The sequence below is a fragment of the Mesorhizobium sp. LSJC280B00 genome (genome assembly GCF_000502835.1).
In the GTDB taxonomy this organism is placed as follows: domain Bacteria; phylum Pseudomonadota; class Alphaproteobacteria; order Rhizobiales; family Rhizobiaceae; genus Mesorhizobium.
The window spans coordinates 283,885-339,820 of sequence record NZ_AYVL01000008.1; the positions used below are offsets into that span (position 1 = coordinate 283,885).

Genomic DNA, 55,936 nt, shown 5'->3' on the forward strand with positions numbered 1-55,936 from the left:
CGGGCAATCCGCAAGGTTTCCGCCACCGCTGCCTGCTTTGTATATCTCGAGCTTCGATCTCAGATTGACGATCTTGCCGTCCATGGCTGGTTCCCTGGATGTGCCTACCTCCCGCAAAACTGCCTTCTTTACGAGGATGGGTCAATTCCTATTTTAGTGCTGGTCTCTTTTTGAGACTAACATATGCACCCGCCGCTCCGGCGCAACGTCAGGACATCTCATGACCGACACCCTTCTCGTCACCGGCGCCTCCGGCCAGCTTGGCCGCGGCGTCATCAATCATCTGCTTGACACGCTCAAGGTCTCCCCTCAGCGCATCATCGCCGCCACCCGCAATCCGGAAAATCTGGCCGATCTGGCAGCCCGAGGCGTCACCATCCGGGCAGTCGACTTCGACGACACCGCGTCGTTGGCCAGTGCATTCACCGGCGCCGACAGGGTTCTGATCATTTCGACAAACGAGCTCGCCGTTCCGGGCAAGCGCCTGAAGCAACATGAGGCCGCGGTCGCCGCCGCAAAAAGCGCCGGCGTTTCGCATCTGCTCTACACGTCGATGCCCAATCCGGAGCCAGGATCGCCGGTACTGTTTGCGCCCGATCACCACGGCACCGAGCAGGCGATCAAGGCGAGCGGTATCCCCTACACCATCTTCCGCAACGGCTGGTATCAGGAGAACCTGTTCATGGCGCTGCCGCACGCCATCGCCTCGGGGCACTGGTACACATCCGCTGGAGACGGCCACATTGCCCATGGCGCGCGCGACGATATGGCAGCCGCGATCGCCGCCGGCCTTGCTTCGAGCGCAACCGAAAGCACGACATACACGCTGACCGGCCCCAAGGCCCACACGATGGCCGAGATTGCAGCCCTCGTCACCGAGGTCACCGGCAAGCCGATCGAAGTTATCCAGCTTTCGGATGAAGCGCTGACCGAGGGATTGAAGGCAGCCGGCGTTCCCGAAGCGTTTGCGCCCGTCATCGTTTCCTTCGACACCAACACCCGCTCCGGCCGGATCGGCATGGTGACCGACGCGGTCGAGACGCTGTCCGGCAGGAAGCCGCAGCCGCTGAAGCAATTTCTTGAAGCAAACAAGGCGGCTCTGGTGAGCTGAGCCTGACAATGGCCGTGCCCTCAAAGGGCACGGCCATTTGTTCAGATAGCCACCTGCGTCCCGATCTCGACCACCCGTCCGGTCGGGATCTGGAAATATTCCGTCGCATCGGCCGCCGTGCGCGCCAGCCCGATGAACAGCTTGTCCTGCCAGACCGGCATGCCGGAATTGGGCGAGGCCTTGAGAGAGCGCCGCGACAGGAAGAAGGANATATTCCGTCGCATCGGCCGCCGTGCGCGCCAGCCCGATGAACAGCTTGTCCTGCCAGACCGGCATGCCGGAATTGGGCGAGGCCTTGAGAGAGCGCCGCGACAGGAAGAAGGAAGTCGTCATGATGTCGAACTTCCAGCCCTGTTTGCGGCAGATCGCCAGCGCACGCGGGATGTTGGGCTGCTCCATGTAGCCGAAGGTCAGCGTCACCCGCATGAACAGCTCGTTGACCATTTCCATCTTGACGCGCTCGCTGTCGGGCACAACCGGCTGCGGTGCCGTCACCACCGAAAGGATGACGTTCTGCTCGTGCAGCACCTTGTAGTGCTTGAGGCTGTGCATCAGCGCGGTCGGCGCGCTCAGCGGGTCGCTGGTCAGGAACACCGCGGTGCCCGACACCAGATGCGGTTTCTTCTTCAGCAGATTGCCGGCAAGGAAATCGAGCGGGATCTCGTTCCGGCGCGTCTTGTCGAACAAATAGCGGCTGCCGCGGATCCAGGTCCACATAGTCATCACGATAACTGCGGCGATGGCAAGCGATGCCCAGCCACCTTCAAACACCTTGACTATGTTGGCGGCAAAGAAGCCGGTATCGACGAAGGCGAACACGGCCATCAAGGCGATCGCGACGCCGAGCGGCCATTTCCAGATGCGCGTCATCACAACAAAAAGCAGTACATTCGTCACCAGCATGTTGCCGGTCACCGAAATACCGTAGGCCGAGGCCAGGCGGCTGGATTCGCCGAAGCCGACCACCAGCAACATCACCACCAGCGCCAGCATCAGGTTGATGCGCGGCAGATAGATCTGGCCCGACTGTTTTTCCGACGTATGCTGGATAACGAAACGCGGCAGCATATTGAGCTGCACCGCCTGTCTGGTCAGCGAAAAAGCGCCGGAGATCACCGCCTGGCTGGCGATGACGGTCGCCGCCGTCGCCAGCACGACCATCGGAATAAGCGTCCAGCCCTGGTTCATCTCGAAGAATGGATGACCGACAACGCCGCCATTTGCCAGCACGAAGGCGCCTTGCCCGACATAGTTGAGCAACAGACAAGGGAACACGATTGCCAGCCAGGCGAGTACGATCGGCTTGCGGCCGAAATGGCCGAGGTCGGCATAGAGCGCCTCGGCGCCGGTGACGGCGAGGAAGACCGCACCAACCGTGACGAAGGCGACATCGGGCGAGTTGACCAGGAACGACACGATGTAATGCGGGCTGATCGCCAGCAGGATTTCCGGATCGGCGATGATGTGGTTAATGCCGGAAAGGCCGATGGCCAGGAACCACAGAGCCGTGACTGGCCCGAACACCAAACCTACGCCGCCGGTGCCGAATCGCTGTACCGCAAACAGGATCGCCAGGATGGCCAGTGTCAGCGGCACCACATAGGGCTGGAATGTCGGCGTGACGACATTCATACCTTCGACCGCCGATAGCACCGAGATCGCCGGCGTAATGACTGCGTCGCCGAAAAAAAGCGCCGCGCCGACGATGCCGATGCCGAGGATCACCGCCGAGCGCGTCGGGAAACTGTTGCGCGCCAGCGCCATCAGCGACAGCACCCCGCCCTCGCCTCGATTGTCGGCGCGGAGCACGAACATGATGTATTTGATGGTGACGGTGATCGTCAGCGACCAGATGATCAGCGACAACACGCCGAGGATGTCGCCACGGTTGGCGACGTTGCCACCGGCCGATGCATGCAACGCCTCGCGAAATGCATAGATCGGGCTGGTACCGATATCGCCGTAAACAACGCCGAGCGCGCCCAGCATCAGCACCTTGGTGCTGTGCTGCTCGACCTCAGAATGGCTCGATTGTTCGACAGGTTCTGCCTCGTTACCAGCATTGGTAAGGGCCATGGACGACACTCCGGTAAGCGGGCGGTGCTCTACGCTTGCTGCGCTGCAATATCAAGTGCCGTCACGTAATGGCTCCGTCCCGATATTGCGAGTCCTCCACGACTTGGCAGACTCAGTCCGATCGGCAGACCACCTGGAATGTCGCAACGGACACGTTTTTAAATAGCCACCTGCGTCCCGATCTCGACCACCCGTCCGGTCGGGATCTGGAAATATTCCGTCGCATCGGCCGCCGTNGTCGGGCACAACCGGCTGCGGTGCCGTCACCACCGAAAGGATGACGTTCTGCTCGTGCAGCACCTTGTAGTGCTTCAGGCTGTGCATCAGCGCGGTCGGCGCGCTCAGCGGATCGCTGGTCAGGAACACCGCGGTGCCCGACACCAGATGCGGTTTCTTCTTCAGCAGATTGCCGGCAAGGAAATCGAGCGGAACCTCGTTCCTGCGGGTCTTGTCGAACAGATAACGGCTCCCCCGCACCCATGTCCACATTGCCATCACGATCACGGCAGCGACAGCGAGAGACGACCAACCACCTTCGAAAACCTTGACGATGTTGGATGCGAAGAAACCAATATCGACCAGGCTGAACAGCGCCATCAGCGGAACCGCGACGGCTAGTCGCCATTTCCAGATGCGCCTCATGACCACGAACAGCAAAATGTCCGTCACCAGCATGTTGCCGGTCACCGAGATGCCATAGGCTGACGCCAGAGCGCTCGACTCCTCGAAGCCGACCACAAGCAGCATGACAACCAAGGCCATCAGTAGATTGACGCGCGGCAGGTAGATCTGACCCGACTGCTTTTCCGACGTATGCTGGATTTCGAAACGCGGCAAAATGTTGAGTTGCACCGCTTGGCGGGTCAGTGAAAAGGCCCCGGAAATAACCGCTTGGCTGGCGATCACCGTTGCGGCCGTAGCCAGCACCACCATTGGAACAAGCGCCCAGCCCGAGTTCATCTCGAAAAAGGGGTGACCGACAACGCCGCCATTGGCCAGGATAAAAGCACCTTGCCCCGTATAGTTGACCAGCAAACACGGAAATACGATCGCCAACCAGGCAAGCACGATGGGTTTTCGGCCAAAGTGACCGAGATCGGCGTAGAGTGCTTCGGTCCCGGTAACGGCCAGAAAGACAGCACCGATGGTAACGAAGGCTACGTCGGATGAGTTTATCAGGAAGGACACGCCATAAAGCGGATTGACCGCCAGCAGGATTTCCGGGTCGTCGATGATGTGGATAAGCCCGGACACACCGATGGCCAGAAACCAGACGGCGGTAACGGGACCGAACACCAAGCCGACGCCGCCGGTGCCGAAACGCTGCACCGCGAACAGGATCGCCAGAATCAGCAAAGTCAGCGGCACGATGTAGGGCTGAAACGCCGGTGTAACGACGTTCAAGCCTTCGACGGCCGACAGCACCGAGATTGCCGGCGTGATGACAGCGTCACCGAAAAACAGCGATGCACCGATTATGCCTACACCGAGGATCAGCCCCCACCGCTGGGGAGCGCTGCCGCGTGCCAGCGCCATCAGCGAGAGTATGCCGCCCTCGCCGCGATTGTCCGCGCGCAACACGAACATGATGTATTTTATGGTGACAATGATCGTCAGCGACCAGATGATCAGCGACAGCACGCCGAGGATATCGCCGCGCTCAGCGATATTGGTGCCGGACGAAGCATGCAGTGCCTCGCGCAACGCGTAGATCGGGCTGGTGCCGATGTCGCCGTAGACCACGCCGAGCGCGCCCAGCATCAGCACCTTGGTGCTGTGCTGCTCGACGGTGGAGTGGCTGGATTGCTCGATGGGTTCCGCCTCGCTACCAGCGTTGGCAAGGGCCATGGACGACACTCCCATAGACGTGCGGCGCTCTATGCTGCGGGATGGAAAGGACGCGCTGCCGTGCCGGGAACGCATGGCCTATCGGCTCGCCTTTCTCTACCAGCCACAAGCCTTCAGAAACCGCCTGACCGTTGCGGCCATGCCATACTCCAACGCATCGGCTGTCAACCCATGTCCGATCGACACTTCGGCCAATGCCGGGATACACTTGGCCAGTGCCGGCAAATTGCTCACCACAAGGTCGTGCCCGGCGTTGACCTGGAGCCCTGCAGCCAGTGCGGCATCCGCCGTTTTTCCCAATTTCTCCAATTCCTTCGCCGCTTTTGCCGAATCGGAATGATAGCTGCCGTATGGACCCGTATAGAGTTCGATCCGGTCGGCGCCGGTGTCGCGAGCGGCTTTCACGCCAGCGGGATCCGGATCGGAAAACAGCGATACGCGAAAGCCTCCCTTCTTCAGGCGCTTGACAACCGGTGTCAGGAACGCGGCCTCGGCGGCGAAGTTCCAGCCATGGTCGGAAGTCGCCTGCGCCGGGTCGTCGGGCACCAGCGTCACCTGCTCCGGCTGGTGCTTTTCCACAAGCGCCAGGAAATCCTCGGTCGGATAGCCCTCGATGTTGAATTCCGCATTCGGGAACTCGTCGTCGATCAGCGCCCTGATCTGCGGCAGATCGGAATGCCTGGTGTGCCGCTCGTCGGGTCGCGGGTGCACCGTCAGCCCATGCGCGCCGGCAGCAAGCGCGATGCGTCCAAGCCCGGTCACGCTTGGCCACGGCAGGTCGCGTCGGTTGCGCAGCATGGCGATGGCATTAAGGTTGACGGAAAGCTTTGCAGGCATTTGCACGGCTCCAGGCTGATCTTGGCGCGCATCTATACCGCCTTTAACGGGAACAGACAGAGGGTTTCAGGTGTTCCAAGGTGTGTGAAGAAAATCGAGCGCAAGGAGTTCCCTGTTGAATTTTCTCGAGGCCGTGCCGGCGGTTCGCCGCATCGACACCGATCGCGAAGATCTTTTCGCCATCGATGTCGTCGGCCATGTCGCAGCGGCTGACGCCGAAAACCTGTTCGGATTGCTGGAGGCGGCCTATGCGCTGCATCCGAAGATCGACGTGCTGGTGCGCCTGATCGACCATGAGGGTGTCGACTGGGCCGACGTATCGGACGAGACGATCGAACAGGGCATAGCTCATGCCGTGGAGCATATCGGCAGCTGCGCGGCGATCGGTGAGCCGAACTGGATACCGGAGGCAAGAGCCTTTTTGCCTGCCTCTTTGCCTATCGAACTCCGGCATTTCGAGGCCAAGGACGAAGCCGCCGCCTGGGAATGGCTTGACGCCAGACCGATCGCCCAGCGCTGATACGACGGACCTGACAGCCCTATCGGACGATCGTCAGCCGTTCGGCCGCGCGCGTGATCGCGGTGTAGAGCCAACGCTGGCGAGTTTCCTTGAATGCCCAGCTTTCGTCGAAAAGCACGATCTCATTCCATTGCGACCCTTGCGCCTTGTGCACGGTCAGCGCGTAACCGTAATCGAAATCGTCGAAGCGCTTCTTCTGCTGCCAGGGAATGTCGGCGTCGGGATCCTCGAATGCGGCTTTGAGCAGCTTGATCTTGGCGACGCCGCGATCCGGGTCATCTTCCTCCGGCGAAACCAGCAGATTGATGCCGGGCTTGACCGTCTCGCGCGACGAGGTCATCACCTTCCACAGCGAGCCGTTGAGCAGTCCCTTGGCCGGATCGTTGCGCAGACAGACCAGCTTGTCGCCGGCTTGCGGATAATCGGCGTTGAACCCCTTCAGCTCGCGCAGCCGCTGGTTATAACGGCGGCGCGTGCGGTTGGTGCCGACCAGCACCTGGTCCGCTTTCAGCACCAATTCCTGGGTGACGTCTTCCTTGCCGATCACCTGCGCCGCGCCATAGTCGCCGCGCATGAATTCGCGGCCCTCGCGCACGTCGAGCGCCAGCCTGATGATCGGGTTGTCGCGCGCCTGGCGGTGGATTTCTGTGAGCAGAATGTCCGGCTCGTGGTCGGTGAAGAAGCCGCCGCCGGAGATCGGCGGCAACTGGCCGGGATCGCCGAGCACCAGGATAGGGGTGCCGAAGGTCATCAGATCGCGGCCAAGCTGCTCGTCGACCATTGAGCATTCGTCGATGACGACCAGCTTGGCCCGAGAGATCGGGCTTTGCCGATTAAGCGAAAAGGTCGGCGACATCGAGGTCTTGCCGGTCACCTCGTCCGCTACCGATTCCTCGCCTTTCGGCCGGTAGATCAGCGAATGGATGGTGCGGGCATTGACCGCGCCCTTGGAACGCAGCACCTGCGCCGCCTTGCCCGTAAACGCGGCGAACTGCACCTGGCCGTCGACATGCTCGGCGAAATAGCGCGCCAGCGTCGTCTTGCCGGTGCCGGCATAGCCGAACAGCCGGAACAGCTGCGGCTTGCCGGCTTTCAGCCAGCCGGCCACCGCCTTCAGCGCCTCGTCCTGTTGAGGAGAGAATTCCATCAGCGCGACAGACCGGATTCGCGAGGGAAAGACAAGGTGACTGCCGTCACCATCAATTTTCATCGCCGGCAATCACGCCGCTGCGACAGGGTCAGGCTATCAGTGACGAACAGGAACGTAAAGAGAACAAGGCCAGGCGACCGCAGCTTACCCGGCCCGCTGTGGATCGTTCTCCAGCTGGATCGGCTTGCCATGCGGCGTTGCGTGCGCGGCGCGTTCCCAGGCAGCGGCGAGCGCATCGACGTCGCGCTTTCCGGCAACGCCCTTGGCCAAAAGCAGCTTTTCCAGCGCTGCCAGCCAGTGCTCGTAGTAATCGTGACCGTCGCGCGCGGCGCCCGGCCGCTTCACCTCTGCCGACAAAGCATCCGCCCATTCGCTCCACGAAAACAGCCCGTTGTCGTGCAGTGCTACCGTCATGGCAAAGGCCTCTGCTTGCCACGGCTCGGCAAACACAGGCGCCTCGACACCGGCGGGCAGCATGGCGGCGACTGAGCCCGTCTCACGCCGGCTCAAGGTAGCTCTCCCAGGCATCGATCGACACGACAAGTGTCGGATCGGCGCCCTCGCCCCAGATTTCGCCGCCGGTGAAGGACACCGTATAGACCCATTGCGGGTTTTCGCCCTGGCCGTGCGCATTGGTGTCGGGAAAGACAAAGCCGTCGCGCACAGCCTCGACGACGCCTCGCTTGCCGCGTGCATAGCGCGGCAGTCTGGTGTGGCCGGTCGGATGAAAGTTCCTGGTTCGCACGGGGTCGCCCGCCTTGAACCGCGCAGGCACGGCGACAGGCCGGTCGCAGTGCCCGCCCTTGGCCAGCACCGCCGGAACGTCCTTAGCCTTCAGCACCCGTTTGGGTGTCGCTGCCGGGTCGACTGCGTCGCCCGTAGCCAGGTCGCGGTCGCTGACGAAACCATGGCGTTTGAGCAGCACCTCCAGCGCCTTGATCCATATCTGGTAGTAGCTGGAGGCATAATAATCCGCTGGATGCAGCGATTCCCGCGCGTGCCGACTCTCGTCGATGGTCCAGGCGCCCATGGCGCCGGCGCACAACGTCACGCCCAGCGCCCGCCTTTCCCAATCGGCATGGAAATAGGGTTCGTCCGGTTCGGGCGCGACCGGCCCGAAACCCATCTGACCGCCGAGATCCTGCGGCCCGTTCATGCCGGTTCCCGCACCAACGCCGTGCCGATCATGGCATCGCGCGTCACCAGATCGGCGAGCCGTGCCTCATCCCAGCCCTCGGTGCCCCTTGGCTGCATAGGCACCACCAGATAGCGCAGCTCGGCGGTCGAATCCCACACCCGGATTGTTGTCGTCGCCGGCAAGATTAGCCCGAATTCCTCGAGCACGCCGCGCGGATCGATCACTGCGCGCGAACGGTAGGGCGGCGCCTTGTACCAGACCGGCGGCAGGCCGAGCACCGACCACGGATAGCAGGAACATAGCGTGCAGACGACGAGGTTGTGCGTGTCGGCCGTGTTGAAGACCGCCTGCATGTGCTCGCCTTGCCGGCCGGTGTAGCCGAGCGATTCGATTGCCGCCGTCGCATCACGCTTCAGCCATGCGGCAAACGCGGGATCAACCCAGGCTTTCGCCACCACCTTTGCGCCGTTGCGCGGCCCGATCTTGGTCTCGTAGGTGTCCACTATGGCATCAATCGCCGCCGGATCGATCAGGCCTTTGCGGGTGAGAATCGTCTCCAGTGCGCGCACGCGCGCCGCAAAAGGATCAAGCTCGTTGTCATGGTGGTGATTATGCGGCATGGCGTCAAATTACGATCGCGGACCCCCGGCCGCAAGCACCACGGCTTGGGCCAGCGCTATTCGGCTGCCGCCTTTTGCGGCACTGGTTCTTCCTCCTCGTCGAACAGTGACGGCTGGTCGACCGCTTCGACCGGCCTCGGCTCGCCCCGGCGCCGCGCCCACAGCCTGACCAGCCAGCCGGAAAAATGCTCCATGTAGACGTAGATGACGGGCGTGACGAACAGCGTCAGTGCCTGCGAGGCGACAAGACCGCCGACCACCGCCACGCCGAGAGGCTGGCGCAGTTCCGCACTGGCACCGGTGCCGAGCGCGATCGGGATGGTACCCATCAGCGCCGCAAGGGTGGTCATCATGATCGGCCGGAAGCGCATCAGGCAGGCCTTGTGGATGGATTCGACAGGCGACATCCCCTCGCGCCTAAGCTCGAGCGCCACGTCGATCATCATGATGCCGTTCTTCTTGACGATGCCGATCAGCATCAGGATGCCGATCACCGCGATCACCGACAGATCCATCCCCGCCAGCCGCAGTGCCACCAGTGCGCCCAGCACCGCCGATGGAAGCCCGGTCAGGATGGTGAGCGGATGGATGAAGCTCTCATAAAGCATGCCGAGCACGATATAGATGGTCAGGATCGCGCCGCCGATCAGCAGCCCCTGGTTGGAAAGCGAATCCTGGAACGTCTTGGCCGTGCCCGAGAAGGCGGTCGAGATCGTCGGCGGCATGCCGATCTTGTCCTTCAGCGCGTTGATGTGGCTCACGCTGTCGCCGAGGGCCACGCCTTGCGGCAGATTGTAGGAGATCGTCACTGCCGGAAGCTGGCCGAGCTGGTTGACGGTCAAAGCGCCGGCGGTCCGATCGACGCGGGCGAACGCGCCGAGCGGCACCAGGCTGCCGCTCGCCGTTCTCACCTTGATGGCCAGCATCCGCTCGGGCGACCACTCGATCTTCGGATCGAGCTCCATGATCACGTCGTAGCTGTCGGCCGAACCGAAGATGGTCGACACCTGCTGGGTGCCGAAACCGCCATAGAGGCTGGAGCGCAACGTGTCGGTATCGACACCGAGGTTCGCCGCCTTGTCGCGGTCGATCACCAGCGTCGCCTGTAGCGCGTTGTTCTGCAGGTCACTGGTGACGTCGGTGAAGGCGGCATGATCGGCGGCCATCGCATCCGTCAGCCTTTGCGCCCAGACGTTCGTCAGGCCGGTATCGAGGCCCTGCACGGCAAGCTGGTAGGCACTCGCCGAAGAACGCGCGCCGAGCCGCAGGTTCTGCACCGGTTGCATGTAGGTTTCGATGCCGGGCACATTGGCCAGCTGGCGCCGCAGGTCCGTAAGCACTTTGTCGATGTTCGGTCGGTGGTCCTTGTCTTTCAGCTGCACAAACAGTTGGCCCTGGTTGAGCGCATTGTTTCCACTGCCCGCCGACCAGCCGACATGCGCGACGTAGGGCGAATGGGTGAAGACATCCGCCACTTGCCCCTGCAGCTTCACCATCGCGTCAAACGAAATGTCCTGGCGCGCGATGGTCGTCACCGAGACCTGGCCGATATCCTCCTGCGGGAAGAAGCCTTTCGGCGAAATCTGGATCAGCCACACCGACAGCCCGGCGGTCACGAGGAAGACAAGGAAGACAAGGAAATTGTGGCGCAGACAGAATGTCAGCAGCCTGTCATAGCCCCGCATGAAGACGTTTTGTCTATGGTCCCCGCCGTGCGCTGCTTTCTGCTCGGCTTTCGATAATGACAACAGCCGCGAGCACAGCATCGGCGTCAGCGTCAGCGAGACGAACATCGACGCCAGGATGGCGACCGTCACCACCACCGCGAATTCGTTGAAGATGCGCCCGATCACGCCGCCCATCAAAAGCACCGGAATGAACACGGCGACCAGCGAGATCGAGATGATGGTGAAGCCGATCTCGCGCGCGCCCTTGAGCGACGCCTCGAGGGCCGAGAGCCCGTCCTCCTCCATATGGCGGAAAATATTTTCCAGCATGACGATGGCATCGTCGACGACAAGGCCGACCGCCAATGTCAGCCCCATCAATGAGACGTTGTCGATGGAAAAGCCGAACAGGTACATCACGCCCAGCGTGGCGATGAGCGAAATCGGTACCGCCACCGCCGGGATGATCGTCGCCGTCACCCGGCGCAGGAACAGGAAGATCACCATCACCACCAGCGCGATGGTGAGCAGGAGCGTGAACTGCACGTCATCGACCGCCTCGCGGATCGATGTCGAGCGGTCGTTTAGCAACTGGATGCTCGCCGCTGCCGGCATCTGATCGTCGAAGGAAGGTAGCATCGCCTTGACGCGGTCGACGACGTCGACGGTATTGGCATCCGGCTGGCGCTGCACGGCCATGATGATGGCGCGGGTGCCGTCATACCAGCTTGCCGTCGTCGTGGTCTCGACCGAATCGATGACGCGGGTCACCTCGCCGAGCCGCACCGGATGGCCGTTCTTGGTGGCGATGATGATGTTGGAGAATCCCGCCGCATCGGTCAGCTGCGTGTTCGCGGTGATTGTCAGCTGCTGTTTGTTGTTCTTGAGCACGCCGAGCGGCGTGTTGCTGTTGGCCGAGGCGATGGCCGTCTGCAGCTGATCGATCGAGATGCCGCGAGCGGCGAGCGCCGTCGGATCGATCTGGACGCGGACAGCGTATTTTTGCTGGCCGTAAATCGAAACCTGCGCAACGCCGTCGATCGTCGACAGCGACGGCGAAATCACATTCTCGGCAAACGCGTCGAGATCAGTCAGCGGAATTGTGTCGCTGACCAGCGACATCAGCAGGATCGGCGCGTCGGCTGGATTGACCTTGCGGTAGCTCGGCGGGCTGGTCATCTCCGGCGGCAATTGTCGTTGCGTACGTGCGATCGCTGCCTGCACGTCGGCGGCGGCTGCATCGATGTCGCGGTTGAGTACGAACTGAATGGCGATCGAGGTCGAGCCGAGCGAGTTGGTCGTCGAGATCGAATCGATGCCGGCGATGGTGGCAAACTGCTTGATCAGAGGCGTTGCCACCGACGTCGCCATGGTTTCCGGCGAAGCCCCGGGCAGCGAGGCCGAGACGTTGACAACCGGAAATTCGGCGCTTGGCAGCGCCGCGACCGGCAGGAATTTGTAAGCAAATAGCCCGCCCAGAACCAGGGCGAACGACATGAGCAGCGTGGCGACGGGCCTGCGGATGCAGAATTCGGAAATCATGGCTGTGTTCCGCCCGTCCGGTCAGCCTCGGCAACCTTCGGAGCCGCCTGATCGCCGGTGCCGGTCGAAGCCTTGCCTTCGCGCACCGCCGCGCCGTTCTTCAGTTTGGTCTGACCCTCGACGACGACACGCTCGCCGCTTTTCAATCCTTGGCTAATTGCGGTGTTGGTGCCTTCTGTCAGCGCGACCTGCACGGGCCGCATTTCAACGGTGTTGTCCGGCTTGATCACATAGACGAACGGGCCCTTCTGGCTGGGCTGGACGGCGACCGTCGGAACGGACGTCATTTGTGGCATGATGCCGGCATCGAGCACGACGTTGACGTATTGGCCCGGCCATAGCGAAAGATCGGCGTTGGGCACACTGGCCCGCGTTGCGATCGTGCCGGACGCCGTGTCTACGCTGGAATCGACGAAATCCAGCGTTCCCTTGCCGATCGGCTTCGGGTCGCCGTCCTTGGTCAGCGTCACCGCACCTTGCTGCGGCGCTGCCAGCGCCTTGTGCAGCAAGGCAAGATCGCTTTCGGGGAGATTGAAGTTCACCTGCAGCGGGTCGACCTGCGTGATCGTCACCAGTGGAGTCGACGTGCTGCTGCCGTTGCTGGTGGTGACGAGATCGCCGACGGCGACGCTGACTGCGCCAAGCCTGCCGGAGATCGGCGCCCTGATCGTGGCGAAGCCAAGCTGGATTTGGTCCGCATCGATCGTTGCCTTGTCGGCGTCGACGGTGGCCGCGGCGGATTTCTGTGCCGCGACGGCCTGATCGTAGGTCTGCTGTGTTCCGGCCTGCCTGGCGACGAGATTTTTGGCGCGCTGAAGATCGGCCGTGGCGCTGGCAAGCAGCGCCTGGTCTTTTGCGAGCGTCGCCTGATCGCGTGCCAGTTGCGCCTTCAACGAGCGATCGTCCAGCGAGAAAAGAAGGTCGCCGGCCTTCACCATCTGTCCGTCCTTGACCGCGATTGCGACGATCTGGCTCGAGACCCGCGCGTTGATGCTGACCACGGCAGGAGAGGACACAAAGCCGATGGCATAGCGCCGGACCGGGAAATCGGCCGTCGAAGCGGTGGCGGCAACCACCGAAGTCGAACGAGCGGCATTTGCTGCTGCAGCGGGTTTGTCCGCCGCCGCCGTGGTCTGCTTCGCCGACAGCATCTGCTGAAGACCGGTCATTGCGGTGGGCGAAAAATAGAGCCACGCCGCCGCAAGGCAGGCTGCAGCGATCACCGCAAATACGATCTTTCCGCGCATCGACAAAAGGCCTTCTCAACGCGACACGCCGATTTCCGCTGGTCGCACTCTAGCTCAACTCGCAGCCTCTTGCCGCGATTTTGCCAGATAATAGAGGATGCCGAAGGCGAAAAAGGGCCAAAACCCGTCATTACGAAGATTTAATGTGCAGTGCACAATAAAACGGCAGCTAGCGCAGCATCGGCCACAATGTCGCCGCCAGCATCACACCCATGGCGATGTTGAACCATTTGAGCCGCGCCGTATCCGCCAGAAAACCGCGCAGCGCCATGCCGAAACCGGCCCAGGTCGAAATGCTCGGCAGCATGACGACGGCGAACGCGGCCGCGATCAGCACCACGGACACAAGCGGGCGTTCCGGGTTCGTATAGACGGCCATGGCTGTAATCGCCATCACCCAGGCTTTGGGATTGACCCACTGGAAAGCCGCAGCCTCGATGAAGCGCATCGGCTGGCCCTTCGCCTCGCCTTCGCCGCCGAGCGAGCGCGACATGGCGATCTTCCAGGCGAGATAAAGCAAGTAGAGGCCGCCGGCGATCTTCAACCCGGTATGCAGCACCGGAAAGGCCGTCAACACGGCGCCAAGCCCGAAGCCTACGGCAAGCAACAGCACGAGGAAGCCGAAGCCGATGCCGAGCATGTGTGGCACGGTCTTGACCAAGCCGAAATTCACGCCCGAGGCCAGAAGCATGAAATTGTTCGGACCCGGCGTGATCGAGGTCACGAAGGCATAGACCAGCAGGGCGAATAATGCGTCGAGTGTCATGCCGTTCCCCTAATCAATGCGATCGGTGGCAAAGCGACGAGATAGAGCCAAGCTGGATGACTACATCCCTTGCGGGCCGCGGTTCATCGCCGCCACTCCGGTACGGCAGATTTCAACTAGCCCGAGCGGTTTCATGATGGCGATGAACTGATCGAGCTTGGAGCCCTTGCCGGTGATCTCGAAGATGAAATGCTCGGTGTTGGCATCGATGACGCTGGCGCGGAATGCATCGGCGAGCCGGAGCGCCTCGACGCGGGCTTCGCCGGTGCCGGCGACCTTGACCAGCGCGAGTTCCCGCTCCAATGGCCGCTCCTGTCCGAATTCTTGCGACCGCACGGTGAGATCGACGACGCGGTGCACCGGCACGATGCGCTCGAGCTGGTGCTTGATCTGCTCCAGCACGTGCGGCGTGCCGCGCGTCACGATTGTGATGCGCGACAGGTGCTTTTCGTGCTCGGTTTCCGAGACCGTCAGGCTCTCGATGTTGTAGCCACGTCCGGAAAACAGGCCGATAACCCGCGCAAGCACGCCCGGCTCGTTGTCGACCAGGACCGAAAGCGTGTGGTTCTCTGGTTTTTCCGTCTCCTTGGCGATGAAATAGGCGGAGCCGGTCGGTTGCAACTGTGCGTTCATGACATCAATCTCGATTTCAAACTTTTGCGCTAATCTGCTGTTTTCGCACAGCTTCCTTGAACCAGGCTACACCAGTTCCCTGCCCTTGGCGTCGATAGCGTTGGCCACAGCTTCGTCCGTCGCCTCGTCCGGCAACAGCATCTCGTTATGCGCCTTGCCGGACGGGATCATCGGGAAGCAGTTGGCGAGCGTCGCCACGCGGCAGTCGAACAGGACGGGCTTCTTGACCGCTATCATCTCCTTGATGGCGTCGTCGAGCTCGTCCGGCTTGTCGCAGCGAATGCCGTGGCCGCCATAGGCTTCGGCGAGCTTGACGAAATCCGGCATCGCCTCGGTGTAGGAGTGCGACAGCCGGTTGCCGTGCAGCAGCTGCTGCCACTGCCGCACCATGCCCATATATTGGTTGTTGAGGATGAAGATCTTGATCGGCGCCTCGTGCTGGACCGCGGCGCTCATCTCCTGCATCGTCATCTGCACCGAGGCGTCGCCGGCGATATCGATGACCAGGGCATCCGGGTGCGCGATCTGCACGCCGAGCGCGGCCGGCAGGCCGTAGCCCATCGTGCCCAGTCCGCCGGAGGTCATCCAGCGGTTCGGCTTCTCGAAATGATAGTGCTGTGCCGCCCACATTTGATGCTGGCCGACCTCGGTGGTGATGTAGGTGTCGAGGTCCTTGGTCAGCGCATAGAGCCGCTGGACGGCATATTGCGGCATGATCACCTCGTGGTTCATCTTGTAGGCGAGCGAATCGCGCGCGCGCCATTTGGCAATCTGCTCCCACCACGGGTGAAGCGCTTTCTTGTCGGCCTTGGCGGTTGCCCGCCACAGCCGCACCAGATCCTCCAGCACACGCCCGACATCGCCGATGATCGGCACGTCGGTGTGGACGTTCTTGTTGATCGACGACGGATCGATGTCGATGTGGATCTTCTTCGAATTCGGCGAAAACGCCGTCAGCCGCCCGGTGATGCGGTCGTCGAAGCGCGCGCCGATGCAGAGCATGACGTCGCAATCGTGCATCGCCATGTTCGCTTCATACGTGCCGTGCATGCCGAGCATGCCCATCCAGTGCTTGCCCGACGCCGGATAGGCGCCGAGGCCCATCAGCGTCGAGGTGATGGGAAAGCCGGTGAGGTCGACCAGCTCGCGCAGCAGATGGCTCGCCTCCGAGCCGGAATTGATGACGCCGCCGCCCGAATAGATGATCGGCTTCCTGGCGCCGGCCATCAGCTCGACCGCCGCCTTGATCTTTTCCAGATCGCCCTGGACCTTCGGTTGGTAGCTGGTGCGCGGCGCCGTCTGCGGCGGGACATAGATACCCTTGGCGAACTGCACGTCCTTCGGAATGTCGACGACGACCGGACCGGGGCGCCCTGTGGTTGCCACATGGAAGGCCTCGTGGATCGTTGCCGCGAGCTCGTTGACGTCCTTCACCAGCCAGTTGTGCTTGGTGCAGGGCCGCGTGATGCCGACCGTGTCGCACTCCTGGAACGCATCCGAGCCGATCAGCGAAGTCGGCACCTGGCCGGTCAGGCAGACCAGCGGGATCGAGTCCATCAGCGCGTCCTGCAATGGCGTCACCGCATTGGTGGCGCCCGGCCCCGAGGTCACCAGCATGACGCCGGCCTTGCCGGTCGAGCGCGCATAGCCTTCCGCCGCGTGGCCCGCGCCCTGCTCGTGGCGGACGAGGATGTGCTCGACCTCGTCCTGCTGGAAGATTTCATCGTAGATTGGCAGAACCGCGCCGCCCGGATAGCCGAAAACATGCTTGACGCCATTGTCCTTCAGCGCCTGCACCACCATTTCGGCGCCCGTCATTTCGCTCCTTGGCATTTCAGTTCTTGGCATTTCGCGCCGCTCATTCTGTCCACTGCTCATCGGTCTGGTCCCGTACTGTTCGCCATCTGGCGATTGCTGGTCGCTTAGTCGTATTTCGGGCAATAAAAAAGGCCCCCGAGGGAGCCTGTGTCTTGCGCATGGGAGGTCATCGCCCGGCGGTTACACCGCCTTGCCCACGCGCTTTCCTACGAGAATGCGTGCCTTTTTCATGGTGGCGGACAATAGAATTGGTTTGACGCCGCTGTCAACGGCGAATGTGCACTTGGCCTGACGTCGGCACATCCGCCCATTGTGCACCCGCGCCGCCTTTCCGCCGCGCGGGTGTTCCGTTTCAGGCGCAGAGCACCACACCCCTCGCCTTGGCCCAGCGCTCGATGATCTTGCGCTCCTCGAGCGAGGCGAGACGATTGCCGAAACCGCGCACCTGCACCGCACGGTTTTGCGGGTCGAGTTCAATCGTCAGCAACCGCTCGATCTTGCCGAGCGCCGAGCGCCGCAGCACCCAGATCGAGGCATTGCCGGCGATGCATTTGGACGCGTATATCGAGACGCAATGATGCATCGCCCGGCTCTCGGTGACCAGATCCTCGGCTGTCTTCAACTGACGGATGAAGAAACGCTCGCCATGCGCCTTTGCCTCTTTGGTCGACGGCTGCCAGTCCCAGTCGTCCAGGCACGAGCCGTCCCAGGCGTGACCCTGCGACTGCGTCCCGGCAGTACGCGTGGCCCGCCCGGCAGCGCGGCGGCGCATTGCCTCGATGCGTTCGATCGCGGCAATGTCTCGATGCCATTCCAGCATCTGCCGACGCAGCGAGGCGAGCGTGCGACCCTTCAGGCTGTACGCCGCATCGCGCTGGTGCACGGCGCCGATATAGTCGCATAGATCGTCGATCTCCTCCTTCGACGCGGGTTGCCCGCAGAAGAACCGTGTCACCTCGCGCCAGAAGGCCAGATCGTTACGTGGCGTGCGCGCGATTTTCGACTTGGCAAGTCGGGCCGCCAACCCGGAATCATCCGTGTAGGACCGGGCGATCGCCACCCAAAACGCCTCGTCGAACGTGAAATCGCCGGGCAAGTTCAAGAAGCAATGCACCTCCTTGCGAGACAGCCACGCACAGGCGCCCGCCTTGTAGAGCGAGTCACCACGCGCCACTGCGATATACCAAGCCTTGCGAAGCGCAATCTCGCCGGCATTCAACCCCGAGCTGTCCAGCCAGATCCCCTCGAGCGCGGCTGTAACCGGGTAGCGCGCATAGAGATGACGCGCCGCGGCCAGCCGCAGCCGCGCGGGGTCGCGCGTCTTCAGCTTTGGACGCCACAGCGCGCCGTCGCGGATCGCCATGCCGGCAAAGCCCCGACGTGCCTCGTCGAGCGCCCGCTCGAAATCCGGAGCGGGACGCGGGACGGGAAAAACCCGCCGCAGCGTTACGGCATATGCTTCAATGCGTTCGCGCTCGGCATCCTGCCTGCGCTGGATCATGGACTTTGCCATGGCCGTTCTTCCTGATTGGAACCCTGTCAGCCGCACGCAATTCCAGCGTCGGCACGGAATGTGTCGATCTGGATCGCCGGGTCATTGACAGGTCTCCTTTCAGGACGACGGATCAGAATGGGCGGCTTCTCTAAGCTCGCCGCCAATTTGACGCAAGAGCCATTCTTTCCATGCCCGCGATGGTCTGACGGGTGTTGCAAAGGTGCATTGTTGTCGCCATCACCGTGTCCGGCCGACGCGTTTCCAGTAGATGAGGGTGCCTGTCAGCCCGCCATGCGGCTTCAGCGCATAATCCGGTATTTCGCCGGCCAGCGTGAAGCCGAGCTTTTCATAGAGGCCGGAAGCCCCCTCCTCTTTTGCCGTGTCGAGGACCAACAGCGTGCGGCCTTTCTCCACGGCAACGGCTTCCGCCGCCTCCATCAGGCGGGTTGCGATGCCCTTGCCGCGATAATCGAGGCGGGTCATCAGTTTGGCGATCTCGGCCCGGTGCGGCTGGTTGGGAGGGCAGTCGAGCAGCAAGGTGACGGTGCCGACCAGAGCCTCGCCGTTCCACGCCCCAAGCACCGCCCTTTCGCCTCTGGCGGCCGCATGAAGCGACCTGTTCCAGAAGGCCGCGGCCATCTCCGGCGCCAGCGGATGCATGAAGCTGACCAAGCCGCCGGCAGCGACTGTCCCGATCAGCAGATCCGCCAGCATTTTTTGCGTTCCGTCAGTCGTGGTGAGTGGCCTGATTTCGATCGAACTCATGTGGTTCCCCTGCGCCGTCCGTCAATCGAAATGACTGATCCGCTTCCGCTTCCTGGCCCGCCGGATTTCCGCGATGCGATCGGCGTCTTCCTCTTGCAGATGTCGCCCGCGTTCCAGCAGTTCGAGCGTGTATTCCTCATAGGTCAGGCCCAGCCGCTCGGCCTTGTCCAGNCCAGCCGCATCAGCATGATCTCGCGGCTCGGCACTTTCCATGCCTGGGCATGGGCGGTCCGCCAGGCAAGAAACACATAGGGCTCACCCTTGCCCCAGGGCGGACCGTCATAGTCGTCGAGCGGCGGACCGCCATTGTCGGAGCGTTTCGGACGGCGCGCCTTCACCTCAGCCCCTGGCCAACGCAACCAGATAGTCGGCAGCGTCCGGCCCCGGAGCGTGAAAGACGCAATCGGATGGCGCGCCGAGCGCCAGGCAGTCGCCGGGTTCGAGCCGGTGAACGATGTCCCCCTCGGTGAATTCCAGCCGCCCGGAGATCAGCCATATCTGTTGCCTGATGAAGGCATAGGACGCCGCCGGGAAACTTACCTTGGCGCCGGCCGGCAACTGGATCCGGATCAGTTCGAGGGGTATGTCGGAGACCGGCGAAAGATGCCGCCGCACATAACCCGTAGCCGGATCGCGCCAGAGCGGCTGGTCACGTTCGCGAAGCAGGCCACCGCCCTGCAATTCCGCCCTTGCGATCAATGTGGACAGCGTCATGCCGAAGGCGGCCGCAATGCGCACAAGGAGTGCCGCCGTCGGGCTGGTCATGCCGCGTTCTACCGTGCTCAGCATGGCTTTCGAAACATCGGACCGCTCCGCCAGCTCTGCCAGGGACCAGCCTCGAGCCACTCTTTCGGCATGTATTCGTCTGCCGATGGTCGAGGAGATGTCGTTCGCTATATCATCCATTAATCCAATATATCGAAATTTTTCTACGGAGCAACGGCCGTTTCATCCATTTTTCGCAAACTCCTTAATGTCCGCTAAACCATCCGGCCTCATCCCACCTTAACCCCGTTCGCCTAGGCTCATCGCTTGGAAAAAGGGATCGGCGTGTCCATGCTCGTTGAACGCGAAGCCTCCATTGGGGAACCGACTTTGCTGGAGCGCCGCAGGGCGGAGCAGAACGACAAGCGCATTCTGGGCAATGTCGTGCAATGCGACGGCGCGCGCGCCACCATCAGCGCCTATGCCGACGATATCGAAGGCACGGTCACCGGCCTGTGGAGCGTCGGCAAGATGATCTCGATCAATCTCGGTACATCACGAACCGTCGGCCTGGTCTATGAAATCGGCAAGTCGGATCGTGCCTGGAGCAGCGAGGGCCAGAATCCGATCGAGGTCAGCATCGAATTGATCGGCGAGGTGCGCGACGGTGCCGAACCCGGCGCGAAGCCGATCTTCGACCGTGGCATCACAACCTACCCGCATATCGGCGCCATTGCCCATCGTATCCGCAGCCGCGACCTGCAGGCCGTCTACGATCTCGCCGGTCGTCATTCGATCACCATCGGCACGCTGTCGCAGGACGAGGCCATCGACGCCAATATCGCCATCGACGATACGCTGGCGCGGCATTTCGCCATTGTCGGCACCACCGGGGTCGGCAAATCGACCGCCGTCTCGCTGCTCTTGCGCAAGTCGATCGCCGCCCGGCCCGACCTGCGCGTGCTCATCCTCGATCCACACAACGAGTTCGCCGCGTCGTTGCCCGAATATTGCGTCAGGGTCGATTCGACGACGCTCGACCTGCCCTTCTGGATGTTCAAGCTCGAGGAATTTGCCGAGGTGCTGTTTCGCGGCCGCGAGACGGTTCCGGAAGAGGTCGACGCCTTGCGCGATCTCATTCCCGCGGCCAAGAACCTCTACCGCAATCCGAACTCCGGCAACTATCTACGGCGCAGCACCGATGCGCTGACCGCCGACGCGCCGGTGCCCTATCGCATTGCCGACCTCATCAAGCTGGTCGACGAACGCATGGGATTGCTGGAAAGCAAGAACGATCGCCCGACCCTCAGGTCACTGAAGACACGTATCGAAACGGCGGCATCCGATCCGCGCTACCGTTTCATGTTCAACTCGCGCCTGATCGAGGACACCATCCACGAGACGATCGGCAACATCTTCCGCGTGCCGCATCACGGCCGCCCTGTGACCTGCTTCGAAATGGCCGGCATGCCGTCCGAGGTGGTCAATTCCGTATGCTCGGTGCTGGCGCGGCTGGCCTTCGACCTGGCGTTGTGGAGCGAAGGCCGCCTGCGGCTGCTCTTCCTGTGCGAGGAAGCGCATCGCTATATGCCGGCCGATCCGCGCCTCGGTTTCGCGCCGACGCGGCACGCGCTGTCGCGCATCGCCAAGGAAGGCCGCAAATATGGCTGTTATCTCGGCGTCGTCACCCAGCGCCCGGGCGAACTCGACCCGACCATCCTGTCGCAGTGCTCGACGTTCTTTGCCATGCGGCTCGCCAACGAGCAGGACCAGGCGATCATCCGGTCGGCGATTGCCGATTCCTCGGCTTCGACGCTGGCGTTCCTGTCTTCCATGGGCCAGCGCGAGGCCATCGCCTTCGGGGAAGGCGTGGCGACGACGATGCGGATGAAGTTTGAAAAGCTCTCCGAGGATTTGATCCCCGGCACGGCCAAGCGCGAGGACGCCTTGCCGTCCGAAACCGGCGACGAGGTCGACCTCGTGGCGATCGTCGAACGGCTGCGCAACGTGCCGAAATCACGACACGCAATGCCTTTCGCGGAAGTCGTCGATTCGGGCCGGCAGGCCGGCGATTCGGACTATCGCAAGCCGTCGGCCGCACGCACCCAGCGAAACGACGATTTCGACTTGCGCTACGGCCTCAAGCCGGCGACCTTCGGCCTGCGTCCCCCAGAATGATTGAGCCGAGCGAGACTTTTAGGCAGCGCTCGCAGATATCAAAGCTGAGTTTCGATGGCTGTCTTGTCTATAACTGACCACACCTGGCGAATTTTCCCTCTCTGAAACTCATAAAATACGTTCTCGGCAAACGAAATTCTCTTCCCGCTTACATCGAGCCCAAGGAACGTTCCCCTTGGCGCGCAGTCGAAGCTTAGCCGGCTCGCTACATAAGGCGGATCGGCAACCAATAGCTGAATGTCGAAGTAAAGGTCCGGAATTTCGTCGAAGTCTCTCACCAACATTTCGAGATAGCCGGACAATCCGAGCTTGCGACCGTTGTGGGTCACTTCATCATGAACAAACCGCCCCAGATTTGGCCAATCCTGCTTGTTCAGGCATGCAATATAGCCTCGGTAAAGACCGGAGAGATCGGATTTAGTCACGGCAACACCTCTATTTCCGGCAAGCCCCGCAAAGGCAGCATCTCAGCTTGACTGGGTGACGTCGGTCTGCGTGCACCGGAAACGCAGAAAACGATACCAGACGGCCGGCATCAGGAATTCAATGACGGAATTTCAGGCACACACGCGGTTGCGCCCTTGCCTCTTCGCCTCATAGAGCTGGCGATCGGCGCGGCGATAGAACTCCTCGGCGGTTTCCTTGCGATCCCAGACGGCAAGCCCGACGCTGGTGGTGATTTTCAGTCGGACATTGCCCGTCAGCACCGACATGTTGGCGATCGCCTTGCGGATGCGCTCCGCGAATTTGGATAGCAGCTCGGCGTCCATATTGGGCGTGACCACCGCGAACTCCTCGCCGCCCAGGCGCGCCACCACGTCGTGATAGCGTGTCATGTCCTTGAGACAGTTGGCGACCGCCCGCAACACCTCGTCGCCGACATCGTGGCCGTGGCTGTCGTTGACCTGCTTGAAATGGTCGAGGTCGAGGATCATCAGCCCTACTGGTTTCTCGATGCGACGGAACTCTTCGAGATATTCCTTCAGCGCATCGTCGAAATAACGCCGGTTCTGCATGCCGGTGAGGCTGTCGGTGAGCGCCGCATGCTCTAGCGTCTCCGAACGCGCGCTGAGCGAAACGGTCATGGCGCGCAGCTTGCCTTCTTCCGTCGCCTGCTTTCGGATCAGCGGGTAGATGAAGAAAATGCCGAAGAACAGCGCAGTCGCCAGCAGCACGCCCGTCGCAAACAGCAGCTTGTTGAGATAGACGATTTCATCGAGTTCCGAAGGCGTATTGCTAATGTCGGCGGCCAGGGTTTGCAGGAGCCCATAGGCGTAAAGCGTCACCAGGCCGGCGGCCAGGATCACAAAAATAAAGACGAAAAAGGCTGATTCCGCCTTGTGGAAACGCATCTGCTCCCCGTTGGAAAGTTCGTAACGATCTTATGGCATGCGGGAACTTACGGACAGTTAACCTGGACAACTTCAACGCGAAATGTCCCCTCGGTGTCGACTTTTCAGGTTGCGCTCGAATGAGGGAGTGAGTGCATCGAGTCGATCCCCTCACCAGGACGCAATCTCTGCCATTCCGGGCCCAATTGGTGCCTGAACCAGGTCGCCTGCCGTTTGGCATATTGCCGCGTCGCGATTTTCGCGCGCTCGATGGCCTCGGGAAAACTGAAGGCGCCGGCCAGCGCGGCCTGAAGCTCGCGAACACCGATTGCTTTCATCGCCGGCAGGTCGGGATCGAGGCCGAGCGCTGAAAGCTGTTTCACCTCGTCCAGTGCCCCCTTGTCCAGCATGCGGTCGAAGCGAGCATCGATCCGCTCCACCAGCGCCGCTCGCTCCGGCTCGATGACGAAAAAGCGCGCGCTGCTCCTGTCGATCAACGGCCGGCCACGCGCGGCCTGCCAGTCCAGGATGGAACGCCCCGACGCGTCGAGCACCTCCAGCGCCCGCACGATGCGCTGGCCATCCGTCGGCTTAAGCATCATGCCGGCCGCAGAATCCTCGCGCAACAGGATGCGGTGCAATCTCACTGCGCCCTGTTCCTGGAGCTCGTAGCGCCAGCGATCGCGGATCGACTTCGGAATGTCGGGCATCTCCGAGATACCTTCCGTGAGCGCCCGGAAATAAAGCCCGGTACCGCCGACGAAAATCACTGGCCGCTCCGAGAGCGTGCCGTCGTCGATCAGCTTCGTGACATCACGCAACCAGGCGCCGGTGGAATAGGCGGTGGACGGATCGACGTGTCCATAAAGAAAGTGGGGGACGCGGGCGAGTTCGGCAGGACCAGGCCGCGCCGTCAGCACGTCGAGCACCGAATAGCCTTGCATAGAATCGGTGTTGACGATGACACCGCCATTGCGCTCGGCGAGGTCGAGTGCGAGCGCCGACTTGCCGCTGGCGGTCGGCCCGGCTATCAGGATCGCGTTCTTCACGCGGCCTTCGCCCGCCTGTCCGCTGGAATTTTCGATGCCGCTGATCGCCACGCTTCTATCCCATCCCGCCGGCCGCGCATTGACGCCGACGCTAGCGAATATGGCCTCGCGGTCGGTCGGCGCAAGCGCTGTTCGCTGGCTGGCCGAAGGCATCGCCTGCGAACTCGACTTGCCGGAGACCGCCGACGCTTCCGAAATAACGGCGCGCCTGCAGGCCGCGCTTGCTTCCGAACCGATCGACGTGGCCGTCCAGCCGGCTGAGAACAGGCGCAAGAAGATCCTGATCGCCGACATGGATTCGACAATGATCGACCAGGAATGCATCGACGAGCTTGCCGACGAGATCGGCGTCAAGGATCGCGTCGCCGCCATCACGGCGCGATCGATGAACGGCGAGATCGCATTCGAGCCGGCCTTGCGCGAGCGTGTGGCGCTGCTCAAGGATCTCGATGCCGCAATCATCGACCGCATCATCGACAATCGCCTGACGCTAGCCTCCGGCGGCCGCACGCTCGTCCAGACAATGGCGGCCAATGGCGCCTGGACGGCGCTGATCTCCGGTGGTTTCGACATCTTCACCACCCGCATCGCAGCATTGCTCGGCTTTCACGAAAATCGCGCCAACCGCCTGATCGAGCAGGATCGCCGCTTCACCGGCTTGGTCGCCGAACCGATCCTCGGCCGCGCCGCCAAGGCCGAAGCCCTTATCGAGATTTCCGCCCGCCTCGGCCTGACGCCTGCCGATGCCATTGCCGTCGGCGACGGCGCCAACGATCTCGACATGATCCGTCTTGCCGGCATCGGCGTCGCCTTGCATGCCAAGCCGGCCGTGGCAGCCGAGGCAAAGATCCGCATCGACCACGGCGACCTCACCGCCTTGCTTTATCTGCAGGGTTATCGCCGGGAGGAATTTGTCGAATGACGCCGATCCGCACCGAGCGCCTGATCCTGCGCAACTGGGGAGATCGTGACCGCGAGCTCTTCCATCGCATCAATTCCGACGAGCGCGTCATGGAATTCTTTCCGTTTCGGCGCGACCGTGCCCAGTCGGACGCCAAGATGGAGGAGTTGCGCGCGGCTATCGATCGCGACGGCTTCGGCTTCGCGGCCGCTGAGATCGCAGCCACAGGTGAATGCATCGGCTTCGTCGGCATAACCCGAACCGATCATTTGCCATTCCTGCCGCCCGGCACGATCGAGATCGGCTGGCGGCTGGCACCCGAATTCTGGGGCCGCGGCTATGTCACCGAAGCAGCCGAAGCCTGGCTGACCTATGGCTTTGAAAGACTTGGCCTCGACGAAATCGTGTCCTTCGCAGTCAAGGATAACAGCCGGTCCACTGCCGTCATGGAGCGCCTGGGCATGATCGCCGACCCGGCCTCCGACTTCGACCATCCCGGTGTTCCGGACAGCCACACCGCACTCAGGCGACATGTCTTCTACAGGCTGCCACGCACAGACTGGCAGGCAAGAAAAAGGGCGGCCCGCTAGCCGCCCTTTTTCGTTTCAAGATCAGAGTGTTGCAGGCTCTTCCGGACTCAATCCATCCGGATTGTCACAAACCTCAGCTCGCCGGTCTTCGACGCCAGCATCAAAAGCGCGTTCTTGCGCCCCTGCTCCTTCAGCGCGCCGATCCGGTCCATGACGTCCTTGGGCGTGGCGACCGATTCCTGCGCGATCTCGGTGATCACCTCGCCCGGCTGGATGCCGCGTTCGGCTGCCGCCGAATCCTTGGCGACGTCCGTCACGACGACGCCGGAGACATCGGTGGCGATGCCGAATTTCGTGCGCGTCTCCTCATTGAGCTCGCCGATCGTCATGCCGAGCACGGCAGCCGTCGAAACCGCAGGCGCCTTGTCGGCATCGTCCTGGTCGGTGTTGCCGTTTTCACCGCCGCTGGCAAGCTTTTCGCCGTCCTCGAGCCGGCCGAGCGTCACCTTGACGGTCTGCTCGACCCCTTTGCGCACGATGATCACGTCGACCGCCTTGCCGACCGGGCTCTCCGCCACGACGCGCGGCAGGTCGCGCATTTCATGGATGTCCTTGCCGTCGAATTTGATGATGACGTCGCCGGCCTGGATTGTGCCGTTGTCGACCGGCCCGCCCTTGATGACGCCGGCGACCAGCGCGCCCTTGGCGGTCGCCATGCCCAGGCTTTCGGCAATGTCGTCGGTCACCGGCTGGATGCGCACGCCGAGCCAGCCGCGCCGCGTCTCGCCGAACTGGCGAAGCTGGTCGACGACGCCCGAGGCAAGCTGCGACGGGATCGAGAAGCCGATGCCGATCGAGCCGCCCGATGGCGAGATGATTGCCGTGTTGATGCCGATGACCTCGCCGCTGCTGTTGAACAGCGGTCCGCCGGAATTGCCGCGGTTGATCGCGGCATCGGTCTGGATGAAGTCGTCATACGGGCCGGAATTGATGTCGCGATTGCGTGCCGAGACGATGCCGACCGTCACCGTGCCGCCGAGACCGAACGGATTGCCGATCGCCATCACCCAGTCGCCGACACGCATCGTGTTGGAATCGCCGAACTTCACCGCCGTCAGCTTGTGCCCTTTCGGATCGACCTTCAGCACCGCGACATCGGTCTTGGTGTCGGTGCCGACCAGCGTCGCCTTGAGCGTCACCCCATCGGAGAAATTCACCTCGATGTCGTCGGCATCGGCAATGACGTGGTTGTTGGTCACCACGATGCCCTGCTCGGCGTCGACCACGAAGCCGGAGCCCAGCGACTGCACCTTTTGCCCGCCGCCGCCCTTGTCGCCGCCACGGTTCTTGAAGAAATCGTCGAAGAAGTCCTGGAAGGGCGAGCCCTCCGGCAGCTGCGGCATCGGCACTGCGCCCGGCCCCTCAGTGCCTTTAACAGTCTGCGACGTCGAGATGTTGACCACGGCGCCAAGCAGGCCGGCGGCGAGATCGGCAACCGAGGGCGGCCCGTCGGCTGCCATCGTCGGCGCCACGAACGACGGAACGGCAACGGCGCCGACCAGAAGCGCAGCGGCCCCGGCGATGAACGTCCGCCTCGCTGCACGCAGAAGGGTGGTGGATGTCATCGAAAGGCCTCCGGGTGTTCTGAAAAAAAACCGCTTCGGCAAAAATGCCGGTCCGCGTCATGTTGGCAAGAAATAAGGCACGTTTGCGGCTATGGCTACCGCCAGAGAATAAATCCTCTGTTACGCCGGCTATCCCTGCACCGGCCCTACTGGCCGGTGCTTGGCTGCGCTGCCGGTGGGGCGGGAGCGGCAGGTGCTGGCGCTGGTGCCGCCGGTGCCACAGGCGTTTCCTTGCTGTCCGGGTCGCGGAAGAAGCGGAAGAACTCGGAATTCGGCGACAGCACCATCGTCGTTCCGGCGCTGTTCAGCGCCGTGCCATAGGCATTCATCGACCGATAGAAATCGAAGAAGGCCGGATCGCGCTGATAGGCCCCGGCAAACGTCGCGCTGCGCTGGGCTTCACCTTCACCACGCAGGATTTCAGACTCTTTTTGCGCTTCGGCGACGATTTCGACCACTTCGCGGTCGGCGCGAGCCCTGATCCGCTGCGCTGCCTCATTGCCTCGCGCCCTCAGCCGCTCGGCTTCGGCGAGACGTTCGGCCTTCATGCGGTCGAAGGTCTGCTGCGAGACTTCGGCCGTGAGATCGGTGCGGCGGATGCGGACATCCTCGATCTGCAGGCCAAGCGAGGTGGCATCAGGCCTCAGCTGATCGCGCACCTCGCGCATCATCACGGCGCGCTCTTCCGAGAGTGCCGCCTCGAAGTCGCGCAGGCCGTAGACGCGGCGCAAGGCGGCGTCGAGACGCGTCCTCAGCCGGGCCTCGGCCAGTTCGATCTGGCCGGAGACCGCGGCGCGGAACACACGCGGATCCGAGATACGATAGGCGATAAAGGCATCGACCTCATAGAATTTGCCGCCCGAAACCTGGACACGGATGTTGTCGAGGTCGAAGCGCAGGACCCTGTTTTCGATCAGCTGCACGGTGTCGGCATCGAAGAAGGAGAATGGCGCCTTGAAATAGATGCCCGGCTGGTTCTTGACGTCGACGATTTCGCCGAACCTGAGCACCAGCGCCTGCTGGCGCGCATTGACGACGAAGACCGACGAGTAGAGCAGGAACAGGATGACCGCGGCGATGACCGCAATGACGGGAAGACGGTTGGCCATCACTGGTTTCCTCCGGTGGCCGGTGCCGGCGCCTTCTGCTGCAATGCCGGCAGCGGCAGGTAGGGAACGACCCCTTGCCCGTTGCCCTGCTCGACGATGACCTTGCTCGAATCCTTCAGCACCCTCTCCATCGTTTCCAGGTAGAGTCGCTTGCGCGTCACCTCCGGCGCCTTGGCATATTCGTCATAGACCGAGATGAAGCGCTGCGCCTCGCCTTCGGCCTCCTGCACGACCCGGTTTTTGTAGGCGGCCGCGTCTTCGCGGATCTGTGCGGCCGCACCGCGTGCCTGGCCGAGCTTCTGGTTGGAATACTGATTGGCCTGCTCGACGAACTTGTCCTCGTCCTGCTCGGCGCGCTGCACCTCGTCGAACGCGTCTGCCACCTCGCGCGGTGGCGCGGCGTCCTCGATCGAAATGGCGTTGACGTTGAGGCCGGCCTTGTAACCGTCCAGCGTCGTCTGGATGATCTCACGCACCGACGCCGCGATGCCTTGCCGGTCGTCGCGGAAAATGTCTTGCGCCGGGCGCCGGCCGACCGCTTCGCGCATCGCGCTTTCGGCGACCTGCTGCAGCATGCCGTCCGGGTCGGACACGTCGAACAGATAGGCCTTAGGGTCGGAGACCTGATAGGCCACAGAGAACTGCACATTGACGATGTTCTGGTCGCCGGAAAGCATCAGGCCATTGCCGCTGGAACTGCCGCCGCCGATACTGACAAGCTGCTCGGCGATGTTGGCGGTCTCGACCGTTTCGATGGGCCACCAATGGAAATGCAGGCCAGGCTGCGACAGCTCCGCCTTCGGCTTGCCGAACCTGAGTTCCACCGCAACTTCGTCGGGCTGCACGGTGTAGACCGCCTTGAACGCCCATAGCACCACCAGCGCCGCGGCAATCAGCCCGAACACGGCAGGGCTCGCGCCACCGCCGCCCGGCAGCGCGCGCCGCAACCTGTCCTGCCCGCGCCGGATGATATCCTCGAGATCGGGAGGCGAGCCCTGCGGGCCGCTGGGTCCTTTTGGTCCCTGACCCCAAGGCCCCTGATTGTTGCCGCCGCCCCACGGGCCGCCGCCGCCGCTCTTGTCGTTCCAGGGCATGAATGTCCTTTCGCTTGGAATTCCCTCAAGCGCCGGCTCACCGGCGCAAAATCCAATATTATTATTCTATAGGGATGCAGCGGCACGCTTTCAACGCGATCGGCTGCCGCCACTGTCCGCCTTTTGGGTCCATCTAGACCTGTCGCGACCCCTTTGTCGCCTTCAATGCACGTCGCGGCGCCGCTCGTAAACCGAATAGCGTGTCGCATGGCTGTCCTTTTCGCCAGCCTCCACCTCCTGCGAGCGGACGATCCGCCACAGCGCCGGATCGATCGGCGGGAAATGGGCATCGCCGTCGACCGCGGCCAGAACATGGGTCACGTGCAGCCGATCGGCCAACGGCAGCGCCTGAGCGTAGATCTCGCCGCCGCCGATGACGCAGATCTCGTCGGCGCCGGCCATGCAGCGCCCGCGCACCGTCGCCAGCGCGATTGCGTCCTCGATCGAGTGCGCGACTTCGACGCCCTCGGCGCGCCATGCCCTATCTCGTGTCACCACGATGTTGAGCCTGCCCGGCAATGGGCGGCCGATGCCTTCATAGGTCTTGCGGCCCATGATGATGGGCTTGCCCATCGTATCGGCTTTGAACCGCTTGAGATCGGTGGACAGCCGCCACGGCAACCCACCCTCGCGCCCGATCACGCCGTTCTCGGCGATGGCGACATAAATCGCGAGGTCCATCAGCCGCCGTTTCCGCCATCGGATGGCTCCAGCAGCAATATGTCGATATCGTGCTCGGGGTAGAAGTTCTGCGCCTTCATCTCGAACGTCGTCGGTCCGATCTTCCTGACGTTTTCGCCGCAAAACGAGACCAGGTTCTTCGCATCGCCCTTGTCGACGGTCAGCTTGAAACTGCCGATGTTTCCCGACGCCCAGTTGCCGCCCGTGGTCAGGATATAGACGATGCGGTTCTCGAAATATTTGGGGTAGCCGTCCGGATCGTCCTTGGCTGCCTTGCGCACGGCATTCTCGAAGGCATCGTCCATGCAGTAGCGGGTCTTGTAGGCGGCATACTGACCCTGGAACTGGCCGTCATAGAAGAAGCTGACCGAGGAGGTGCCGCCGACGCTCGGCTTGTAGCGATGCGAGACATGGACCGCCTTGTTGGCCGGAAACATCGAGCGCCACCAATAGGTCGAGCGCAATTGCCAGAACGGCGTATAGACGGTCTTCATGCCCGAACCGTCGTCGGCAGTGTCCTCGATGATGATGCCGCGGTTGACCCAGTCGTCGGCGACCGCTTGCGGCAGCTTTGCCAGCGCTGCCTTGGCCGCATCGCCGAACGGATAGAACGGCACGCCCTGCGCCTTCAGGTCAGCGCCGATGTCGATGCCGAGCGCGAACACCTTCTGCTCGAGCTGCGGCTTTGCCGGCACCGCGTCGATCGTCACTTCGAAGCCGAGGAAATTGTCGCTCTGCGCCTCCGGAATCGCCGGTATTTCTTCGGGGTCGCCTTCGATGTCGGGCATCGGAAAGGCGACGATCGCATCGACATCCTTGTCGGTGTTGTTGCGGAAGACGTAATCGACCATCACTTTTTCCGGCGAGATGTAGAGATCCTCGCTTTCCATCGCAACCGCATCGCTGCGCGACAGGATCAGCCCACCGGTGCCGAGTTCGGCGACCGAATCATTGGCGAGCGCAGGCGTAGCCGAGAGCGCCAAGGCTGCGGTCAGGACGTAACGGAACATGGAAACTCCCCCGGCGAGAATGCCAACATGACTCTAGCTGTTCAATGTGGCGTTTCAAAGCCTTTCGGCAAATGCGCCGGCGCCTGCCGGCATGTCGTGTCGGTCTAGACACACCGGTCCCGATCGGGCAGGAGTTCGCCCATGCGCAAGCTTCTCGTCATCGGCATCGGCGCCGGCAATCCGGAGCACATGACGGTCCAGGCCATTAACGGTCTCAATCGGGCCGACGTGCTGTTCATTCCCGACAAGGGCGCCAAGAAGAACGATCTCGCCGAATTGCGCCGCCAGATCTGCGACCGCTTCGTCATTAATCCGAACTCGCGCCGTGTCGAATTCGAGGTGCCGGTGCGCGCCGAGCCGGCGCCTTCCTACCGCTCGACCGTCGACGACTGGCACGAGGCGATCGCCGCGATCTACGAAGGCCTGATCCGCGACGAACTCCCTGAAGATGGCTGCGGCGCCTTCCTGATCTGGGGCGATCCGTCGCTCTACGACAGTGCGCTGCGCATCCTCGAGCGCGTGCGCCTCAGAGGCAATGTAGCGTTCGAGCTGGAGGTCATCCCCGGCATCACCGCCATCCAGGCACTCGCAGCCAGCCACAAAATGGCATTGAACCGGATCGGCGACGCCATTTTGATCACCACCGGCCGCCGGCTCGCCGAGGAAGGTCTGCCCGAAAACGCCGGCAGCACCATCGTCATGCTGGACGGCAAATGCGCCTTCAACACGCTGGACGACAACGACGTCACCGTCCACTGGGGCGCCTATCTCGGGACGCCCGACGAGATCGTCATCTCGGGCCGGATTGGCGACGTCGGCGACAAGATCGTGAGCACCCGTGAGCGGGCCCGCCGGAAAAAAGGCTGGATCATGGACACCTATCTGCTGCGCAAGCCGGGCGAGCCTAAGAAGTAACAGGGATCACACGCGGCATGAATTCCGCCGGCGTCACGCTGCGTCGATCTCGGCCTGCAGCGCCTCCATATGCGCCGCCGCTGCTGAAGACGCAGCCCGCTCGATCGCGCGGAAGCGGCTGACCACAGCAAGCCCGACCGATGTCAACTGGGCACCACCGCCTTTTTTGCCGCCCGTCTGTGCCGCAACCAGCGGCTTGCCGAACACGCGGTTCATGTCTTCGACCAGATCCCAGGCGTGCTTGTAGGACATCTCCATGCCGCGTGCCGCGGCCGAAATCGAGCCGAAGGCGGCGATCTGTTCCAGAAGCTCGATCTTGCCCGGTCCGATGCGGCCATCTGGATCGAGATTTATCCGCAAACTCAGCGACGGCATTTGCTCCTCCGCGGTGACGCTATTCTACAAGTTCTGCAGCGATACCGCTATTCCAAAACGATATAGCGAATCATCGGCCGTTCACTCATCCGCCTCGGCGGGCAGGCCGGCGCCGGTATTCGCCCGGTCGAAGCTCACCGTCTTGACCACGGCGAAGACCTGTCGACCAAGCCGAAGCCCCAATGTCTGCCGCGACTGTTCGGTGATGCGGGCAAGCACGGTTGCGCCATTGCAGTCGAGGCCAATCTCGACCGTAGGCCCTTCGCCCGGCTCTATCGCCACGATCGTGCCCGGCAATATGTTGAGCGCGCTGAGGCCAACCGGCTGCTCGGTGGCGATCATCACGTCGCGGGCACGGATGCGGACGCGCACCGGCGCACCGACTGGCGTTGCCAGAAGCGGCACCCGGATCTCGCCCGCCAATGAGCCTAGCACCGTCATGCCAAAGGCTTCGTCGTGGCGCAGAACCGCGGTATCCAGCACGGCACCGCCCTCGCCGCGCTCTTCGGCCGGCAATAGATCCAGACGCTGCATGATCGCTCCGGTCGGACCGGAAGCGGCGACCTTTCCTTGCATCAGCACCACGACGTCGCTCGCCAGCCGCGCCACTTCGGCGATAGAGTGGCTGACATAGACGATCGGGATTTTCGTCTCGTCGCGCAGCCGCTCGATATAAGGCAAGATCTCGGCCTTGCGCCCCTCGTCGAGCGAAGCCAGCGGCTCGTCCATCAGCAGCAATTTCGGACTGGCAAGCAGCGCCCTGCCGATTGCCACACGCTGCTTCTCGCCACCGGAGAGTTTTGCCGGCCGCCGGTCGAGCAAATGGCCGATCCCGAGCAGTTCGACCACGCCATTGATATCCGCGTAACGCTCGGCAGCCGGCGTGAACCAGCGGCCATAGCGCAGATTGCTCGCCACGCTCATATGCGGAAACAGCCGCGCATCCTGGAACACCATACCGATCCGCCGTTTGTGCTTCGGCACGAACAGACCGGCATCGCTATCGACCAGCACGCGGCCCTCTGCCGCGATACGACCTTTGTCGGGGCGGATCAGCCCGGCAATCAAATTGATCAGCGTCGTCTTTCCGGAGCCGGAAGGCCCGAACAGCGCAGTCAGCCGCCCGGCGCTTTCGAAGCGGGCATTGACGGTGAAATCGCCAAGCCGGTGGCTGATGTCGACCTGAACCGTCATTCGATGTCCATCCGCCGGCCGACGCGCCGCGCCAGCACTTCCGAGGCAACAAGTGCCGCCATCGAGATGACGATCGAGATCAGCGTCAGCCTGAGCGCGCCGGCGTCGCCGCCGGGAACCTGCGTGAAAGTGTAGATCGCCGACGGTAGCGTCTGCGTCTCGTTCGGAATGTTGGAGACAAAGGTGATCGTCGCGCCGAATTCGCCCATCGCCTTGGCGAAGGAGAGGATCGCACCGGCGATCAGGCCGGGCAGGATAAGCGGCAGCGTGATCGTGCCGAATACCCATAGCGGATTGGCGCCGAGCGTGCCGGCGGCCGCCTCGATTTTGCGGTCGACGGCCTCGATAGACAGCCGGATGGCCCGCACCATCAGCGGAAAGCCCATCACGCCGCAGGCGAGCGCGGCGCCAGTCCAGCGGAAGGAAAAAACGATGCCGAAATGTTCGGCCAGGAAAGCGCCGGCCGGACCACGCTTGCCGAAGGTCAAAAGCAGCAAATAGCCGGTCACCACCGGCGGCAGGATCAGCGGCAGATGCACCAGACCGTTGAGCAGCGTCTTGCCCCAGAACTGGCCGCGGGCAAGCACAAGAGCGATCAGAATGCCCGGCGGCAGGCTGGCAATCATCGCCACGGTCGCCACCTTGATCGACAGCCGGACCGCATTCCATTCGTCGGGAGCGAGATCCAGCAGCCAGTTCATGTGCGGTGCCGTACGTCAGTTGCTCGGCGCGAGGATTGTAAAACCTTGCGCCTTGAAGAGTTCGCCAGCCTTGGCGGATTGCAGGCATTTCAGGAATGCCGGGGTATCCCTGCTCTTCGAATCGGCAAGCTGGGCGACTGGATAGATGATCGGCGGATGGGTACCCGCGGGGAAAGTGCCGACCACCTTGACGCCAGGCTCCGCATGCGCATCCGTGGCGTAGACGATGCCGAGTGCTGCCTCGCCGGTCGATACCAGTTTTAGAGCGGCGCGGACATTCTCGGCCTGCGCCACCTTGCCTTCGACCGAAGACCAGGCACCGAGCGATTCGAGGGCTGCCTTGCCGTATTTGCCTGCCGGCACAGCTTTGACATCGCCCATGGCAAGTTTGCCGTCATCGACGAGCTTGGCAAGATCGAAACCCTTTTCGATCCTGGTTTCAACCTTGGAATCCCGCGGCGCAACCAGCACGATCTGGTTACCGAGCAATTTCACTTCGGTGCCGGGCTTGGTCAGCTTCCTGTCGGCAAGATATTTCATCCAGTCGAGATCGGCCGAGATGAACAGGTCTGCCGGCGCGCCGCTTTCAATCTGCCTGGCCAGCGCCGAGCTCGCCGCGTAGGAAATGGTCGCCGCCTCGCCGACATCGGCCTCGCAGGCCTTGTTGACGGCATCGAGCCCATCCTTCAGGCTCGCCGCGGCAAACACGACCACCTTGTCATCGGCATGGGCCGCCGGCACCGCGGCCATCAGGATGGCGGCGAGACCCGCGATGGCAATCGTCGTCGAACCTTTGCGCGCCAGCATGAAACTCTCCTCGTCTCGGAACGCCCGAAGCCGTCCATCGATATATCCATGTGAACATAACAAGGAAAGGCTCTTTACCGCCGACGGCATTCTGAGCTGAGGTTTTCCCGGCCTGCGATAATCTTCGTTGGATACAGCGGTACCGACGCCGAAGGAAATATTCACATGAAAATCAGCGACCAGGGATTGCGCGTCAAGTCGACGTCGGCCAATCAAGATGGATGCTGACAACGCCCGAGGGCGCAGCCGCAGTAGGCAATGTCGATATGCACGGTCAGCTATGGTGCTAGACCGCGATCGGCGCCTTGATCGTCGCGTCGGCGAAATAGTTCTCGAGCCGGAAATCCTCGAAGCGGAAGGCAAAGAGATCCTTCACCTCGGGATTGATCCACAGCGTCGGCAACGCCTTGGGCGTACGCCGCAATTGTTCGCGCGCCTGTTCGAAATGGTTCGAGTAAAGATGCGCGTCGCCGAGCGTGTGGATGAAATCGCCGGGTTTCAATCCGGTCACCTGCGCCACCATCAGCGTCAGCAACGCATAGGAAGCGATGTTGAACGGCACACCGAGAAAGATATCGCCCGAGCGCTGGTAGAGCTGGCAGGAAAGCTTGCCTTCCGAAACATAGAACTGGAACAGGCAGTGGCAGGGCGGCAAGGCCATGGCCTCCACCTCGGCCGGGTTCCACGCCGAAACGATCAGCCGCCGCGAATTAGGATTTTTGCGTATCTCCTTCAGAAGATTCGCAATCTGGTCGATGGCGCCGCCATGGCCGTCCGGCCACGACCGCCATTGTTTGCCATAGACCGGGCCGAGATCGCCGTTCTCGTCGGCCCACTCATCCCAGATCGAGACGCCGTGATCGTTGAGATATTTGATGTTGGTGTCGCCGGCCAGGAACCACAAAAGCTCGTGGATAATCGACTTCAGGTGCAGCTTCTTGGTGGTGGTGACCGGAAAGCCGCGGGCCAGGTCGAAGCGCATCTGGTAGCCGAATACCGAGCGCGTTCCGGTGCCGGTGCGGTCGCCGCGATCAGCGCCGTTTTCCAGCACATGCTTCAGAAGGTCGAGATACTGGCGCATCGGCTCCGGTCCGATTCGGGTTGTCAGCCATCATAGCCGAATGACCGTCGGCCGAACACAGCAAAGCGAGACGATTCCAGCAGAAGCCTCACCAGCACCGGCGGCCAGGTTGCTCAGAGCGAGCCGAGCATGCCCAGATCCTTGGCGACGAGGTAATAGAATGTCACCCGGCTCTTGCTGTTGTCGGCCGCCATAGCCTTGCAGGTCTTTTCGATAGCCGCATCCGCCTTGGCACCGTCGGTGACGCCGAGCTTGCCGGCGACCCAGCTGTTCCTGACGCGCTTCAGTTCCTCCGGGTCGGTGCAGGACACCAGCGAGGAATCGCGGTTCCTGAGCGCGATGCCCAGATGCTTGACGATCTTGGCGACCGCGTCGGCATCCGCCGCCGCATCATACTTCTTTACGTCTGCGAGATAATCGGCCATCGAATTTCCCCTCGTCGGCGCCACGGGATCCGGTCAATGAGGATTGTGGCGCGCTGCCGCAAGTATGCGCTAGGTCTCCTCACCGCCACAAAGCTTCGGTTGAGACCGGCTGCAAGTCAACCCCTTGATGATCCACTTTAACACGGACGAAAGTGGCATTCCGGCCTTTCATTTTCCACCGTCAGTCCCTATATTCGCCTCGTCGGCTCGACCGACTATGGCGATAAACAGGCGATGAAATAAGCCGTTCGGACCCGGGGGCGGTACCCGGCGCCTCCACCAAAAACCGCTGCTCAGGAGCGGCTTTTGCTGGGGGCGAAATAGGATCGACGAAGGTGTAAAGATCGTACTTTTGCCCGGCATTGTACCACCGTTATCGGGCTAAACTTATAGTTGCCAACGACAACTATGCGGAAGCACGTCTCGCCGCGTAAGCGGTGCGATAGCTTCAATTCAAGCCCTAGTGGTTCGCACTTCTAGGCGGGGTTCGGAGGTACCTGGCAACAGAAACCTCCATTTCTCCCTCTCGACATATGCAGAAGCAGGCCCCGCCGGCCGGGCTTTCATGTGCCCTGACGGGTCCAAAAAATCCCTGTCTTCATACTTCCCCCATCCAATCCATGGATCAGAAATGCGAAACGATTCCAATCGGTTTTTCGTGCTGACCGGCGGTCCGGGCTCAGGCAAGACAACATTGATCGACTCTTAAGGTGGCAGGCCTCGCAACCTCGGGCGAAGCCGGGCGCAGCATCATTCACGACCAATTGGCGATAGGCGGCAAGGCCCTGCCCTGGCGGCTCTGTTCGCCGAGTTGATGCTGTCTTGGGAGTTGCGCTCCTACCGGATCGCGGGCGAGCAATCCGGCCTGGTCTTCTTCGATCGCGGCGTGCCGGACACTCTTGGCTATCTGCGCCTGACCGGGGTGCCGGTTCCCGATCACGCCACGAATGCCGCCCGACGCTTCCGCTATGCCAGGCGCGTCTTCGTCGCGCCGCCATGGCCAGAAATCTTTCGGCAGGACAACGAGCGCAAGCAAACGATGGACGAGGCTGAACGCACCTTTCACGCACTCGTCGCCGTTTACACGGAACTAGGCTACGAGCTGGTGCCGCTGCCCTTGGCGCCCGTCGAAACGCGGCTGCGGTTCGTCCTCTCCGAGACAGCGTCGTAGCGAAGCGCCGCAAGCGACGGTTTTGCGAAAGCCCAAGGGCCTCCCATCATCGGAACCTCCGATGGCAGCATTCGTTTCTTCCCGTTTCCCTTCTTCCACGCCTTTGCGGGACAAGGCCTCAGTTTCTCGCCGCGTGTGGTCATGCCCGGCGAGCTGCCTCATGGAGAGATAAGATGAACCAGGAAACCACACCGAAACACGAACGCATCCTGATCGTTGGCGGCAGTTCCGGCATGGGGCTGTCGCTGGCCGAACAGCAGCTTGCCGCCGGCGCCGAGGTTACGATCGTCGGCCGCTCCGAGGACCGGTTGTCGGCCGCACGGCAGCGCGTGCCTCACCCCGAAAGGCTGAGGACGATCGCAGCCGACGTCACTAGCGAGGACGAGGTCCAGCGCCTGTTCCAGGAGGTCGGCACGCTCGACCACATCGTCTCGACCGCCGCCGACGTCACCGGCGTCTATGTATTGCTTCCCGAGATGGACATCTCGGCGGCGCGGAAAGTGATGGATTCCAAAGTCGTCGGACCGCTTCTTCTTGCCAAGCATGGCGCGCCTCGTCTGACGCCTAGGGGATCGATCACGCTGACCTCAGGCATCGCCGCCTATCGTCCGGCGGCGAAAGGCTCGGTGGTGGCAGCCGTTAATGGGGCACTTGGCTCACTCGCCTACGCGCTTGCCGTCGAACTGGCGCCGATCCGCGTCAACGTCGTTTCGCCGGGCTGGGTCGACACGCCGATTTGGGATGCCGTCGTCGGCAGCGGAAAGGTGGCTGCGCTGGAGGCCATGGCAAAGCGTCTGCTCGTCGGCCGGATCGGCCAGGCAACCGACATTGCCCAGGCCATCACGTCCCTCATGCACAACGGCTTCATCACCGGAACCGTGCTTCATGTCGATGGTGGCCAGCGGCTGGTCTAGTGACGGCCAGACCTCGCGAACCATTGCGAGGAACAGCCGCATGACCGGCGCTTGAATGCGCCGGTGGCGCCATACCATGATGACCGGCGTCACCGGGCTGCTTGCGACCCAAGGCAACACGACAACATTGGCGTCAGCCGCGGAAGCCACGAGACGCGGAACCAGCGCGCATCCAAGACCGGCTGCGACAAGGCCCCGTATCGCACCCATGCTGGCGAACTCGCCGACGAGTTTTGGACGGTCAGGCAACGTTGCGGCAAACGTTTCGTCGAACATCCGCCTATAGACGCAACCGGGCTGGGTCACGAGGAAGGCCTCGTCAGCCAGGTCGTCGGGCGTCATGGCAGAATGTCCAGCCAATCGGTGATTTGCCGGCATTATGGTGACGAGCTCTTCCACTGCCACTTGCTCGCTTCGCAGCTCCGGCGCCGCCGCCGGGACGGCTCCGAAATGGAAAGATACGTCCAGCGCCCCGCTTGTCACGCCGGCACGCAACCCACTGCTATCGTCCGCCCTGAGGTTCAGTTTCACATCGGGATGGCGCCGATGGAATTCCGCCAGCAGAGCTGGCAAGCGTGTCGAGCAAAGCGTCTCCAGGCCGCCGACAGTCAGGCGACCGGCAACCGTGCCGCTCGCGTCGGCGACTGCGGAACGGGCTTCGTCCGCGAGGTCGAGGAGATCGTTTGCGTAGTCCAGCAGGCGTTGTCCCGCCGCCGTCAGCTTCAAGCCACGCCGTGACCTGTCGAACAGCGACGTGCCTAGATCGCTTTCCAGCGCCTGGATCTGTTCGGTCACGCTCGATTGGGCAAGATGAACCCGCTCGGAGGCGCGTGTGATGTTCAAGGTGGTGGCGACCGCCACGAAGGTTTTGAGATGTCGAAGCTGCATGTCCTGAACCCGTCATATAGGCATAGACTGCTTTGAACCGGGACGGCAAACGTGAAAAGGCCGGGAACATCGCCCGGCCTTTTTGTCTCGATAGGCGAAGTTTACTCCGCCGGCGCTTCCGCGACGTCCCGGCTGCGGCCGAGCGTTATTTTGGCCAGTGTGAAGGAGATCGCCGCGCAGAGCGTGATGCCCGCCACCATCGGCAGCGGCGTGCCGTCGAAAAACACGCCGGCGACGCCCATGGCGACCGCGCCGATGGCGAAGTGCAGCGTGCCCATCAGCGCCGACGCGGTACCCGCGATCTCGCCATGCTCTTCCATGGCCAGCACCGACGTCGTCGGGATGACCAGGCCGAGAAAGCCGTAGCCGATGAACAGCAGCGCCGCCATCACGTCGAGCCGGTCGACACCCGATGCCATCACCGCGAACAGCACCACCATCGTCGTCGCATAGCCGGTCACCGCGACGCGCACCACGCGCTGCAGCCCGAACCGCTCCGACAGCAACCCGGTCAGCTGCGACATGCCGATAAAGGCAACCGCATTGATCGAGAAGAACACGCTGTAGACCGAAGGCGACAGGCCATAATGGTCGATCAGGATGAAGGACGAGCTCGACAGATAGACGAAGAAGCTCGCAATGCCGAAGCCGGCGATGGCCGTCAGGCCAAGGAAGTTGCGGTCGCCCATCAGGAAGCGGTAGCCGGAAAGTGCCGTCCCGAAGGACGACCCGGCGCGCTCCTCGACCGGCCGTGTCTCCTTGAGCGAGGTCGCCAGCAGGATGGTGGCGAGCACGGCCGCGCCCGTCACCGTCCAGAACACGGCGCGCCAGCCGAAATTCTCGATGATCTGGCTACCGGTCAGCGGTGCCAGGATCGGCGACACCGAAAACACAAGCATCAGCAGCGACATCAGCTTGGCGGCCTCGGTGCCGGTATGCAGATCGCGCACGATCGCGCGCGGCACGGCCATGCCGGCGCTGGCGCCGAGCCCTTGCAGGAAGCGGAAGGCGATCAGCCATTCGATCGAGGGAGCCAGCGCCGAGCCGACGCCGCCGACCATGAACAGCGCCAGGCCGCCGTAGAGTGGCAGCTTGCGGCCGACCATGTCGGAGATCGGTCCGACGACGATCTGGCCGAAGCCCATGGAAAGAAAGAAGATCAGCAGGCTCATCTGCACCGCGGCAGTGCCGGCATGCAGATCCTCACCGATTGAAGGCAGGGCCGGAAGATACATGTCGATGGCAAACGGGCCGATCGCGGACAACAGGCCGAGCACGACCGCAATGCGGAGGAATTTGGCGTTCATGATAGCAGGCTCTTTCGAATTCTGGTTGCCGCCGAGGACCGGCGTATAACCCTAGGACGTTCCATCCCGTGGAGTTCCGACTCTTCTGCGGAACGAAACCCCCTTCGTGCAAGTCCACAAATTTAGACAGGCTTGTCTAATTCGTCAACCACCTCTATATAGTTTTGCATGAAGGCCAACGTCTCTCCTGACATTTTCCCGCCGCGAGGCCACGAGGCCAAGCGCATGTCGATTGTCGATACCGCCGCCTCGGTCTTCTGCCGCGAAAGCTTTGCCGGTGCCAATATCGACATGATTGCCGCCGAGGCCGGCGTCTCCCGCCAGACCATCTACAATCATCACGGCGACAAGGAAAAACTCTTCGTTGCCATCGTCCGCGACCTCACCGAACGTTGCAATGCCGGCATCTTTGCCACGATTTCCACTTTTCCCGATCAGCCGAAGGATCTCGAGGCCGACCTCATCGCCTTTGCTGTGCGGATGAACCACAACTGCATCTGCAACCGCGACGGCAAATTCCTGCGCAAGCTGATCCAGACCGAGGGCGGGCGCTATCCCGAGTTGTTCGCCGAATGGCGCGAAGAAGGACCGGGCAGGACATGGCCAGCGATCGCCGCCCGCTTCGCCCGCCTCGCTCATGCCGGCTTCCTTGACATCGACGATCCCGATGTCGCAGCGCGCCAGTTCATGGCGCTTGCCAATGCCGAGTTGCAGACGACATTCATGCTCGGCGGCACACCGACCGAGGACGAGGTGGTGCAGTCGGCGACAAATGGCGTGCGCACCTTCCTGCGCGCCTTCGGCAAGCGGCAGCCTATGGCCCGGGCAAGCAAACAGGGCGCGCTCGCCAGCGCTTGACGATCAAAGCCGTTTGACGATCAAATCGTCGCCAATGGGCTTCGCTTCCGCACGCCGGCGATCTATATCCGGTTTACGCCGCGCTCAAGCTTGATTACAGCTATCAGGACGATTCAACGGAACCCGACAGCCACATGGCCGACGACCACATCCGCTACGACATTCTGGCCCAGGAGGCGTTGCGCGGCGTCATGCGCAAGGTCCTGGCCGAGGTCGCGCGCACCGGTCTCCCGGGCAACCATCATTTCTTCATCACCTTTCTCACCGGCGCGCCGGGCGTGCGCGTGTCGTCGCGGCTGCGCGAGCGCTATCCCGAACAGATGACCATCGTCATCCAGTTCCAGTATTGGGACCTGAAGGTGAGCGATACCGGCTTTGAGGTCGGGCTGTCGTTTTCCGACGTGCCGGAGAAACTGGAAATCCCGTTCTCGGCCGTACGCGGCTTTTACGACCCGTCCGTCAACTTCGAGCTCGAATTCGACGTCAAGACCGATACCCCGGCGGAACAGGAGACAAAGGCCAAGCCTGCTCCCGAACCGCTGGCCATCGTCGCCGAGAAAAAGCCCGAGACGAAGAAGAAAACCGCCGAGGCGGAAAAGAAGCCTGCCGCGGCCGACGCCGGCGCCAAGGGCGCCGACGTGGTGTCGCTTGACGCCTTCCGCAAGAAGTGACCCGACGGGCGGCGTGACATGGCCGAGATCGTCAATCTCCGTCAGGCACGCAAGCAGAAGGCGCGAGCCGAGAAGGAGCGCCTGGCCGAACAGAACCGGGCGCTGCATGGCCGTTCCAAACCCAGCCGGGATCGCGACCGCCTGATCGCCGACAAGGCCGATAAATTCGTCGCCGGCCATCGCCGCGAAAATTCGGGCGATTCGGACAAATCCGATGCTTGAAGTGTGAGTAGGATCGTCTCGTGAGCCCGGTGGAAAAGCGCTCGGTCACCATTCGCGGCCACCGCACCAGCTATTCGCTCGAAAAGCCTTTTTACGACGAACTGGGCGCCATCGCGGCCGTGCGAAAACTGACGCTCGCCGCGCTTGTCGCCGAAATCGACGAGAGCCGCCCGCGGGATGCCAATCTCTCCTCGGCGCTCCGGCTCTATGTGCTGGATTGGGCCAAGCGCGGCAAGTTGTAGCCTTCAGGCAACGCTATCCTGTTTCCTGCGCCGGATACGGAAGCCCAGCAAAGCCGAGCGGTCGCGTTCTTCGGCCTGTTTCTTCGATCTGACGCGCATCAGGTCCTTCCAGCCGACATAGCCCACCAGCCGGGCATTTTCTCGCGTGACGACCGGCAAATGGGACACGTTCGCCATCAGCAGCTTGTCGGAGAGGCCCTCGAGATACTCATCCGGATAGGCCAGCGTGACCTTGCTGCCGGCCAGCAGTTCGCCAAGCGGCGTCGTGCGGTGCTTGCCGGCGCGTCTCCAGCGCAGGATCGCCGGCGGGTCGATGACGCCGAGCACGTGGCCTTCTTCATCGACGACCGGAAAGCTCGGATGCCGCGTCTCGGGTGTGGTCAGGAACGCTGCAGCGCCATGCAGCGTCATCGTCGCCGGCACGCTTTCGACCTCGCTGGTCATCACCTCGCGCACCCTGGTCAGGGCGAACGGATCGACACGGTATTCGCGAACCATGTGATGCCCTCGCCTTGCGATTTTTTCGGTGAGGATCGAACGCTTCATCAATAGCACGGTCACCGCATGCGCGGTGGCAGTCGCCGCAATCAGCGGCACCAGGACATGGGTGTTGCCGGTCAGTTCGACCGCAAAGAAGGTGGCGGTCAGCGGCGCACGCATGGTGCCGCCCATCGTCGCCGCCATCGCCAGCAGTGCCCAGCAGCCCGGATCCGCGGCCGGCAGGAAGCCGGCGAGGACCGCGCCCATCGCCCCGCCGATGATCAGCAGCGGCGCCAGCACACCTCCCGACGTTCCCGAGCCGAGTGCGACCGACCAGATGATCGCCTTCACCACCAACAGGGTGAGCGCGGCGGTCGCTATCGTGCGGCCATCCAGCATGTCGGCGATATTGTCATAGCCGACGCCGAGCGCCTGCGGCTCGATCAGCCCGCCAATGCCGACCACCAGGCCGCCGAGCATCGGCCACCACATCCAGTGGATGGGCAGCTTCTGGAAACCGTCCTCGCAGGCATAGACCATCTGGGTCAGCAACCCCGATAGCAGCCCGGCTGCCATGCCGACCAGCACCCAGCCGGCAAGGCCGGGAAATGAAACCTCCATGCCGCCCTGAAACGGGAAGATCGGCCCCGGCAGATGCAGCATGGTGCGCTCGACCTCGGCAATGATCGAGGCGACCGCCACAGGAATGAAGCTGCGCGGCGTCCATTCGAAGAGCAGCAATTCCACCGCAAGCATGATGGCGGCGATCGGCGTTCCGAACACGGTGGTCATGCCGGCCGCCGCACCCGCCACCAGCAGCGTCTTGCGTTCATTGTCGCTGACCGGCAGCATCTGCGCGATCAGCGAACCGATGGCGCCGCCGGTCATGATGATCGGCCCTTCCGCGCCGAATGGCCCGCCGGTACCGATCGAGACCGCCGACGACAACGGCTTCAGGATTGCCACCTTGGCGTCGAGCCGCGAGCGTCCGAGCAGGATCGCCTCGATGGCTTCGGGAATGCCATGGCCGCGAATCTTTTCGCTTCCGAAGCGAGCCATCACACCGATGATCAGTGCCCCGATGACCGGAACAAATACCGAGGCATAGCCAAGCGGCGTATCCTGCAGTTTCAGGTCGGCGAGCGTGAACTGGCCAAAATAGGCGATGTTCGTGGCAAGCCGGATCAGCTTCAAAAGGGCAATGCCGGCAAACAACCCCGCGGTCGCAACCACCACCGCTATGCCGGCAATGAGCAGCACCCGGGCATCGGTGGTAAAATCGCGCAGATGGCCGGGGTTGGCGTGATCGGACTTCATTTGCAAACCTTGCTTTCTGGCGGCGTGCCGACTTGCGGATGGGTCGCTGGCCGTGCCACCGAAGATGGCGGGCACGAGCCATGTTGGTGCGCTCTGTATCGTAACACGATATAAATGTTCAAGGCCCGTTTGCGGCTTTGTCGGAAAGGAATCGATGGCAGACACTTCGAAGCCACAAAAGCGCGGCGCAACGATCGGGCCGGCCGACTACCAGAGGCTGTCCGAATTTCGTTACCTGATCCGCTGCTTTCTCGAATTCAGCCAGATCCAGGCGCAGGAAGCCGGCCTGACACCACGCCAGCATCAGGCCCTGCTTGCAATCAAAGGGTTCCCCGGCGGAGGGCCGGTGACCATTGGCGACCTCGCGGAGCGCCTGCGCATCCGCCATCACAGCGCAGTGGAATTGGTCAACCGTCTTTGCGAAGCCGGGCTCGTCGCGAGGGACCACGACGAGGAGGACCACCGCCGCGTGCTGCTGCGGCTGACCGAGCGCGCCGACGACAGTCTCGCCAACCTGTCAGCCGCTCATCTCGACGAACTCGGGCGGATCGAGCCGATGCTGAAGCGCTTGCTTGCTGGACGCGACACATAAGGGATGCGCCGTCACCCGCCATTCAGCGATTTTAGCAGATCGTCGATCGACGAGGGATCGAACTTGAGCTTTGGCGGGGGCTGCACTGGCGGTGGCACGTTATTTGCGGCCGGTGGCGCCCGTTCCGCTCGCTCCGCCGCGGCCTTGCGTTCGGCGTCGAGCCTTGCCTTCTCTTCCGAGGCGATCCGCAACGCCTCTTCCGCCCTCTGGCGTTGCTGTTCTTCGGCCTGCGCTGCTTCCTCGGCAGCCTGTTGCGCCGCCTTGGCTTTGGCTTCGGCCTTTGCAGCCGCCTCGGCTTTCGCCCTGGCCTCGGCTTCGGCCTTCGCCGCTGCATCCGCCTTCGCCTTGGCTTCAGCCTGCGCCCTGGCCTCCGCTTCGGCTTGGGCCTGCGCCTCAGCTTCGGCCTTTGCCTTGGCGTCCGCTTCAGCCTTCGCTTTGGCCTCAGCCTGCGCCCTCGCCTCCGCATCCGCCTGTGCCTTGGCGTCCGCTTCAGCCTTCGCCTTGGCTTCAGCCTGCGCCCTCGCCTCGGCTTCGGCTTGGGCCTGAGCCTCGGCTTCGGCCTTTGCCTTGGCGTCGGCCTCGGCCTTCAGCCGCGCTGCTTCCTGTTGTCTGCGCAGTTCCTCCGCCGCTCTTTCACGCTCGGTTTGCAGCGCAGCGTAGTAGCGCACCTCACGCCGCAGCCTTTGTTTCTCGAGCAGTGCGGCTTGCATGGCTTCGACCCGCTGCTGCTCCTTTTCCAGCGCACGCTGGGTCAGGAACTGTGCCAGCGGCTCGCTGTCGAACTGCCGTTTGGTGGCGCCAAACGGCCCGTCGACGCTGAAATTCAAAATCGGTTCGGAGCCGACCAGCGCCTCGTCGCCGGGCCGGTAAGCGATCTCGCCCTTGGCATCGACGGTGCTGGTATTCAGATCGGCGGTGATGTCGGCGGACAGCGTCGCGCCCGGGCTTTCGAATTTGACCGGTGGCGTCCTCAGCGTGCCGCCCGCGATGGTGAAGGCAATATCGGTGTCCTGCGCCGGAAAACTGCCCGACGCGGCGATCTGCGGCACAAAGCCGGCGGTCTTCGACGCGTCGATATCGCGCCCTATCGCGTCGGCCTTGGCGATGAATGCGCCAAAGGCATCGGGATTGAAGCCGGCAATAGTCATGCCCTTGAGCGTTGCCGTGCCGGAACCGGACAGCGCCGCAACCATCGCGTCGACCGATTTGCCGCTGGTCGAAAGCGCCGTCGAGAACTCGCCGCTTCCGCTGATGCCGGCCTCCGGCAGCACGGCTGCCAGATCGGCGCCGGCGAGTTTCATCTGACCGGAGAAAAGCCCGGTGCCGTCATTGTTCTTGAGCTCGAACAGGCCACTCAACGCGCCGCCGAGGAACTTTGCCTTGAGGTCGGAAACGCGGATGCCCTCCTGGTCGAGCTGCAGCGACAGCGCAGTGTCATAGGCGGTGGCAAGCGGGCCGGCGGCAAGCGACGCCGCCGTCAGATCGAGATCGGCGGTAAATGGCAGACTGGATTTCTGGCTGAACGGTGCCGTCGGCCAGGTCCTGTCATTGACAAGGAAGGCCTGGTCACCGAACAGCATCACCGCCATCGGATCGAGGTCCAGCTCGTCCAGCGACAGCGCGCCGGCAAGATGCGGCAGCCCCTCTTTGATGTCGATATTTACGTCACCGGAAACCGCCGCTTCGTTGACGGCGCCGCTGAGGCCGCTCAGCACCAGGAGACCATTGCCGTAATCGGCATCGGCCGCAAGCGACGTCGACATGCCGGTGCCCATGCCGGGCAGGCCGACGCCGGTCGTCATCAGCCATGGCTCGATGTCGGCCGTTTCAAGGCTGACCTTGCCCTTGGCGGCCGCGCCCTGAGACGTGTCGGCAATTGTCCCGTCGAAACCAGCTTTGAAGTCGTTGCCGGCCAGGCTGAAGCGTGTCGCCAGGCCGCCGCCAAGTGTGCCTTTGGCCGAGACGTCGGTGGTCGCCTCGCCGAGCATGCCGAGCGGCAGTGCCGGCAGACCGTAAAGCGCCAGAAGTGCGGTGGCGTCGGCATTCCTTGCGTTGAAGGTCAGCGTCACCGGCGCTTCGAGAGGCCGGTCGAGCGCCCCTTTGCCGGACAACGACGCCGAAAAGGCCGAGCCACCGGCCTTGCCCTGTGCGCTCATTGCCAGTCCGGTCGTACCGTCGCCATTGTCTGCGGCACTCGTGACCGCGTCGATACGCGCATCCTGGAACAGCTCGGGATAGGCAGCAGCACGCTCCGCCAGCCCCTTCAACACCGCATTATCCGGATAATGCCGGACGGCGACGTCGATCAGCGGCTTGAGGTCGACGGCGACCACCGAGGCGTCGAGCTTGCCGGTCGGGCTCGCCGGGAAATCCTTGATCCGGCCGGTAGCGCTGATCGAGGCGCCGGCAAGTCCGCCGACCGACAGTCGGTCGATCTCAAGCAACCCCTCGCGCAATCTAAGCGCAGTATCGACACTATCGGCGGTCAACCCGCCGGCGCTGACCGGCCCGGCCTTGATCTGGAAATCGAGGTCGCGATCGGAAAAGCGGTTGGCGCCCTTGTCGCTGACGAAGATCGAGGCGAAGGCGGCGAGCCCGTCGACGTCGAGTTCGCCACCTTCCAGTTGCATCAGCACCGATGGCCTTGTGTCGTCAGGCTGGCTGGAATCGATACGGCCTGAGAACTTCGCCTTGCCGAGGATGAGTTCGAGATCGCTGAAGGCCTGGTGCTTCTCGCTCAAATCCACCTTGGCCTTGAAGCCGGCGGCCGGCAAGCGGCGGATCGCCTCGTCGACGTCCTTCGACAGCCATGCGGCAAAGCCGGAGGGCTGCGCCACCGCCAGAAGCAGCGATCCGGTGAAACCGAAATGATCCTCGACGCTGACCATGCCATTGGCTTCCAGCTTGGCGCGGCCGGGCAGCGTGGCGGCCAGCGATTTTACCGCCCAGCCGCCCTCGGCTGGCTCGGCGGACAGGTGCACGTCGCGAACGGTGGTATCGCCTGCCACCACCGCCGGCAGTTTCACCTCGACCGTGCCTGGTATGGTCGGCTTCGGCAGATCGAGCAGCGCCTGCTCCAGCGCCGCCACCCGCTCGGACAGCGTCAATCCGGCACCGGCCGCCGCCCCCACGGCCTCGTCGAACTGCACCTGCGCGCCATTGGCCTCGATCGAGAAATGCGGCTTCAGCCCAAGGTCGACCGCAGCCTTGCCGTCGGCGGTGTAGGGATTGTCGCGCGGCCCCGTCTCGAAGCGGAATTCGTCGACGCCGAGCTTCTGGTGGTCGAGCGAAAACTTGCCGTTCAGCCTGAAGCCCGGGTCCGGTTTGCCGGCGCTGACTTTCAGCGCCTCGCCGCCGGTGCCCAGCTGCCGCGCCGCAGTCTGGTCTGCGCCCGATATCTTGAACTGGCCCGAATAGACGGCGGCGCCCTCGACGAGGCCCACATTGCCGTCGGTCTCGATGACCAGCGGATAGGCGTCCGGCTCGGCCTTGAGCCTGAGCCGCATTTGCCCGTCCGGTTCGGCCTTGCCGGTGGAAGCGGCGATCGTGGTCCGCAACCCGTCCAGCAACAGCGAGCCGTCCAGCCGCCAGGGGCCGGCCAGCGACTTGGCCGAGATCGTCGAGTTGATCTCGGAAATGAGATGGCTGCGCCCGCCTGCGGCGTGGCTGAGCGCGATCTGTCCTTCCGTCACCGTCAGCTTCTCGATGGAGATCTGGCCGGGATCGAAGGGCGAGGACGGCCGTATCGTCCAGTCGACCGTGCCGTCGGCGGCGATGTCGATCGTCGCCTTCGGCCGCACCAGCCGCATGTCGAAGATCAGCACCTCGCCGCGCAGGAATGGCGCAAGTTCTGCATCCATCGAAAAGGTTTCGACGGTCATCGCCGGCTGGCCGTTGGGGCCACCGGCAACGGCGACGTTCGAGAAGGTCACCGAGGGGAACGGCAGCAGCCTTGCCGTCGCATCGCCTCGCACGGTCACCTTGCGGCCCAGGACGGCACTGGCCTCGCGCTCGAAATCGGCGCGGTAACCCGTCCAGTCGACAAAGTACGGCACCACCAGCGCCGCACACAGCACCAGCACAAGAAGCCCACCGAAGATCACGAACAGGCGTGCGAGCATGAACTCCTAGACAGTTGATAGTAAAGTCAGTGGCACTCTACCCGCATCAGCGTGTCGATAAAGAGGCAAATCGGGGCGCGGCAGCGGCCTGATGTCAGTCCTTTCCCGGCAATATCTTGCCCGGGTTCATGATGTTCAGCGGATCGAGCGCCTGCTTGATCGTGCGCATGATGTCGACGCCATGGCCAAGCTCGTGCCGCAGGAAGCCGATCTTGCCCTGCCCTATGCCATGCTCGCCAGTGCAGGTGCCGTCCATGGCGATGGCCCTCATATTGAGCCGCGCCACGAATTTTTCCGCCAGCGCGATCTCTTTCGGATCGTCCACGTCCATCAGCACCAGCACATGGAAATTGCCGTCGCCGGCATGACCGACGATCGGCGCGATCAGGCCCATCTCCGCGATATCCGCCTCGGTCTCGGTGACACATTCGGCAAAGCGCGAGATCGGCACGCAGACATCGGTCGAGAGGCCCTTGGCGCCCGGCCGCAGCGTCAGCGACGACCAATAGGCATCGTGCCTGGCTTTCCACAATTTTGTCCGCTCTTCGGCGACGCTGGTCCACAGGAACGGGCCGCCGCCATTTTCCTCGGCGATCATGCCGAAGGTCTCGGCCTGCTCGGCAACGCCGGCATCGCTGCCGTGGAACTCGACGAACAGGCAGGGGCTCTCCGGATAGTCTAGCTTCGAATAGGTCTTCATCGCCCGCATCTGCAGCGCGTTGACCAATTCTATGCGCGCCACCGGAATGCCCATCTGGATGGTCGCGATCACCGCGTTGCACGCCGCCTCGACGCTGGGAAACGGGCAGACGCCGCCTGAAATCGCCTGTGGAATGCCCTGCAGCTTCAAAGTCAGCTGTGTGATGATGCCAAGCGTGCCTTCCGAACCGATCAGCAGCCGCGTCAAATCATAGCCGGCCGAGCTTTTCTTGGCGCGCTTGCCGGTCGTCACTGCTTCCCCGTCGGCCATCACCGCGGTCAGCGACAGGACGTTCTCGCGCATCGTGCCGTAGCGCACCGCGTTGGTGCCCGACGCTCGTGTCGCCGCCATGCCGCCGAGCGAGGCGTTGGCGCCCGGGTCGATCGGAAAGAACAGGCCGGTGTCGCGCAGGTGCCGGTTGAGGTCCTCGCGCGTGACGCCGGGCTCGACGGTGCAGTCGAGGTCCTGCGGATTGACCGCAATGATGCGGTTCATACGTGACGTATCGAGCGAGATGCCGCCGCCCGGCGCATTGGTGTGGCCTTCCAGCGAAGAGCCGACGCCGAAGGCGATCACCGGCACGCGATGCGCCGCGCATGCGCGCACGATCTCCTGCACCTCCTCCGTCGTCTCGGCAAAGGCGACGCCGTCCGGCGCCTGCGTCGGAATATAGGTCGTGGTGTGCGCGTGCTGGGCGCGGATCGCCTGGCCGGTCTGGAATCGCTCGCCGAGCCGCTGCTTGAGGATGCCGAGTACGGCGGCAATGCCTGCTTCGTTGCGCTCGACCGGATTGAGGTCGCTTAGAGCCATCGATTCCTCCGCGAATGGACCAGCGTCCACCCTTGTTCTGCTTCTACGGATGCGTAGTCTCACCAAGCACGCTCTGTCCAGTCCACGCTCACCCCGGCATGACGAGAAGGAAGTTTCCGATGCCCATCCCCGCCCCTTTCGTCTCTCGCGCCATGGACATCGAGGAGGCCTGGATCGACTACAACGGCCATCTCAACATGGCCTATTACAACGTGCTTTTCGATCGTTGCTCCGACGAAGCATTCGAGATGATGGGGATGGGGCCGGATTATGTGAAAGAACGGCGGCTGACCATCTACACCGCGGAAGTCCATGTCTGCTACGTCCAGGAGTTGCATCTCGACCACAAGGTCACGGTCTCGTTCCAACTCCTCGACCATGACGAGAAGCGGCTGAGAGCCTATCAGGAAATCCGCCATTCCGACGGCTGGCTTGCCGCCACGTCCGAAACGCTGTCGCTGCATGTCGACATGGCTGGCCCGAAGGTAGCGCCCTTCCCCGCCGACGTCCTGGCCAGGGTGGAAGCGATGCGCGCCGCCCATGCCGCCCTGCCGATGCCGGAGCGCGCCGGCCGTTCGATCGGTATTCGTCGTAAGCCGGCTTGAACCACGGTCCAACCGCCGTTAACCTTACCGAGGTTTTAACGTGAACAAGCCGAATTGAGACGTTGAACGACTCAGCGCGGCGTTGGAAAACCGTCCGCATCGAATTGCGATACGGGCGGCGGAGCAGCAGCGGTTCGGGGAACGTGCATGAAAACCGACATCAAGGTCGAGGCGGACAGGCTGGCGGCTGACCCACGCATCACCGACTATGATTTCTGGCGCTCGCTGAAGAACCTCAATAACGAGATCTTCCACATCGCCAACAACAACGAGCCGATCCCTTTCGCCATGATCCGCTGGCGCGCCATCCTGAAGCAGGCGCGGATGAAACGCGGCCACGCCTGAACGGTGGGGGAAGAAACAGACCGGCCGTCCGGTTTGCATTTCTGATGATGTGCTGACGAACGATCCCAAGCGTCAAGGCTGGCGCTTCACCGCCCCCAGCGGCGATCGCGGCACCACCGGCGACGACTGGATGATCGCGGTATTGGTCATCGCGAACGGAATGATCCGGTCGATCACCCGCTCGAGCTCGGCCACCGAGGCGACATGCGCCAGCGCGATGAAACAGTCTTCACCGGTGACCCGGTCGCATTGGGCGATTTCCGGCAGGTCGCGGATGATCTCGGCGACGACGGCGAGCTGCCCCGGCACTGGCCGAATGCGCAGCCATGCCGACAATTTCATGCCGAGCGCGGCCGGATTGATGCGCACCGTGTAGGCCTCGATCACACCGCTTTCCTGCAGTCGCTTGATGCGCTCGGCAACGCTCGGCGCCGACAGGCCGACCGAGCGGGCCAGTTCAGCGGTGCTGGTGCGTGCATCCTCTTCCAGCAAGCGCAGGATTTTCAGGTCAGCCGCATCCAGATCGGAATTTTCATTTCGAAGGCGTTTCAGCGCAATGTTCCTTGCTTTCAGAAAGGGAAAAGGCGTAATGCCCGGCCATCATCCATATCAATGGCAAAAATCGCCTGCGATACTGATCCTATGGAAGATCGGACGCAAGCCCCAGCAGCAAGTCCGGCACTCGCCGGCCCCGCCTTTACCCTGGCGAACTCGGTGCCACCGCATCTCTGGTTCGGCGTCAGCGCCGTGTTCCACTATCTCGGGCCGGCCTTCGCGGTGCTGCTGTTCCCGCATGTCGGCGTGCTCGGCATGGCTTGGCTGCGCATCGCCACCGCGGCACTCGTCTTTGCCCCATTGACCCGGCCATGGGCGGTCTTCGCCCGCGCCGATCGCGCGACGCGGTTGTTGCTTGTGGCTTTCGGGGTCTGCCTTGGGGTGATGAATTGCTCGTTTTACCTGGCGCTCGACCGGCTGCCGATCTCGCTGGTGGCGGCGATCGAATTCGTCGGCACCATCGGCGTTGCGCTTGTTGGCCTCAGAAGCCCGCGCAATCTCGCCGCCCTCGCAATCGCTGTCGCCGGCACCCTGTTGCTGATCGACGTCAAATGGTCGAGCGATCCCGTCGGCCTGTTCTGGGCCTTCCTCAACGGCACGCTGTTCGTTGGCTACATCGTGCTCGGCCACCGCGTCGCGCGCGCCGGCGCCGGCGATGGCATCGCCAGGCTGGGTGCCGCCATGGCGGTCGCCCTTCTCGTCGTTCTGCCGATCGGTTTCGCCGATGCTCTGCCGGCTTTCTCGGCGCCGCCGCTGCTGCTTGCGGGGGTCGGCGTCGGCATCTGCTCGTCGGTCATTCCCTATATTTGCGACCAGCTTGCCATGTCGCGGCTGCCGCGCTCCAGCTTCGCGCTGATGCTGTCATTGCTGCCGGTCACCGCAACGTTGATCGGCGTCATCGTGCTGCGGCAGGTGCCGAGCCTCACCGACTGCCTTGGCATCGCCCTGGTGGTGGCCGGCGTGGCGTTCCATAAGCCGGCGCCGGACTGATCAGGCCAGCTTCTCCTTGAGGAAAGCGATCGTCCGGCCCCAGGCGAGGTCAGCCGCCTTCTTGTCGTAGCGGGCCGCCGACGTTTCGTTGTTGAAGGCATGGTTGGCGCCTTCATAGACATAGACCGAGTATTCGACATGGGCCGCGTCGAGTGCCTTCTTGAAGGCATCGATGCCGGCATTGGTGCGGGTGTCGAGCCCGGCATAATGCAGCATGAGCGCGGCCTTGATCTTCGGCACGTCCTCGGCCTGTGGCTGCATGCCGTAATAGGCGACGGCGGCGGCGAGGTCCGGCGCGTTGACGGCCAGCATGTTCACCGTGCCGCCGCCCCAGCAGAAGCCGACAGCGCCGACCTTGCCGTTGCCGTCCTTGTAGCCTTTGAGGTAGGCGACAGTTGCCACGGCATTGGCGGCGACCTGTGCTGGATCGAGCTGGGAAAACAGGTCACGTGCCCTGTTTTCATCGTCCGGCGTGCCGCCGAGCGGTGTCATGAAGTCCGGCGCAAGCGCCACGAACCCTTCCAGCGCAACGCGCCGCGCCACATCGCGAATATGCGGGTTGAGACCCCTGTTCTCGTGCACCACGATGACGGTGCCAAGCTTGCCGGTCTGGTCCGCCGGCTTGACCAGATAGCCCTTCATCTCGCCAGCGCTGCCGGGATAGCTGATGTCCTCGCCTTTCACACGCGGATCGTCTTCCGCCACGATTGCCGCCTGGGCCGAGTTCGCCGCCAGCAGCGGCGCGATCGCGGCAGCTGCCGCACCCGATCCGGCAAGCCTGGTCAATTGCTCCATGAAGCGCCGCCGGTCGAGCGTCAGATGCGTGTATTCGTCATAGGCATCGATCATCGCCTGGGTAATGACAGGCTCGGCGGCAGTGGGTCCGGCAGGTGTTGTCATGGCGCGCTCCTCGTCGGCGCCCCCCGCGGCAACATAGAGCCGAAGCTTGCCTGGTCCAGTCACGGCTGAGTGAGGCTGCCATAAGTCCCTGCACGAGGCCGTGATGCCGCGCGCCGCACTGTCGTTAAATTTTGGTCCTTTGTGGCAATGCTAAATGCACGCACCACGATGTAAAAAGAAGTTACCGGGCTATGCCTCACTCGGGCCATTTGGCGAACGAGAATGGCCATTTGGCGGGAAAAGAATGCCTGATTGACGACGAAGGAATATGCCATGACCTTTCCCTCCCCGCTTCTGGCAAGTGGGTTCGCCCTCGCCGCTATGGCTTTGCTGGCGCTGCGGTTCACTGCCTTCACCGCATTCAAACGATCGTTGATCAAAATCCGCGCCAACCGGCACCCGCCCGCAAACACCAAAGCCTGAGGAAAGGTCATGGACGTTCAGGACATCATCAACACCGTCTCCCAGAAATCCGGTCTCAACCAGGCTTTGACGGAAAAGATCGCCGGCACGATTTTCTCGGTGCTCGAACACGAGGCGGAAGGCACGACCCTGTCCAGCTTCTTCGCCAAGATCCCGGGAGCCGACGCCCTGGCCAAGCAATATGATGTCATGGCTCCCGGCGCAGCTTCCGGTGGTGGCCTCCTGTCCTCGCTGGAGGGCGCGCTCGGTGGCGCTCTCGGCGAAAAGACCGGCGCGCTGATCAACGGGGTCGCCATACTCAAGGCATCAGGCCTTACGCTCGCACAGATCAGCCAGGCCGGCACGATGCTGGTCCAGCAGGCCGAGACAGCCGCCGGCCCGCAGCTGACCAGTGAGGTACTTGCATCGGTACCCGACCTGAAAGGGCATCTCGGGCTCTGAAGGAACTTCTCTATTTCGGCAGCGTATAGGCCATCACATAGTCGCCCGGCTTGGTACCGACCGAGCCGTGGCCGCCGGCAACGATGACGACCAACTGGCGCCCGTCGGCTACCGTGTAGGTCATCGGTGTCGACTGCCCGCCCGCCGGCAGCCGCGCCTGCCAGAGCTGTTTGCCGGTCGTCAGGTCATAAGCGCGCACATAGTCATCGACCGCCGCACCGAGGAAGGCGACGCCGCCGGCAGTGATCATCGGCCCGCCAATGCCGGGCACGCCGACCTTGAATGGCAGTGGCAATGGCGTCATGTCGTAGACGGTGCCGTTGCGATGCTTGTAGACGATCTTTCCGGTCCGAAGGTCGGCACCCGCCACATAGCCCCAGGGCGGCGCCTGGCAGGGAATGCCGAGCGGCGACAGGAACGGCTTCAATATGACTGCGTAA

General features: G+C 62.8%; 52 protein-coding genes, 1 other RNA gene and 5 pseudogenes (2 of these 58 running past the window's edge). 19 read left to right on the forward strand and 39 right to left on the reverse strand.

Annotation, left to right across the window (positions count from 1 at the left end; genetic code table 11):
- Positions 1-84 carry the beginning of a helix-turn-helix domain-containing protein gene (locus tag X773_RS53735; protein ID WP_023676669.1) on the reverse strand. It extends 327 nt beyond the left edge of the window, so only the first 84 of its 411 coding nucleotides appear in the window; the start codon lies at positions 82-84; the stop codon falls past the left edge of the window.
- Between the two features lie 136 nt (positions 85-220).
- Between X773_RS53735 and X773_RS74505 the strand changes: the two genes are divergently transcribed.
- On the forward strand, positions 221-1,111 hold the full coding sequence (locus tag X773_RS74505) for an SDR family oxidoreductase (RefSeq protein ID WP_084641112.1): 891 nt from the start codon (positions 221-223) through the stop codon (positions 1,109-1,111).
- Between the two features lie 210 nt (positions 1,112-1,321).
- Here X773_RS74505 and X773_RS0137890 read toward each other — a convergent pair.
- The 3 genes and pseudogenes from X773_RS0137890 to X773_RS53745 all read right to left on the reverse strand — a co-directional run.
- A pseudogene (locus X773_RS0137890) lies at positions 1,322-3,187 on the reverse strand (potassium transporter Kup); the annotation flags it as partial.
- 158 nt (positions 3,188-3,345) lie between these two features.
- Positions 3,346-5,035: pseudogene (locus X773_RS53740) on the reverse strand (potassium transporter Kup).
- Positions 5,036-5,131: 96 nt separating this feature from the next.
- Positions 5,132-5,872, reverse strand: a complete 741-nt coding sequence (locus X773_RS53745) for a pyridoxine 5'-phosphate synthase (protein ID WP_023676671.1) — start codon at positions 5,870-5,872, stop codon at positions 5,132-5,134.
- 115 nt (positions 5,873-5,987) lie between these two features.
- Here X773_RS53745 and X773_RS53750 point away from each other — a divergent pair, with 115 nt between their 5' ends.
- Positions 5,988-6,392, forward strand: a complete 405-nt coding sequence (locus tag X773_RS53750; RefSeq protein WP_023676672.1) for an STAS/SEC14 domain-containing protein — start codon at positions 5,988-5,990, stop codon at positions 6,390-6,392.
- A 19-nt stretch (positions 6,393-6,411) separates the two neighbouring features.
- Here X773_RS53750 and X773_RS53755 read toward each other — a convergent pair whose 3' ends face one another.
- The 13 genes and pseudogenes from X773_RS53755 to X773_RS53815 all read right to left on the reverse strand — a co-directional run bounded on the left by X773_RS53755 (position 6,412) and on the right by X773_RS53815 (position 20,139).
- Positions 6,412-7,539 carry an ATP-dependent RecD-like DNA helicase gene (locus X773_RS53755; RefSeq protein WP_023676673.1) on the reverse strand — a complete coding sequence of 376 codons (1,128 nt, stop codon included), beginning with the start codon at positions 7,537-7,539 and terminating at the stop codon, positions 6,412-6,414.
- A 147-nt stretch (positions 7,540-7,686) separates the two neighbouring features.
- Complete coding sequence (locus tag X773_RS53760) at positions 7,687-8,019, reverse strand: nitrile hydratase accessory protein (RefSeq protein WP_156937343.1); 333 nt, start codon at positions 8,017-8,019, stop codon at positions 7,687-7,689.
- Between the two features lie 19 nt (positions 8,020-8,038).
- A complete protein-coding gene (gene nthB, locus X773_RS53765) occupies positions 8,039-8,698 on the reverse strand; it encodes a nitrile hydratase subunit beta (protein WP_023676675.1) in 660 nt (219 codons plus the stop codon).
- Entirely contained in the window at positions 8,695-9,300 is a 606-nt protein-coding gene (gene nthA / locus X773_RS53770; protein WP_023676676.1) for a nitrile hydratase subunit alpha, read from the reverse strand. The genes nthB and nthA overlap by 4 nt, the downstream gene beginning before the upstream one ends.
- A 56-nt stretch (positions 9,301-9,356) precedes the next feature.
- Positions 9,357-12,509 (reverse strand): efflux RND transporter permease subunit, encoded by a 3,153-nt coding sequence (locus X773_RS53775; RefSeq protein WP_023676677.1) that lies wholly within the window; start codon positions 12,507-12,509, stop codon positions 9,357-9,359.
- Positions 12,506-13,756 (reverse strand): efflux RND transporter periplasmic adaptor subunit, encoded by a 1,251-nt coding sequence (locus X773_RS53780; protein ID WP_023676678.1) that lies wholly within the window; start codon positions 13,754-13,756, stop codon positions 12,506-12,508. The genes X773_RS53775 and X773_RS53780 overlap by 4 nt, the downstream gene beginning before the upstream one ends.
- Before the next feature lie 169 nt (positions 13,757-13,925).
- Positions 13,926-14,522, reverse strand: coding sequence for a LysE family translocator (locus X773_RS53785; protein WP_023676679.1), 597 nt, complete (start codon positions 14,520-14,522; stop codon positions 13,926-13,928).
- Between the two features lie 60 nt (positions 14,523-14,582).
- Positions 14,583-15,155 (reverse strand): acetolactate synthase small subunit, encoded by a 573-nt coding sequence (gene ilvN, locus X773_RS53790; RefSeq protein WP_023676680.1) that lies wholly within the window; start codon positions 15,153-15,155, stop codon positions 14,583-14,585.
- A 66-nt stretch (positions 15,156-15,221) separates the two neighbouring features.
- Positions 15,222-16,973, reverse strand: coding sequence for an acetolactate synthase 3 large subunit (locus X773_RS53795; RefSeq protein ID WP_023676681.1), 1,752 nt, complete (start codon positions 16,971-16,973; stop codon positions 15,222-15,224).
- A 352-nt stretch (positions 16,974-17,325) separates the two neighbouring features.
- Positions 17,326-18,486: a PcfJ domain-containing protein gene (locus tag X773_RS53800; protein WP_023676682.1), complete on the reverse strand. Its 1,161-nt coding sequence runs from the start codon at positions 18,484-18,486 to the stop codon at positions 17,326-17,328.
- Between the two features lie 219 nt (positions 18,487-18,705).
- Positions 18,706-19,233 carry a GNAT family N-acetyltransferase gene (locus X773_RS53805; RefSeq protein WP_023676683.1) on the reverse strand — a complete coding sequence of 176 codons (528 nt, stop codon included), beginning with the start codon at positions 19,231-19,233 and terminating at the stop codon, positions 18,706-18,708.
- Positions 19,234-19,254: 21 nt separating this feature from the next.
- Positions 19,255-19,598 (reverse strand): annotated as a pseudogene (locus tag X773_RS74510) (hypothetical protein).
- Complete coding sequence (locus tag X773_RS53815; RefSeq protein WP_023676685.1) at positions 19,573-20,139, reverse strand: XRE family transcriptional regulator; 567 nt, start codon at positions 20,137-20,139, stop codon at positions 19,573-19,575. The pseudogene X773_RS74510 and the gene X773_RS53815 overlap by 26 nt, the downstream one beginning before the upstream one ends.
- 150 nt (positions 20,140-20,289) lie before the next feature.
- Between X773_RS53815 and X773_RS53820 the strand changes: the two genes are divergently transcribed.
- Complete coding sequence (locus X773_RS53820; protein ID WP_023676686.1) at positions 20,290-22,116, forward strand: ATP-binding protein; 1,827 nt, start codon at positions 20,290-20,292, stop codon at positions 22,114-22,116.
- A 38-nt stretch (positions 22,117-22,154) separates the two neighbouring features.
- Here the strand turns inward: X773_RS53820 and X773_RS53825 are convergent, their stop codons facing one another.
- The 3 genes from X773_RS53825 to miaA all read right to left on the reverse strand — a co-directional run bounded on the left by X773_RS53825 (position 22,155) and on the right by miaA (position 24,541).
- Positions 22,155-22,541 (reverse strand): ester cyclase, encoded by a 387-nt coding sequence (locus X773_RS53825; RefSeq protein WP_023676687.1) that lies wholly within the window; start codon positions 22,539-22,541, stop codon positions 22,155-22,157.
- Between the two features lie 132 nt (positions 22,542-22,673).
- Positions 22,674-23,468, reverse strand: coding sequence for a GGDEF domain-containing protein (locus X773_RS53830; protein WP_023676688.1), 795 nt, complete (start codon positions 23,466-23,468; stop codon positions 22,674-22,676).
- A gap of 104 nt (positions 23,469-23,572) precedes the next feature.
- Entirely contained in the window at positions 23,573-24,541 is a 969-nt protein-coding gene (miaA, locus tag X773_RS53835; protein ID WP_023676689.1) for a tRNA (adenosine(37)-N6)-dimethylallyltransferase MiaA, read from the reverse strand.
- On the opposite strand from miaA, the gene serB reads away from it, so the two are divergent.
- Complete coding sequence (serB, locus tag X773_RS53840; RefSeq protein ID WP_023676799.1) at positions 24,531-25,418, forward strand: phosphoserine phosphatase SerB; 888 nt, start codon at positions 24,531-24,533, stop codon at positions 25,416-25,418. The two genes, miaA and serB, sit on opposite strands and share 11 nt — an antisense overlap.
- A complete protein-coding gene (locus X773_RS53845) occupies positions 25,415-25,987 on the forward strand; it encodes a GNAT family N-acetyltransferase (RefSeq protein ID WP_023676690.1) in 573 nt (190 codons plus the stop codon). The genes serB and X773_RS53845 overlap by 4 nt, the downstream gene beginning before the upstream one ends.
- A gap of 47 nt (positions 25,988-26,034) precedes the next feature.
- Here the strand turns inward: X773_RS53845 and X773_RS53850 are convergent, their stop codons facing one another.
- The 5 genes from X773_RS53850 to X773_RS53870 form a co-directional block, all read right to left on the reverse strand.
- Positions 26,035-27,552: a DegQ family serine endoprotease gene (locus X773_RS53850; RefSeq protein WP_023676691.1), complete on the reverse strand. Its 1,518-nt coding sequence runs from the start codon at positions 27,550-27,552 to the stop codon at positions 26,035-26,037.
- Positions 27,553-27,698: 146 nt separating this feature from the next.
- Positions 27,699-28,661, reverse strand: coding sequence for a protease modulator HflC (locus X773_RS53855; RefSeq protein WP_023676692.1), 963 nt, complete (start codon positions 28,659-28,661; stop codon positions 27,699-27,701).
- Positions 28,661-29,755 (reverse strand): FtsH protease activity modulator HflK, encoded by a 1,095-nt coding sequence (hflK, locus tag X773_RS53860; protein ID WP_023676693.1) that lies wholly within the window; start codon positions 29,753-29,755, stop codon positions 28,661-28,663. Before hflK ends, X773_RS53855 begins: the two co-directional genes overlap by 1 nt.
- A 162-nt stretch (positions 29,756-29,917) precedes the next feature.
- Positions 29,918-30,436 carry a dihydrofolate reductase gene (locus X773_RS53865; RefSeq protein WP_023676694.1) on the reverse strand — a complete coding sequence of 173 codons (519 nt, stop codon included), beginning with the start codon at positions 30,434-30,436 and terminating at the stop codon, positions 29,918-29,920.
- Positions 30,436-31,446 (reverse strand): DUF4424 domain-containing protein, encoded by a 1,011-nt coding sequence (locus X773_RS53870; RefSeq protein ID WP_023676695.1) that lies wholly within the window; start codon positions 31,444-31,446, stop codon positions 30,436-30,438. Before X773_RS53870 ends, X773_RS53865 begins: the two co-directional genes overlap by 1 nt.
- Positions 31,447-31,587: 141 nt before the next feature.
- Here X773_RS53870 and cobF point away from each other — a divergent pair, with 141 nt between their 5' ends.
- Entirely contained in the window at positions 31,588-32,361 is a 774-nt protein-coding gene (gene cobF, locus X773_RS53875; protein ID WP_023676696.1) for a precorrin-6A synthase (deacetylating), read from the forward strand.
- A gap of 33 nt (positions 32,362-32,394) precedes the next feature.
- Here cobF and X773_RS53880 read toward each other — a convergent pair whose 3' ends face one another.
- From X773_RS53880 to X773_RS53905, 6 genes are all read right to left on the reverse strand, one after another.
- On the reverse strand, positions 32,395-32,736 hold the full coding sequence (locus X773_RS53880) for a winged helix-turn-helix domain-containing protein (protein ID WP_023676697.1): 342 nt from the start codon (positions 32,734-32,736) through the stop codon (positions 32,395-32,397).
- An 81-nt stretch (positions 32,737-32,817) separates the two neighbouring features.
- Positions 32,818-33,930, reverse strand: a complete 1,113-nt coding sequence (gene modC / locus X773_RS53885; RefSeq protein WP_023676698.1) for a molybdenum ABC transporter ATP-binding protein — start codon at positions 33,928-33,930, stop codon at positions 32,818-32,820.
- On the reverse strand, positions 33,927-34,631 hold the full coding sequence (gene modB, locus X773_RS53890; RefSeq protein ID WP_023676699.1) for a molybdate ABC transporter permease subunit: 705 nt from the start codon (positions 34,629-34,631) through the stop codon (positions 33,927-33,929). The genes modC and modB overlap by 4 nt, the downstream gene beginning before the upstream one ends.
- Positions 34,632-34,646: 15 nt before the next feature.
- Positions 34,647-35,438, reverse strand: coding sequence for a molybdate ABC transporter substrate-binding protein (gene modA, locus X773_RS53895; protein WP_031211758.1), 792 nt, complete (start codon positions 35,436-35,438; stop codon positions 34,647-34,649).
- Positions 35,439-35,724: 286 nt separating this feature from the next.
- The gene (locus tag X773_RS53900) at positions 35,725-36,519 is read right to left on the reverse strand and encodes a thymidylate synthase (protein WP_023676701.1); all 795 of its coding nucleotides are present in this window, start codon (positions 36,517-36,519) and stop codon (positions 35,725-35,727) included.
- 113 nt (positions 36,520-36,632) lie between these two features.
- Entirely contained in the window at positions 36,633-36,944 is a 312-nt protein-coding gene (locus X773_RS53905; RefSeq protein ID WP_023676702.1) for a DUF2853 family protein, read from the reverse strand.
- Positions 36,945-37,106: 162 nt separating this feature from the next.
- Between X773_RS53905 and ssrA the strand changes: the two genes are divergently transcribed.
- The 3 genes and pseudogenes from ssrA (at position 37,107) to X773_RS53915 (ending at position 39,029) form a co-directional block, all read left to right on the forward strand.
- Positions 37,107-37,462, forward strand: a transfer-messenger RNA (tmRNA) gene (gene ssrA / locus X773_RS74515).
- Positions 37,463-37,575: 113 nt separating this feature from the next.
- Positions 37,576-38,115, forward strand: a pseudogene (locus tag X773_RS53910) (AAA family ATPase).
- Positions 38,116-38,288: 173 nt separating this feature from the next.
- Positions 38,289-39,029 carry an SDR family oxidoreductase gene (locus X773_RS53915; protein ID WP_031211759.1) on the forward strand — a complete coding sequence of 247 codons (741 nt, stop codon included), beginning with the start codon at positions 38,289-38,291 and terminating at the stop codon, positions 39,027-39,029.
- Between the two features lie 66 nt (positions 39,030-39,095).
- Here X773_RS53915 and X773_RS74520 read toward each other — a convergent pair.
- Both X773_RS74520 and X773_RS53925 read right to left on the reverse strand, forming a co-directional pair.
- A pseudogene (locus tag X773_RS74520) lies at positions 39,096-39,917 on the reverse strand (LysR family transcriptional regulator); the annotation flags it as partial.
- 101 nt (positions 39,918-40,018) lie between these two features.
- Entirely contained in the window at positions 40,019-41,224 is a 1,206-nt protein-coding gene (locus tag X773_RS53925; protein WP_023676705.1) for a multidrug effflux MFS transporter, read from the reverse strand.
- Between the two features lie 168 nt (positions 41,225-41,392).
- Between X773_RS53925 and X773_RS53930 the strand changes: the two genes are divergently transcribed.
- From X773_RS53930 to X773_RS53945, 4 genes are all read left to right on the forward strand, one after another.
- Positions 41,393-42,082 (forward strand): TetR/AcrR family transcriptional regulator, encoded by a 690-nt coding sequence (locus X773_RS53930; protein ID WP_023676706.1) that lies wholly within the window; start codon positions 41,393-41,395, stop codon positions 42,080-42,082.
- Between the two features lie 134 nt (positions 42,083-42,216).
- Positions 42,217-42,753, forward strand: a complete 537-nt coding sequence (locus X773_RS53935) for an SspB family protein (protein WP_023676707.1) — start codon at positions 42,217-42,219, stop codon at positions 42,751-42,753.
- Positions 42,754-42,771: 18 nt separating this feature from the next.
- Positions 42,772-42,975, forward strand: coding sequence for a DUF4169 family protein (locus X773_RS53940; protein ID WP_023676708.1), 204 nt, complete (start codon positions 42,772-42,774; stop codon positions 42,973-42,975).
- 20 nt (positions 42,976-42,995) lie between these two features.
- On the forward strand, positions 42,996-43,217 hold the full coding sequence (locus X773_RS53945; protein WP_023676709.1) for a ribbon-helix-helix domain-containing protein: 222 nt from the start codon (positions 42,996-42,998) through the stop codon (positions 43,215-43,217).
- 3 nt (positions 43,218-43,220) lie between these two features.
- Here the strand turns inward: X773_RS53945 and X773_RS53950 are convergent, their stop codons facing one another.
- Positions 43,221-45,014, reverse strand: a complete 1,794-nt coding sequence (locus X773_RS53950) for a chloride channel protein (protein ID WP_023676710.1) — start codon at positions 45,012-45,014, stop codon at positions 43,221-43,223.
- Between the two features lie 154 nt (positions 45,015-45,168).
- Between X773_RS53950 and X773_RS53955 the strand changes: the two genes are divergently transcribed.
- The gene (locus tag X773_RS53955) at positions 45,169-45,606 is read left to right on the forward strand and encodes a helix-turn-helix domain-containing protein (protein WP_023676711.1); all 438 of its coding nucleotides are present in this window, start codon (positions 45,169-45,171) and stop codon (positions 45,604-45,606) included.
- Positions 45,607-45,617: 11 nt separating this feature from the next.
- On the opposite strand, the gene X773_RS53960 is transcribed toward X773_RS53955, so the two are convergent.
- Positions 45,618-49,727, reverse strand: a complete 4,110-nt coding sequence (locus X773_RS53960; RefSeq protein WP_023676712.1) for an AsmA-like C-terminal region-containing protein — start codon at positions 49,725-49,727, stop codon at positions 45,618-45,620.
- A gap of 94 nt (positions 49,728-49,821) precedes the next feature.
- The gene (locus tag X773_RS53965; protein ID WP_023676713.1) at positions 49,822-51,237 is read right to left on the reverse strand and encodes an FAD-linked oxidase C-terminal domain-containing protein; all 1,416 of its coding nucleotides are present in this window, start codon (positions 51,235-51,237) and stop codon (positions 49,822-49,824) included.
- 119 nt (positions 51,238-51,356) lie between these two features.
- On the opposite strand from X773_RS53965, the gene X773_RS53970 reads away from it, so the two are divergent.
- Complete coding sequence (locus X773_RS53970) at positions 51,357-51,842, forward strand: thioesterase family protein (RefSeq protein WP_023676714.1); 486 nt, start codon at positions 51,357-51,359, stop codon at positions 51,840-51,842.
- Between the two features lie 147 nt (positions 51,843-51,989).
- Entirely contained in the window at positions 51,990-52,187 is a 198-nt protein-coding gene (locus X773_RS53975; RefSeq protein WP_023676715.1) for a hypothetical protein, read from the forward strand.
- Positions 52,188-52,259: 72 nt separating this feature from the next.
- On the opposite strand, the gene X773_RS53980 is transcribed toward X773_RS53975, so the two are convergent.
- Complete coding sequence (locus tag X773_RS53980) at positions 52,260-52,739, reverse strand: Lrp/AsnC family transcriptional regulator (RefSeq protein ID WP_023676716.1); 480 nt, start codon at positions 52,737-52,739, stop codon at positions 52,260-52,262.
- A gap of 90 nt (positions 52,740-52,829) precedes the next feature.
- Between X773_RS53980 and X773_RS53985 the strand changes: the two genes are divergently transcribed.
- Positions 52,830-53,732 carry a DMT family transporter gene (locus X773_RS53985; RefSeq protein ID WP_023676717.1) on the forward strand — a complete coding sequence of 301 codons (903 nt, stop codon included), beginning with the start codon at positions 52,830-52,832 and terminating at the stop codon, positions 53,730-53,732.
- Here X773_RS53985 and X773_RS53990 read toward each other — a convergent pair whose 3' ends face one another.
- Positions 53,733-54,632 carry a dienelactone hydrolase family protein gene (locus X773_RS53990; protein ID WP_023676718.1) on the reverse strand — a complete coding sequence of 300 codons (900 nt, stop codon included), beginning with the start codon at positions 54,630-54,632 and terminating at the stop codon, positions 53,733-53,735.
- A gap of 273 nt (positions 54,633-54,905) precedes the next feature.
- Between X773_RS53990 and X773_RS77335 the strand changes: the two genes are divergently transcribed.
- Entirely contained in the window at positions 54,906-55,055 is a 150-nt protein-coding gene (locus X773_RS77335) for a hypothetical protein (RefSeq protein ID WP_023676719.1), read from the forward strand.
- A gap of 9 nt (positions 55,056-55,064) precedes the next feature.
- Positions 55,065-55,496: a hypothetical protein gene (locus X773_RS53995; protein WP_023676720.1), complete on the forward strand. Its 432-nt coding sequence runs from the start codon at positions 55,065-55,067 to the stop codon at positions 55,494-55,496.
- Positions 55,497-55,506: 10 nt separating this feature from the next.
- On the opposite strand, the gene X773_RS54000 is transcribed toward X773_RS53995, so the two are convergent.
- Positions 55,507-55,936: the end of a glucose/quinate/shikimate family membrane-bound PQQ-dependent dehydrogenase gene (locus X773_RS54000; RefSeq protein ID WP_023676721.1), read on the reverse strand. Its footprint extends 1,883 nt past the window's final position; only the last 430 of its 2,313 coding nucleotides appear in the window; its start codon lies off the right edge, out of view; it ends in the stop codon at positions 55,507-55,509.

Excerpts from the sequence above, each read along its gene's own strand:
- X773_RS53850 (WP_023676691.1), bottom strand. The coding sequence starts at position 27,552 with ATGACATCCACCACCCTTCTGCGTGCAGCGAGGCGGACGTTCATCGCC.
- X773_RS53780 (WP_023676678.1), bottom strand. The coding sequence starts at position 13,756 with ATGCGCGGAAAGATCGTATTTGCGGTGATCGCTGCAGCCTGCCTTGCG.
- serB (WP_023676799.1), top strand. The coding sequence starts at position 24,531 with ATGCCGCTGATCGCCACGCTTCTATCCCATCCCGCCGGCCGCGCATTG.
- X773_RS53990 (WP_023676718.1), bottom strand. The coding sequence starts at position 54,632 with ATGACAACACCTGCCGGACCCACTGCCGCCGAGCCTGTCATTACCCAG.
- X773_RS53925 (WP_023676705.1), bottom strand. The coding sequence starts at position 41,224 with ATGAACGCCAAATTCCTCCGCATTGCGGTCGTGCTCGGCCTGTTGTCC.
- X773_RS53905 (WP_023676702.1), bottom strand. The coding sequence starts at position 36,944 with ATGGCCGATTATCTCGCAGACGTAAAGAAGTATGATGCGGCGGCGGAT.
- X773_RS53870 (WP_023676695.1), bottom strand. The coding sequence starts at position 31,446 with ATGTTCCGTTACGTCCTGACCGCAGCCTTGGCGCTCTCGGCTACGCCT.
- X773_RS53745 (WP_023676671.1), bottom strand. The coding sequence starts at position 5,872 with ATGCCTGCAAAGCTTTCCGTCAACCTTAATGCCATCGCCATGCTGCGC.
- X773_RS53930 (WP_023676706.1), top strand. The coding sequence starts at position 41,393 with ATGAAGGCCAACGTCTCTCCTGACATTTTCCCGCCGCGAGGCCACGAG.
- X773_RS53965 (WP_023676713.1), bottom strand. The coding sequence starts at position 51,237 with ATGGCTCTAAGCGACCTCAATCCGGTCGAGCGCAACGAAGCAGGCATT.
- X773_RS74505 (WP_084641112.1), top strand. The coding sequence starts at position 221 with ATGACCGACACCCTTCTCGTCACCGGCGCCTCCGGCCAGCTTGGCCGC.
- X773_RS53805 (WP_023676683.1), bottom strand. The coding sequence starts at position 19,233 with ATGAGTTCGATCGAAATCAGGCCACTCACCACGACTGACGGAACGCAA.
- X773_RS53950 (WP_023676710.1), bottom strand. The coding sequence starts at position 45,014 with ATGAAGTCCGATCACGCCAACCCCGGCCATCTGCGCGATTTTACCACC.
- X773_RS53820 (WP_023676686.1), top strand. The coding sequence starts at position 20,290 with ATGCTCGTTGAACGCGAAGCCTCCATTGGGGAACCGACTTTGCTGGAG.
- X773_RS53865 (WP_023676694.1), bottom strand. The coding sequence starts at position 30,436 with ATGGACCTCGCGATTTATGTCGCCATCGCCGAGAACGGCGTGATCGGG.
- nthB (WP_023676675.1), bottom strand. The coding sequence starts at position 8,698 with ATGAACGGGCCGCAGGATCTCGGCGGTCAGATGGGTTTCGGGCCGGTC.
- ilvN (WP_023676680.1), bottom strand. The coding sequence starts at position 15,155 with ATGAACGCACAGTTGCAACCGACCGGCTCCGCCTATTTCATCGCCAAG.
- X773_RS53800 (WP_023676682.1), bottom strand. The coding sequence starts at position 18,486 with ATGGCAAAGTCCATGATCCAGCGCAGGCAGGATGCCGAGCGCGAACGC.
- X773_RS53915 (WP_031211759.1), top strand. The coding sequence starts at position 38,289 with ATGAACCAGGAAACCACACCGAAACACGAACGCATCCTGATCGTTGGC.
- X773_RS53900 (WP_023676701.1), bottom strand. The coding sequence starts at position 36,519 with ATGCGCCAGTATCTCGACCTTCTGAAGCATGTGCTGGAAAACGGCGCT.
- modA (WP_031211758.1), bottom strand. The coding sequence starts at position 35,438 with ATGCTGGCGCGCAAAGGTTCGACGACGATTGCCATCGCGGGTCTCGCC.
- X773_RS53955 (WP_023676711.1), top strand. The coding sequence starts at position 45,169 with ATGGCAGACACTTCGAAGCCACAAAAGCGCGGCGCAACGATCGGGCCG.
- X773_RS53845 (WP_023676690.1), top strand. The coding sequence starts at position 25,415 with ATGACGCCGATCCGCACCGAGCGCCTGATCCTGCGCAACTGGGGAGAT.
- X773_RS53940 (WP_023676708.1), top strand. The coding sequence starts at position 42,772 with ATGGCCGAGATCGTCAATCTCCGTCAGGCACGCAAGCAGAAGGCGCGA.
- X773_RS53855 (WP_023676692.1), bottom strand. The coding sequence starts at position 28,661 with ATGGCCAACCGTCTTCCCGTCATTGCGGTCATCGCCGCGGTCATCCTG.
- X773_RS53830 (WP_023676688.1), bottom strand. The coding sequence starts at position 23,468 with ATGCGTTTCCACAAGGCGGAATCAGCCTTTTTCGTCTTTATTTTTGTG.
- nthA (WP_023676676.1), bottom strand. The coding sequence starts at position 9,300 with ATGCCGCATAATCACCACCATGACAACGAGCTTGATCCTTTTGCGGCG.
- X773_RS53970 (WP_023676714.1), top strand. The coding sequence starts at position 51,357 with ATGCCCATCCCCGCCCCTTTCGTCTCTCGCGCCATGGACATCGAGGAG.
- X773_RS53935 (WP_023676707.1), top strand. The coding sequence starts at position 42,217 with ATGGCCGACGACCACATCCGCTACGACATTCTGGCCCAGGAGGCGTTG.
- X773_RS53775 (WP_023676677.1), bottom strand. The coding sequence starts at position 12,509 with ATGATTTCCGAATTCTGCATCCGCAGGCCCGTCGCCACGCTGCTCATG.
- X773_RS77335 (WP_023676719.1), top strand. The coding sequence starts at position 54,906 with ATGACCTTTCCCTCCCCGCTTCTGGCAAGTGGGTTCGCCCTCGCCGCT.
- X773_RS53995 (WP_023676720.1), top strand. The coding sequence starts at position 55,065 with ATGGACGTTCAGGACATCATCAACACCGTCTCCCAGAAATCCGGTCTC.
- X773_RS53985 (WP_023676717.1), top strand. The coding sequence starts at position 52,830 with ATGGAAGATCGGACGCAAGCCCCAGCAGCAAGTCCGGCACTCGCCGGC.
- X773_RS53755 (WP_023676673.1), bottom strand. The coding sequence starts at position 7,539 with ATGGAATTCTCTCCTCAACAGGACGAGGCGCTGAAGGCGGTGGCCGGC.
- X773_RS53760 (WP_156937343.1), bottom strand. The coding sequence starts at position 8,019 with ATGCTGCCCGCCGGTGTCGAGGCGCCTGTGTTTGCCGAGCCGTGGCAA.
- X773_RS53960 (WP_023676712.1), bottom strand. The coding sequence starts at position 49,727 with ATGCTCGCACGCCTGTTCGTGATCTTCGGTGGGCTTCTTGTGCTGGTG.
- X773_RS53975 (WP_023676715.1), top strand. The coding sequence starts at position 51,990 with ATGAAAACCGACATCAAGGTCGAGGCGGACAGGCTGGCGGCTGACCCA.
- hflK (WP_023676693.1), bottom strand. The coding sequence starts at position 29,755 with ATGCCCTGGAACGACAAGAGCGGCGGCGGCGGCCCGTGGGGCGGCGGC.
- X773_RS53815 (WP_023676685.1), bottom strand. The coding sequence starts at position 20,139 with ATGGATGATATAGCGAACGACATCTCCTCGACCATCGGCAGACGAATA.
- cobF (WP_023676696.1), top strand. The coding sequence starts at position 31,588 with ATGCGCAAGCTTCTCGTCATCGGCATCGGCGCCGGCAATCCGGAGCAC.
- X773_RS53880 (WP_023676697.1), bottom strand. The coding sequence starts at position 32,736 with ATGCCGTCGCTGAGTTTGCGGATAAATCTCGATCCAGATGGCCGCATC.
- X773_RS53785 (WP_023676679.1), bottom strand. The coding sequence starts at position 14,522 with ATGACACTCGACGCATTATTCGCCCTGCTGGTCTATGCCTTCGTGACC.
- modC (WP_023676698.1), bottom strand. The coding sequence starts at position 33,930 with ATGACGGTTCAGGTCGACATCAGCCACCGGCTTGGCGATTTCACCGTC.
- modB (WP_023676699.1), bottom strand. The coding sequence starts at position 34,631 with ATGAACTGGCTGCTGGATCTCGCTCCCGACGAATGGAATGCGGTCCGG.
- X773_RS53795 (WP_023676681.1), bottom strand. The coding sequence starts at position 16,973 with ATGACGGGCGCCGAAATGGTGGTGCAGGCGCTGAAGGACAATGGCGTC.